Raw genomic sequence first — 54,934 nt, forward strand, 5'->3', positions numbered from 1 at the left:
GACGAGCCTCTCATATTACTGGAAATTCTAAAATTTCATTTTTTATTCGAAAAGCTGATAAGGAATAGTTGTAACATTTATTCCCTATAAAAATGAATGGACTACCTTTAATAAACGCTTGTTGTGTATGGTTTGAGCGGTTTGGGATAAGGGTGGCAGAACAGCATAAAGTAATAAGATCCATGTCACGAATTAACACATGTTGTACTCATTGTTTCATCCCACTTTGTTACATTACGCAACAAATTCTTCCCCATCCAATCTTGGAGCTCCATAATGAAAGTTGCAATGAAACCTTTATCGCTAGCGGTATTGGCTGGACTAGGTCTTACTCTAGCTGGCTGTACAACAACCCCAGACACAGATGAAGTAATCAAGCTGCGCGTCGTAGAAACGACTGACATTCATACTAACTTAATGGATTACGACTACTACAAAGACAAGCCATCGCAAAAGATCGGTTTAGCGCGTACTGCAACTCTTGTAAAAGAAGCTCAAAGCGAAGTAACAAACAGCATTCTTGTTGATAACGGTGACTTGCTGCAAGGTAGCCCTATGGGTGACTACATGGCAGACAAAGGCATCGTTGCAGGTGAAGTTCACCCTGCATACAAAGCAATGAACCAGCTAGATTACGATGCAGCAAACATCGGTAACCACGAATTCAACTACGGCCTTGAGTTCCTAGAAGAGTCAATCAACGACGCGGATTTCCCATACATCAGCGCTAACGTTTACGACGCGGAAACGAAAGAGCACTACTTCACACCATACATTATCAAAACGCACAAATTTGCAGATACTGCAGGCGTAGAACATGAAGTAAAAGTGGGTTACATCGGTTTTGTTCCACCACAAATCATGACTTGGGATAAGAAGAACCTTGAAGGCAAAGTTATCGCTCGCGACATCCTAGAGACGGCGAATGAACTGGTTCCTCAAATGAAGGCTGAAGGCGCAGAAGTTATCGTTGCGATCCCTCACTCTGGCGTTTCTCAAGACCCATACAAAGCAGGCGAAGAGAACTCAACGCTTTACCTATCTGAAGTAGAAGGCATCGATGCGATTGCATTTGGTCACTCTCACGCAGTATTCCCAGGCAAAGGTTTTGACAACATCCAAGGTGTTGATAACCAAGCGGGCACAATGAACGGTGTTGCTGCGGTTATGCCAGGTCGTTGGGGTAGCCACGTAGGTATTATGGACCTAACGTTGGCACAGAAAGACGGCAAATGGGAAGTAGTAAAAGGTCAATCTGAAGCGCGTCCTATCTACGACAAAGTAGAGAAGAAATCACTGGCTGCAGCTGATGAAGGCATCGTAACGGCACTAGAAAAAGATCACGCGGGTACTCGTGACTTTGTAAACCAACCAATTGGCCAAGCTGATGACGTGATGTACAGCTTCCTATCACTGGTACAAGACGATCCTACGGTTCAAATCGTTAACCTTGCACAGAAAGATTACGTTGAGCGCTTTATTCAAGGCGACCCAGATCTAGACGGTACACCGGTACTTTCTGCAGCGGCACCATTTAAAGCGGGCGGTCGTAAGAATGACCCAGCAAACTTCACTGAAGTAGAAGCTGGTCAACTGACTTTCCGTAACGCAGCAGATCTATACCTATACCCTAACACGCTTGTTGCGATGAAGGTAAAAGGTAAAGAAGTGAAAGAGTGGCTAGAGTGTTCTGCAGGTCAGTTCAACCAAATCGACGCTAACTCTACGGCTCCACAATCATTGATCGAGTGGGATAACTTCCGTACTTACAACTTTGATGTTATCGATGGTGTGAACTACCAAATCGATGTGACACAACCTGCGAAATACGACGCGAACTGTAAAGTGGTTAACCCAGAATCTGAGCGTATCGTAGGCCTGACTTACCAAGGTCAGCCAATTGATATGGAACAAGATTTCTTGATTGCAACCAACAACTACCGTGCATACAGCGCGAAGTTCCCGGGCACAGGTGTTGAGTACATCGCTTTTGATGCACCAGACGAAAACCGTACTGTTCTAGCAAACTACATCTCTCGCGTGAGCAAAGAGCAAGGTAAAGTTAGCCCAGCAGCGGACAACAACTGGTCTTTCGCTCCTATCGAAACGAGCAAGAAGCTAGACATCCGTTTTGAAACATCGCCAAGTAAGAAAGCAGCACAGTTCATCAAAGAAAAGGGTCAATACCCAATGAAACGCGTTGCGACTGATGATGTTGGCTTCGGTGTTTACCAAATCGACCTAACTAAATAAGATTTTTCAATAATCTTTAGTTAATGTTTCAAAAGGCTGAATTTAACGATTCAGCCTTTTTTCATATTGGTAAATCGTCCCTGTAAAAGTCTTTATTTTTCTGTACCTTAATCATCAATAGCGTTTAATTTCAAGCAAGTCCCTCACCCCATAAATTCACAATCCCCTACCCCATTTCAACGCTCTAGCGCGCGCAGTAAGCACAAAAATCCCACAACTCACTGCAAGTTTTTATCCACTGCCCGTGTCTATTTCATTTACTACACTCAATGAGTGGTCGATAAGCCATTCATCTATAGGATAGATAGGGACATTTGATGGGCACCGTCGAAAGCATTCAAACATGGTTAAATTCAGGAGAAGAGTCGCTGCTATGGCTAATGCTCGGCATTATTGCGCTCTCTTATCTGCTTGAAGATTTAGCGATTGTGTCTGCGGCAGGGTTAGCGACTCAAGGTCTCATTCCACCACAATATGCTCTACTTGCCATTTTCATCGGTATCGCAACCGGTGACTTAGGGCTTTACTACCTCGGTAAGTCAGGGCGTTACTTTAGAGGTGTTCGTTATAAAGCGCTGACCAATCGATACTTTCGTACACTTAGGACCAAACTACGCCACAACGCATTCAGTAGTCTTTTTATCATCCGCTTTGTTCCAGGGTTGCGCACAGTTGGTTTTACCTTGAGCGGTTTTTTCGTCATCCCTCTTCCTACTTTCTTATTCGCCGTGATTAGTGCGACTGCGCTCTGGACTGGCATTGTCTTCTCGACCATCTACTATTTAGGGACGTCAGCGTGGCTGCAAACCTCTGAATATCAATGGATCGTTATCCCGTGTGCTATCGCATTGTTGTTTATCAGCAATCGGTTAATGAATAAAACCTACTCTAGAGGATTATCATGAGTTCACCGCAAGATATTCACGTCATTCCAGCACATCAAATCAATGCTGGTATGCCTTTACTCGAAAAAGATACCGTGCGTAGCGTGTCTCCCTATGAGTTTCTCCCTGCTTGGTTTTTCTACACGCCAGTGGTAGCACAGAGCTTGATGCAAGGCTTACGGCATTTTGACTGGGCGCTGCCGCTCATTGCTAATCCAAGCATTAAGCTTAGTGGCATGGTGGGAGAGTCAAAACACGATATCTTGAGCCTTGCTGGATCATCCAGTCAGCGCTGGATCTCGCCTTTTATCACACTGACCAAAACCGATCTCAGTACCAAAGTACAAACCGAGGATGCTCGTCGTATTTTGATCCAATCAAGCCTTAATTTCCCCGTCGTTGCTAAACCAGATCTTGGCTGTCGAGGTGCTGGCGTGAAGCTGATCAACACCCAAGATCAACTCGAAGAATACATATCATCCTTTCCTCAAGGTGCTCGTTTTCTACTGCAGGAAAAAGCGCCTTATCAAGCGGAAGCTGGGCTTTTTTACGTCCGTTATCCAAACCGTCGTCAAGGTGAGATCATCTCAATCACTCTCAAGTACGCACCTATGGTGACGGGTGATGGCACCTCTACACTCAAGCAGTTAATTGAAAACGATCCAAGAGCCGGACAGCTTAGTCACCTTTATCTGCCAAGACATCAAGATAAGTTGGAGCATGTGCTTGCAGAGGGTGAAGAGTTTCAACTGGCGTTCGCAGGCAGTCATAGCCGTGGCTCTATTTTTAGAGACGGCAATCAATACATCACCAAAGCGCTAACTGAGCGTCTCGATGAGATATTTAACGACTTCGATGGCTTCCACTACGGACGATTGGACGTCAAGTTCAGAGACATACATAGCCTGATGCAGGGCGAAGATTTTACGATTCTTGAGGTCAATGGCGCGAGCAGTGAAGCGGCACATATCTGGGATCGAAACACCCCACTAAGAGAGATATTTTCTACGCTACTCCAACAATATCGCATTCTTTTTGATATCGGTGCTCAGCAGAAACAGCGAGGCCACAAGCCGCCTTCATTTAAAAGTTTATTTGCGGCGTGGCAAGAAGAGCGACGCTTAGTTCAACAATATCCGACCACCGATTAACTCTATACGAGGATCATGAATGAACCCGATAGCCCAACCTAACGCCTTCACTTCTGTGTCTCCTAGTATTCAAGGAGCCGTTGAAATATTGAATCAAGGTCGAGACTTTTTGTTAGCCATTTCCGATAGTGACTACCTAACGCGTGCCAAGCCGCACGTCTCTAGTTCGATTGGTGAGCACACTCGTCACACACTCGATCTTTTTCATGCTCTGATTTTAAAAGAGAACGCGATCATTGATTACAACACCCGTCGTCGTGGTCATCCAGTCGAGTTCGATCGTTCGATTGCCTTAAAAGAGATCCAATATGTGATCAACTGGCTAGAGCGATTAGACCATGATGATCTCCAAGCACCGATTACGATCCAAACCGAGGTCTCAATGGATGCTCAGGTATTCGCAAATCTGCCATCGACACTCGAGCGAGAGATCACTTTTGCAGCGCTGCACGCCAATCATCACTACGCCATGATCAAGGTGATCACCACTTTTCTCGATGTCGAGACCTGCAACACCTTTGGCTATGCGCCAACCACCAGCAGCTACCTGAGGAAGCAATAATCATGTGTTCAGTATCTTGGCTGCTTGAAGAAAATGGCTATCAGGTCTTTTTTAATCGTGATGAACAGAAAACACGAGCGTTAGCGATGCCGCCTAAACAGTATCAAGTGAATGGTGTCGATATGATCATGCCGCTCGATCCTACTGGTGGAGGAAGCTGGATCAGCATCAACGAGTTCGGTCTTTCACTGTGCCTACTTAATAACTACCAAGGCATTGTGCCAGATGGTCCATTGATTAGCCGTGGCTTACTGCTCAAGAATATGTCGTTAAGCCGAAATATCGCACAGCTCACCGAGGCATTTTATCGTTTAGAGCTAAGCTCTTTTGCACCATTTACTCTACTGGCTTTCGCTCCCAATTTGACGCAACACAACGGCGTGGTCGTCGCTTATAAGTGGGATGGAGTTCAGCAAAATATTGTTGAAACTGATTCACCACTATTCTCATCGGGAGTCGATTTGGCAAGAGTACAAGCCCACCGACAAGCAAAATACGACCAACTTATCTCTACGGGTAAAAACCAGCAAAACTTGCTGATGTTTCACTCTCATCATCACAGTGAACAACCCCATTTAGGTACCTGTATGCATCGCTCAGATGCTCACACAGTCAGCTTCACCCATTTACGTAATCGACATGGCCAAGCTTCAATGTTCTATGCACCGGGCGCTCCCTGTGAGCCGATAAAACCAGAACAGATAAATCAGCAACGCTTTACCTTCGATTTTGCCCCAGCAATCAACTTATAGATGGAGTCTATTATGAGAAAACTACTCACGATGATCATGCTACTTGTTAGCCCTTATGTATTTGCCGCCGATGAAATCTATACCGGCTTTTTCAGTAATAAAGCACTCGATGGCTACGATACGGTCGCTTATTTCACTTCCGGTAAGCCCGTTGAAGGCAGCAAGAAATTCAGCACTGAATACAAAGGCGCGGATTGGTACTTCTCTTCTGAAAAGAATCTGACTTTATTTGTTAATAATCCTGAAAAGTATGCACCTCAGTATGGTGGTTATTGCGCATGGGCCGTCTCTGCCAAAAACGACTTTGCACCTGGCGATCCACAGTATTGGACCATAGTTGATGACAAACTTTACCTTAACTACGACCAAGAGATTCAAGAGACTTGGGAGCAAGACCGTGCACAACACATTCAACAAGCCGATAAAGCTTGGCCGCAGCTGATCAAATAAGGGGATAACCATGACATTCAGCCCTGCTAAACATCTTCCTGCTGCATTTATCGCTTTCGTCTTCGTGCAGTCGTTATTTTTTAAGTTTACCGGCTCTTACGAGACAGACCACATCTTCGGCACGTTAGCGACATGGTCTGGCTTAAGTTGGTTTGGTACCTATGGCGGCTACATCATCGGTATCGCTGAATTGATTGCCGCAATTTTGCTGTTTACACGTTGGCACGGACTTGGCGCGATTATGAGTGTCGGCATCATGAGTGGTGCGATTTTCTTCCACTTGTTTACCCCGTTAGGTATTCCAATGCCTGAATTTAATGCTGCGGGAGAAATTGTCGGAGATGACGGTGGATTGCTGTTTGGTATGGCATGCCTAGTGTGGCTATGCGGTGCGTTTTTGAGTTTGAAAGATTTCAAGAATCAAGATGGTTTCTTATACAACTTTAGTCAATAAGGTAGCTACATTATGATTGATAGTCCTTTTCGTTTACCACGTTACACGCCTTTTGGTCTGGGTGAGTCTGTTGTCGAGTGGGCAACTGGGCTATCTAAGCTCGACCGACTCTATCAAGAAAGACAAAACGAGTTATCTAGCTTTGAGTTCATGAATTACACCCTTTCGGCGCTCAACATCGACTACTCCATTGCATCGGGAAGCACGGAAAACATCCCAAAAGAAGGTCCGGTCGTGATTGTCGCGAACCACCCACTTGGTGCGATTGAAGGGGTGATCCTTGCTGATCTCGTAGGATCGGTAAGGAAGGATGTAAAAGTGCTGGCTAACGAGCTGCTTAAGCGACTGCCTGAATTGGATGATCTTTTCATTGGTGTCGATGTCTTCAATGGTAAAGAGTCAAAGCGTACTAATGCCAAGGCGATTAGAGATGCCAATCGTCACCTATCTGATGGTGGGTTACTGATTGTGTTCCCTGCAGGCGAAGTGTCCAGTTATCGCAAAGGGGCTAAAACACTCACCGATATTGAATGGAGCAAGTCGGTGGCTAAATTTGTTAAGCGCCATCAAGCGACAACCGTGCCTATCTTCATCAATGGTAAAAACAGCGAGCTTTTCTACCAAGCCGGTCGTGTGCATCCACTATTAAGAACCGCTCTACTTGGCCGTGAGCTTCTTAATAAGCAAGCGACAACTATCTCGATCTCAATTGGCGCTTCGATCCCTTATTCAGAGATAAAATCGTTTGAGCAAGAGATGGATATCGTCAACTATCTAAGACTCAACACCTACCTAATGAGTCAACAAGAGAGGGCAGAGAATACAACCCAAGCACCTTCTTTTGACACTCAGGTTATAGCGCCGATGCCACCCGAAGTATTGGCGATAGAGGTGGGCTCACTCCCTGCTGAGATGAAGCTTCTTGAGCAAGGAGAGTTTGAGGTCTACTGTACACCAAGCCAATCTATTCCAAACCTGATGCGTGAAATTGGCCGAGTCAGAGAAGAGAGCTTTCGCGAAGTAGGCGAAGGCAGCGGGCTTGCCTGTGATTTGGATGAGTATGACCTTTATTATCATCAACTGTTTGTATGGAACAAAGCGAAGTCGGAGCTTGTTGGGGCCTATCGCTTGGGCATGGTTGATAAACTGATCGCAGAGCATGGGCTTGATAAGCTCTACTCCCGCAGTTTGTTCAACTACAATCAAGAGTTCATCGATACCCTAGAAAACAGCGTTGAACTTGGGCGTTCAGTAGTGAGTAAGCCATATCAGAAGAGCCTTAACTCACTGTTGCTGCTATGGAAAGGTATCGCAACCTTTGTATCTCGCAATCCACAATATACGCACCTCTTTGGTCCTGTCAGCATCAGTAATGATTACAGTCATAACGCACGACTGCTGATCGCCACGACCTTGTCGATTCACCATTACGATGAAGAGAAGGCTAACCTAGTTTCACCATCATCACCTCTGAACAGCAGCAATCATGTGTTCTGGCAAAACCATCTGCTCTCTTCTCTGGCGAGTGTACCGCTACTGTCTAAAGTACTGGCGCGCATGGAACAAGGAAAAGGCTTGCCTGTATTGCTTCGCCAATACCTAGGAATGAATGGTAAGCTGGTCTGCTTTAACGTTGACCCATCTTTTAACGACGCCTTGGATGGTTTGATTGTCGTTAACCTTAAGAAGGTCCCAGTGAAGACTCTGGGTAAATACATGGGCAGAGAACAGGCTCAAGATTACTTAGATCGTCATAATCACTCACAAACCCATTAACTCGACCTAAGCTAGCGCTATACCTAGGCCATAGAAAGTGCGATTATCTTCGCATCAAAATGGCTTAGGTAGTGACCATGCACCACGCACTAACAGAACAATTAGAAAGCTTTGGCTTTACCCCATCCCAGATAGAATCTCTTCTTGAGATTGCAAAACCGCTCGAGTTACCAACACGGCACATTCTCACGAATCAAGGAGAGATGCCTGATTCGTTTTACTTCATCGTTGAAGGGTTATGCCACGCGTGCTACCTAACTGAAGAAGGTAAGCAGTTCAGCAAAGAGTTCTACTGGGAACATGACTGGGTGATAGGCTTTGAGAGCTTGATAAAACAACAACCTTCCCCATACCTACTGGAAACGCTGACTCCTATCTCACTGTTTGAACTGCCAATGCAAGCCCTAACAGAGTGGCGCGAGACCAATAATCCTCTGTACCTCAAGCTGCTCGAAACTCAACTGATGCACAAAGAGAACAAAGAGCGTTTCATGCTGCTCTACACGCCAGAGCAGCGCTACCAACTGTTCTGTGAACATTACCCTGATTTGCTGCAGCGCTTGAACGATAATCAAATCGCGGCCTACCTTGGTATTACAGCGATCAGCCTAAGCAGAATCAAAAGCAGAATTAACAATGGTTAATGCACAGCATCATTGTCCTTGTTAGATTAGCGCCAAGTACAGTTATAGGAAGTTATTATGATCACTTGGTCGACCCCAACCTTTGCCGAATTAACCACAATTGAGCTTTATGAACTGCTGAAACTGCGAGTCGATGTGTTTGTTGTCGAGCAAACCTGCCCGTATCCAGAGCTTGATGGTAAAGACACCCAACCTGGTGTGCGTCATCTTTTGGGATATGAAGACGGTCAACTGGTCGCTTGTGCTCGTCTACTGCCTGCGGGCACCACTTATGACAACGTCAGTATTGGTAGAATTGCCACCAAAGCCGAAGCTAGAGGTGCCGGTTTAGGTCACAAGCTATTAACTGAAGCTATCAAACACAGTCGTGAGTTGTGGCCAGATAGCACCATTGATATTGGTGCTCAACAACACTTAGAAGCCTTTTATCAAAGTCACGGCTTTGTGACGATCTCAGAGATGTACCTTGAGGACGATATTCCACATATCGACATGAGATTGCAGGGCTGATGTCCAACATCACGCTTGGAATCTTACTGCTTGTTGCGGGCAACTTTTTTGCCTCGCTCTCTGACGTGGCGGTGAAACTGCTCAATGGTGAAGTGCCGCCACTGCAATACATCTTCTTTCGCCAACTATTGTCACTGCTTTTAATTACGCCATTGTGGTTAAAACAAAGCACAGTACAACGCCAACTCAAACAGGCAAAGATCACCTTTGCTCGCGGCCAACTGATACTCATCGGTAGCGGCTGCATGGTGGTAGCGATTACCCACTTACCACTAGCAACGGCTAACGCGGTGTTCTACGTGGCGCCGCTACTGATGCTGCCACTATCGATACTGCTACTAGGCGAACGCCCTGCTCTGGGTAAAGTCATCGCCACCACTATCGGTTTTATCGGTGCACTAATCGTACTCAGACCATCACAATTTCATTGGGCGGCGGTATTTGCGCTTGGTACGGCATGTACCCTAGCGCTATTCAATGTCTTGGTTCGCAAACTCCCAAGTGAGCAATCGGTAGTAACAACACTTTGGTGGACAACCCTGTTCTCACTCCCCGTCTCGCTAGTACTGTGTGTACTCTTCTGGTCACCAGTATCTTGGGTGCACCTTGGTTATATCGCCTTAAGCGCGACCCTAATTTTGGCTTACAATGGATTGGCTGTTTCAGCGTACCAAAAAGCACACTCTAGTCAGATTGCACTGGCTGAGTACTCGGGCCTCGTCTTTGTAGCACTCATCGGGATGACTTGGTTTAACGAAATCCCGGATATCCTGACCTTTATCGGTATCCTGCTGATTGTGTTACCTCTGGCTCCGATTCCACGCATAAAAAAAGGAGCGAGATAATCACTCCTTTGTGTCTCTATCGTTATTTATTTGCTGCGGCCAAAGCCACCGTCAGATAAACGGAAGAACATCACCGAACTCCCGCCTTTCTCAAGCTGAAGAATATCCAACTGACCGTTCTCTGCTAGCTTGAATCGAACTAGCTGCCCCTTTCGTATCTGGCTGAGCGGTTTATCGTCGCCCTCGATGCGTACAAGAGCATTAAGGTCAGACAATGGCAGTTGGTTATTACGAAATACCTGCGCCAAAGTATCGCCTTGCTGTACCAAGTACTCTTTCCAGTGGCTTGATTTAAGAGACTGCTGTTGCTCACTCTGCTGCTCGCTCAAACCAACAGTATTGATCTCAAGCTCAACGCGGCTGGGTGTAGGTGCGCTTTGCGTAGTGCCCGCCTTTGGAAAAGGAATGATGAGTAGCAATAACACGACAGGCGTAAGCACCATCAAGGCGCGTTGATGTAATTTAGGCAAGCGCTGCCATAGGCCACGAATCTTATCTTTGGCGTCACCAAATTCGATAGCACTGAATTTATCTTTGCACAGCTGCAAATAATCTACTTGTTGTTTCTTCTTATGACGACGATTCATACTACTGCGCCCTAACTATTGATTAACTACAGTATAAAAACCAAAACTTGAACAGTATAGATTTTTCCTTCATTACGGGAGCAATGCAATAAAAATAGTGCCATTGTGATTTGAGTGCATGAAAGCTAGAGCGAATCAGGGTGTAGCCGTTTCTTCGAGCTGTTAATACTGGTATTCTTACCTTTTTCGTACTGACACAAAAAGAGTAACTTTCATGTCTGAAGTAAAATTTGAAACTGTAGAGCAAAAAGCTAGCTACGGTATCGGTCTACAAATGGGCCAACAACTAGCTGGTTCTGGTCTTGAAGGCCTAAACGTTGACGCAATCGCTGCGGGTATCGCAACTGCACTAACTGGCGACATGCCAGCTATCGAAGTTGACGAAATCAATAAAGCACTTCAAGAGCTTCACACTCGTGCTGAAGCAATCCGTCAAGAAGCAGCTAAAGCAGCAGCAGCTGACGGCGAAGCGTTCCTAACTGACAACGCTCTACGTCCAGAAGTAACTGTTCTTGAGTCTGGCCTACAGTACGAAGTAATCACTGAAGGTACTGGTGAAATCCCAACTGCTGACAAGCAAGTTCGCGTTCACTACCACGGTGAGCTAACAGACGGTACTGTATTCGACAGCTCTGTATCTCGCGGTCAACCAGCTGAGTTCCCAGTAACTGGTGTTATCCAAGGTTGGGTTCAAGCTCTACAAATGATGCCTGTAGGTTCTAAGTGGAAACTATACATCCCACAAGATCTTGCATACGGTGAGCGTGGCGCAGGTGCTGCTATCCCTCCATTTGCAGCTCTAGTATTCGAAGTAGAACTTCTAGCTATCCTTTAATTTTAAAAGCCTTGGTAAACAATCTACTAAGCGCGAACTAAAGTTAAATTAATCCAACGGCGATGTAACAACATCGCCGTTTTTCGTTTATAGTGAAAGTGACGATTACTTTATTACTTAAGGAAGAATAATGAAGAAAGCACTCATCACTGTATTCAGCGCATTGGCTGTTGCCTCTTGCGCAAGCACCTCCGACCAAGCTTCAACAAGCGCTGCCGCAACTACTGACTACTCTCAACTGACTCAAACAGCTTTAATGGCTGCGGTTAACTTATGGTCGCAACAGAATGAATCGACCCCGCTGGCTGATACAGTCGCTGAGCAAGCATCAGTGACTAGCGACCAGGCATTAGGTGGTATTGGTTCTATGTTAGCGCTGGCACAAAACTCTCTAGGTAGTGCTGATAACAAAGAGCTATCGTCACTGATCCCAGGTATGTCAACTCTCGAATCCACCGGCCTTACTTCTATCCTAAATTCACAGGGTGCTGTGGAAAGTGCATTCTCTGGTCTGGGTATGGATTCTTCAATGATCACGACCTTTGCACCAATCATCTTGCAAGCACTTCAATCTCAAGGTGCAACCTCTGGTTTGCTTGACTCATTGTCAGCGATTTGGGGCTAATCCTCCAAACATACGCAACTTTAGATGGTTTGAATTAGGGGCACTTCGGTGCTCTTTTTTGTGGGTGTTAGAAATTGAGATACGAGATACGAGATACGAGATACGAGATACGAGATACGAGATACGAGATACGAGATACGAGATACGAGATACGAGATATTTTGGGAAAGGAGCGTTATGAAGGCGAGGGAAAATGCCAAGTATCATGATGCAAGATTGAAAAGTAACAGATACAAAAAAGCCGAGCTAGGCTCGGCTTTTTGTATTAACAATCTAGTATAGATTACTCAGCAGCTTCTTCAGCAGCTGGGCGGTCTACAAGCTCAATGTATGCCATTGGAGCTTTATCACCAGTACGGAAACCACATTTAAGAATGCGAGTGTAACCACCTTGGCGAGCCGCGAAACGCGGGCCTAGTTCATTAAATAGTTTTGCAACAACTTCGTTATCACGAGTGCGTGCGAATGCAAGACGACGGTTAGCAACACTGTCTGTCTTAGCTAGGGTAATCAACGGCTCAATTACGCGACGTAGTTCTTTTGCTTTTGGCACGGTAGTTTTGATAACTTCGTGACGAACAAGAGAGCTAGCCATGTTGCTGAACATCGCTTTGCGATGACTGCTGTTGCGGTTGAGTTGACGACCACTCTTACGATGGCGCATGACCTAATCCTTCTAACTTTTTCGATTAATCTTCAGCGATTGACGCTGGTGGCCAGTTTTCTAGACGCATGCCTAGAGATAGACCACGTGAAGCAAGCACATCTTTAATCTCTGTAAGAGATTTCTTACCAAGGTTTGGCGTTTTAAGTAGCTCAACCTCAGTGCGCTGTACAAGATCACCGATGTAGTGAATCGCTTCTGCTTTCAAACAGTTAGCAGAGCGAACTGTTAGTTCAAGATCGTCTACAGGACGTAGTAGGATAGGATCGAATTCTGGCTTCTCTTCCTTCTCCTCAGGTACACGTACATCACGTAGATCTACGAACGCATCCAGTTGTTCAGCTAGGATAGTAGCTGCGCGACGGATTGCTTCCTCAGGTTCTAGAGTACCGTTCGTTTCCATATCGATAACAAGCTTGTCTAAGTCAGTACGTTGCTCTACACGTGCCGCTTCTACAGCGTAAGCGATTTTATCAACCGGGCTGTAAGTAGCGTCAACTAGTAGACGACCAATTGGACGCTCATCTTCTTCAGTATGGATACGAGCTGAAGCTGGAACGTAACCACGACCACGTTCTACTTTGATACGCATAGCGATCTCAGCGTTGTCATCCGTTAGGTGACAAATTACGTGCTCAGGGTTAGCGATCTCTACATCACCATCGTGGGTGATGTCACCTGCAACAACAGGGCCTGAGCCTGATTTGTTCAGTGTAATAAACACTTCATCTTTGCCTTCAGCAACGCGTACAGCCAAACCTTTTAGGTTTAGAAGGATTTCAAGGATATCTTCCTGAACGCCTTCTTTAGTGCTGTATTCGTGTAGCACACCTTCAATTTCAACTTCTGTTACGGCACAACCCGGCATAGAAGATAGAAGAATGCGGCGAAGAGCATTACCTAGAGTGTGGCCGAAACCGCGCTCTAATGGCTCAAGAGTTACTTTTGCGTGTGTCGTATTGATCTGTTCAATGTCAACAAGACGCGGCTTAAGAAATTCTGTTACAGAACCCTGCATTGTGTCCTCTCTTTTTTTAACCTTACTTAGAGTAAAGTTCGACGATCAAGTGTTCGTTGATGTCAGCTGATAGGTCAGAACGCTCAGGCATACGCTTGAATGTACCTTCCATTTTGCCAGCATCTACTTCAATCCAAGTTGGTTTTTCACGTTGTTCAGCAACTTCTAGAGCCGCTTTGATACGAGATTGCTGTTTAGCTTTCTCGCGGATAGAAACAACGTCATTAGCCGCTACTTTGAAAGAAGGAACGTTTACAACTTTACCGTTAACTAGGATAGCTTTGTGGCTAACTAGTTGACGAGATTCAGCGCGAGTTGCACCAAAGCCCATGCGGTAAACTACGTTATCAAGACGACCTTCAAGAAGCTGAAGTAGGTTTTCACCTGTGTTGCCTTTAAGACGTGCAGCTTCTTTGTAGTAGTTACGGAATTGTTTTTCTAGAACGCCGTAGATACGACGAACTTTTTGCTTCTCACGAAGCTGAACGCCATACTCAGATAGACGACCGCGACGAGCGCCGTGTACACCTGGTGCGTTATCAATTTTACACTTGGTATCGATCGCGCGAACACCAGACTTAAGGAATAAGTCAGTGCCTTCACGACGGCTAAGCTTCAGCTTAGGACCCAAATATCTTGCCATGATCTTTCTCCAATTATCCTAGAAACGAATTAAACGCGACGTTTCTTAGGTGGACGACAACCGTTATGAGGGATTGGAGTCGCATCAACAATGTTTGTGATACGGAAACCAGCAGCGTTCAGTGCGCGAACAGTAGATTCACGACCTGGACCTGGACCCTTAACCATAACTTCCAAGTTCTTTAGGCCATATTCTTTAGCCATTTCACCACAACGCTCAGCTGCAACTTGTGCTGCGAACGGAGTAGATTTACGAGAACCACGGAAACCTGAACCACCTGCTGTAGCCCATGCAAGAGCGTTGCCTTGACGGTCAGTGATAGTTACGATTGTGTTGTTGAAAGAAGCATGGATGTGCGCTACGCCATCAGCTACTTGCTTGCGTACGCGCTTACGAGCGCGAGTTGGTTGTTTTGCCATTGTACTCTACCTTATCCGATTATTTCTTGATCGGCTTGCGCGGACCCTTACGGGTGCGAGCGTTGGTTTTAGTACGCTGTCCACGTAGTGGTAGACTGCGACGATGACGAAGACCGCGGTAACAGCCAAGGTCCATAAGACGCTTGATGTTCATCGATACTTCACGACGTAGATCACCTTCTACAGTGTACTTAGCTACACCATCACGCAGTTGATCGATCTGCTCTTCAGTTAGTTCACTGATCTTAGCATCTTCAGCAATACCCACTTCAGCTAGGATAGCTTGAGAACGAGTTTTACCGATACCGTAGATTGCAGTAAGTGCAATCACAGAATGCTTGTGATCAGGAATGTTAATGCCTGCTATACGGGCCATTATTCACTCCAATGTTTCATAAAAGAATTATCCGCAGCAAAGCCCGTTATGGATACGCTGCGGCATACTACTTCTTTTGCACGCAAAAGGTAGGCCGAGAAATATACTCGACTCTACCTTGTATTTCAAGTAAAAATTTCTGCTAATTAGCCTTGGCGTTGCTTATGCTTTGGCTCACTGCAAATCACGCGAACGACACCGTTACGCTTGATAACTTTACAGTTACGGCAGATTTTTTTAACGGAAGCACGAACTTTCATTGCTAAACTCCGTAAATGGAACTGAACGTTACCGCCGAATTAACGGCCGTAACCTTTCAGATTCGCTTTCTTTAACACAGAATCATACTGTTGAGACATCAGATGAGTCTGTACCTGTGCCATGAAATCCATGATAACAACAACTACGATTAGTAGTGATGTACCGCCGAAGTAGAAACGTACGTTCCACGCGACCATCATGAATTCAGGAATCAGACAGATAAAGGTAATGTATAGAGCGCCCGCTAGGGTCAATCTTGTCATCACTTTATCGATATACTTCGCTGTCTGCTCACCTGGGCGGATACCGGGTACGAATGCACCAGACTTCTTCAAGTTATCAGCTGTTTCACGTGGGTTAAACACCAACGCTGTATAGAAGAAACAGAAGAAGATTATAGCTGCAGCATATAGCATTACATACAGAGGTTGACCTGGGCTAAGAGCCAATGACACGTCAGTTAACCAACCGAACGCGCTGCTCTCACCATTCTGACCAAACCACTGAGCCAATGTTCCTGGGAACAAGATAATGCTCGATGCAAAGATTGCTGGAATTACACCTGCCATGTTGATTTTCAACGGTAGGTGCGAGCTTTGTGCTGCAAATACTTTACGACCTTGTTGACGCTTAGCGTAGTTAACGACGATTCGGCGTTGACCACGTTCCATGAAAACAACGAAGTAAATTACAGCAAAAGACAGTACAGCAATTAACAGCAGAAGAAGCACATGCAATTCACCTTGACGCGCTTGCTCGATTGTTTGACCGATTGCAGAAGGCAATCCAGCAACAATACCTGCAAAAATCAGAATGGAAATACCATTACCGATTCCTCGCTCAGTGATTTGTTCACCTAACCACATTAAGAACATGGTACCAGTTACTAAACTCACGGTAGCAATAAGCGTAAACATGGTTTGGTTGATAACAACCAGATTATCGACCATGTTTGGTAAGCCCGTTGCAATACCAATAGCTTGGAATGTTGCAAGTACAAGCGTGCCGTAGCGTGTATATTGGCTGATCTTACGACGGCCTGCTTCACCCTCTTTCTTGAGTTCCGCTAACGCTGGATGAACTACAGTTAACAATTGGACTACGATCGATGCCGAAATATACGGCATGATACCCAATGCTAATATAGATGCACGCTCAAGAGCACCACCGGAGAACATGTTAAACATTTCAACGATGGTACCTTTTTGCTGTTCGAACAAATCGGCAAGTACAGCAGCGTCAATACCAGGGATCGGCACAAAAGAGCCTGCTCGGAATACTAAAAGTGCACCAATTACGAATAATAAGCGCGACTTTAGTTCACTTAAGCCGCTCTGAGCACTACGAAAATCTTGTCCTGGTTTCTTAGCCATCTGTACCTCGTTCCTCGAGATTATTCCTCGATTTTACCGCCTGCAGCTTCGATTGCAGCTTTAGCGCCTTTAGTCACGCGTAGACCTTTAACAGTCACAGCTTTGCTAAGTTCACCAGAAAGAACGATCTTAACGAATTCGATGTTCTTAGTGATAACGTTAGCAGCTTTTAGGCTGTTCAGATCAACTACGTCACCAGTTACTTTCACTAGCTCAGCTAGACGAACTTCAGCAGACACTAGGCTCTTACGAGAAGTGAAACCGAATTTTGGTAGACGCTGTTTCAGAGGCATTTGACCGCCTTCGAAACCTGGACGAACTGAACCGCCAGAGCGTGATTTTTGACCTTTGTGACCACGGCCACCTGTTTTACCAAGGCCAGAACCGATACCACGACCTACACGCTTCTTAGAAGGTTTAGAGCCAGCAGCCGGTGATAGAGTATTCAAACGCATTCTGATTACTCCTCAATCTTAACCATGTAGTAAACCTTGTTGATCATACCGCGTACGCACGGAGTATCTTCAAGTTCTACTGTATGGTTGATGCGACGAAGGCCTAGACCTTTAAGACACGCTTTGTGCTTAGGTAGGCGACCAATTGAGCTTTTAGTTTGAGTTACTTTAATAGTTGCCATCGTGTGCTTACTCCGAAATAGATTCAACAGTTAGACCACGTTTAGCAGCAACCATTTCTGGTGACTTAACGTCTACTAGAGCACCAATCGTTGCACGAACGATGTTGATTGGGTTCGTAGAACCGTATGCTTTAGAAAGTACGTTGTGTACACCTGCAACTTCAAGTACAGCACGCATTGCACCACCGGCAATTACACCTGTACCTTCTGCAGCTGGCTGCATGTAAACTTTAGAGCCCGAATGACGACCTTTCACCGGGTGGTGAAGTGTGCCTTCGTTCAGCGCAACAGTAACCATGTTACGACGCGCTTTTTCCATTGCTTTTTGGATCGCTGCAGGTACTTCACGAGCTTTGCCGTAACCGAAACCTACACGACCGTTACCGTCACCAACTACTGTTAGTGCAGTGAAGCTCATGATTCGACCACCTTTAACCGTCTTAGAAACACGGTTAACTGCGATCAGCTTTTCTTGCAAATCATTAGCTTGTTGTTGTTCTTTAGCCATCTTCCAACCCTACCTTAGAATTTCAGACCAGCTTCGCGAGCAGAATCTGCTAGCGCCGCTACTCGACCGTGGTATTGGAAACCAGAACGATCAAATGCAACAGCAGTTACGCCTTTTTCAAGAGCGCGCTCAGCAACAGCTTTACCTACTGCTTTAGCTGCATCGATGTTACCAGTGTTCTTAACTTGCTCACGGATCGCTTTTTCTACAGTAGAAGCAGCTGCGATAACCTCAGAGCCGTTTGCCGCGATAACTTGTGCGTATACGTGACGAGGAGTACGGTGTACTACTAGACGCTCAACGCGAAGTTCTGCAATCTTACGACGTGCACGTGTAGCACGACGGATGCGAGATGCTTTCTTATCCATAGTGATACCTTACTTCTTCTTAGCTTCTTTAGTACGCACATTTTCATCTGCGTAACGTACACCTTTGCCTTTGTATGGCTCAGGTTCACGGTAAGAACGAATGTCAGCCGCAACTTGACCAACTAGTTGCTTGTCACAACCAGTTACAACGATCTCAGTTTGGCTAGGGCACTCAGCTTTAATACCTTCAGGTAGAGCGTGCTCTACTGGGTGAGAAAAACCAAGAGTTAGAGCTACAGAGTTGCCTTTCATAGCAGCACGGTAACCAACACCCTTTAGAGTTAGCTTCTTAGTGAAGCCCTCAGTAACACCCACAACCATGTTGTTAACTAGAGCGCGAGCTGTACCAGCTTGTGCCCATGCGTTAGCAACACCTTCTTTCGGACCGAAAGTTAGGTTGTTTTCTTCCTGTGCGATAACTACGGCGTCGTTAAGAACGCGAGTAAGCTCACCTTTACCACCTTTTACAGTGATTTCTTGGCCGTTTAGTTTCACCTCTACGCCAGCTGGAATAGCGACAGGTGCTTTAGCAACACGAGACATAATCTACTCCTTATTAAGCTACGTAACAGATGATTTCACCGCCAAGACCTGCTTTGCGAGCAGCACGGTCAGTCATAAGACCCTTGGAAGTAGAAACAACTGCAATACCAAGACCACCCATCACTGTTGGTAGCGAGTCTTTATTTTTATAAACTCGTAGACCAGGGCGTGATACGCGCTTGATTTGCTCGATTACAGGTTTAGCTTGGAAGTACTTAAGAGTAACTTCTAGCTCAGGTTTTGCTTCGCCTTCTACAGCGAAGTCAGTGATGTAACCTTCAGCTTTTAGTAGTGCAGCAATTGCAACTTTAAGCTTTGAAGAAGGCATTTTAACAGCAACTTTGTTTGCTGCCTGACCGTTACGAACGCGGGTCAGCATATCCGAAATCGGATCTTGCATGCTCATAAGATTTACTCCAAATGATTAAGTGGCAATTACCAGCTAGCCTTACGAAGTCCAGGAATCTCGCCTTTCATGCAAGCTTCACGAACTTTGATACGGCTTAGACCGAACTTACGTAGGTAACCGTGTGGACGACCAGTTTGGTTACAACGGTTGCGCTGACGTGATGCACTTGAATCACGTGGAAGAGCTTGCAGTTTAAGTACTGCGTTCCAACGATCTTCTTCAGATGCGTTTACATCGCTGATTAGAGCTTTAAGTGCTGAACGCTTTTCAGCGAATTTAGCAACTAGCTTCGCACGCTTAGCTTCACGTGCTTTCATTGATTGTTTAGCCATAACAGTAACCCTTCACCTTACTTACGGAATGGGAAGTTAAAGGCAGCCAGCAGAGCACGGCCTTCCGAATCAGTGCCAGCAGACGTCGTGATAGTAATATCAAGACCGCGTACACGATCGACTTTATCGTAGTCGATTTCCGGGAAGATGATTTGCTCGCGAACGCCCATGCTGTAGTTACCGCGACCGTCAAAAGACTTAGCGCTAACACCACGGAAATCACGTACACGTGGAAGAGCGATAGAGATAAGACGCTCTAGGAACTCCCACATACGTTCGCCACGTAAGGTTACTTTACAACCAATTGGGTAGCCTTCACGAATTTTGAAACCTGCAACAGATTTACGCGCTTTAGTGATAAGTGGCTTTTGACCAGAGATCGTTGCCATATCAGCTGCTGCGTTTTCTAGCAGTTTCTTATCGTTGATTGCTTCACCAACGCCCATGTTTAGGGTGATTTTCTCAATCCTAGGGACTTGCATGACGCTTGTGTAGCCGAACTCTTTGGTAAGCTCAGCGACTACAGACGACTTGTAGTAATCATGCAGTTTCGCCATAGTAGAACTCCAAATTACTTCTAATTAGTTAGAAACAGTTTCGCCGTTAGACTTAAAGAAACGAACTTTCTTACCATCTTCGATACGGAAACCGATGCGGTCTGCTTTACCAGTAGCCGCGTTAAAGATTGCAACGTTAGAAGCATCGATTGCTGCTTCTTGTTCAACGATGCCACCTTGCTGACCTAGAGCCGGTTGAGGCTTTTGGTGCTTCTTCACAAGGTTGATACCTTCAACGATAACTTTACCAGTTGTCAGAACCTTAGTTACTTTACCTTTCTTGCCTTTATCTTTACCAGCAAGAATGATTACTTCGTCATTACGACGGATTTTAGCTGCCATGTTGCCGCTCCTTACAGAACTTCAGGTGCTAGTGACACAATTTTCATGAATTTCGCGTTACGAAGTTCACGAGTCACAGGACCAAAGATACGTGTGCCGACTGGTTGCTCAGTAGTGTCGTTTAACAATACACAAGCATTACTGTCGAAGCGAATGACAGAACCGTCTGGGCGACGAACGCCTTTACGGGTGCGCACTACAACCGCCTTCAGAACATCACCTTTTTTTACTTTACCGCGAGGAATTGCTTCCTTAACTGTAACTTTGATGATGTCACCGATATGTGCATAACGACGGTGAGAGCCACCCAGAACCTTAATACACATTACCTTGCGCGCGCCAGAGTTATCTGCTGCGTCAAGTGTACTTTGCATCTGGATCATTGTTAGTGCTCCGCTAAATATTAAAACTAGACCCTCTCGGGTCGGGCTGCCTCTTTAAAAGGGACGCGAATTGTACCACCCTTTTTTGGAATTGGGTAGACAAAAAACAAGCGGCCCCAAAAAATATTTTGGAGCCGCTTATAAGTTATAGAATTACAAAGATTAAATCTTCGCTTTTTCTAGAACTTTAACCAATGTCCAAGACTTAGTCTTAGACAGAGGACGACACTCAGCGATTTCAACTTTGTCGCCTAGGCCACAAGTGTTGTCTTCGTCGTGTGCGTGTACTTTAGTCGTGCGCTTAACGTATTTACCGTAAATTGGGTGTTTTACAGTACGTTCGATAGCAACAACGATAGACTTGTCCATCTTGTCACTAATTACACGACCTTGCTGGATGCGGTTAGTTTCGCTCATTATGCGCCTGCCTTTTCAGTCAAAACAGTTTTCACACGTGCGATATCACGGCGTACAGCTTTTAGAGTATGAGTTTGCTGAAGCTGACCAGTAGCAGCCTGCATGCGCAGGTTGAACTGTTCGCGTAGCAAATTCAATAGCTCAGCGTTAAGCTCTTCAACGTTCTTTTCGCGTAGATCTTGTGCTTTCATTACATCACCTGCTTAGTTACAAAAGTAGTTTTAACAGGCAGTTTACGTGCCGCTAGGCGGAACGCTTCACGTGCCAACTCTTCTGGTACGCCATTCATTTCGTACATAACCTTACCAGGTTGGATTTGTGCTACCCAGTACTCAACGTTACCTTTACCTTTACCTTGACGAACTTCAAGAGGTTTTTCAGTAATCGGTTTGTCTGGGAAGATACGAATCCAGATTTGACCTTGACGCTTAATGTGACGTGTCATAGCACGACGAGCCGCTTCGATTTGACGAGCAGTAATACGTCCGCGACCAACAGCTTTAAGACCGAATTCGCCGAAGCTTACTTCAGTGCCTTTAGCTAGACCACGGTTACGACCAGTCTGAACCTTGCGGAACTTAGTACGTTTTGGTTGTAGCATCGTTCGACTCCTTACTTACGGCCTTTACGCTGCTTCTTAGGCTTATCGCCTTTAGGCTCTACTGCGTTAGCAGCTGGCATACCGCCTAGAATCTCACCTTTGAAGATCCAAACTTTAATGCCGATCACACCGTATTGAGTGTGAGCCGAAGAAGTTGCGTAATCAATGTCTGCACGTAGAGTGTGTAGAGGCACACGGCCTTCACGGTACCACTCAGAACGTGCGATTTCAGCGCCGCCTAGACGACCGCTTACTTCCACTTTGATACCTTTAGCGCCTAGACGCATTGCGTTTTGTACTGCGCGCTTCATAGCACGACGGAACATAACACGACGCTCTAGTTGAGACGCGATGCTATCAGCTACTAGCTGACCATCTAGCTCAGGCTTACGTACTTCAGCGATGTTAATCTGCGCTGGTACACCTGCGATTTTAGCTACAGCTGCGCGTAGCTTCTCAACGTCTTCACCTTTCTTACCGATAACAACGCCAGGACGAGCAGTGTGAATTGTCACACGGATGCTCTTAGCTGGACGCTCGATAACGATACGAGATAGTGATGCTTTTTGTAGTTCCTTAGTAAGGAACTGACGTACCTTGAAGTCGCCGTCTAGGTTGTCAGCGAAATCTTTGGTGTTAGCAAACCATGTAGCATTCCAAGGCTTAACGATGCCAAGACGAATACCATTAGGATGTACTTTCTGACCCATTGCTTACTCTCCTAGTCTCTAGCGATCTGCTACAACAACAGTGATGTGGCTTGAACGCTTCAAGATACGATCCGCACGGCCTTTAGCACGAGGCATAATACGCTTCATGATAGGGCCCTCATCTACGAAGATTTTAGCGACATTTAGATCGTCGATATCTGCACCTTCGTTATGCTCCGCGTTTGCGATAGCTGACTCTAGAACTTTCTTAACTAGAACAGCAGCTTTTTTGTTGCTGAAAGTTAGAATTTCTAGAGCTTGGTCTACCGACTTACCGCGAATTTGGTCTGCAACTAAGCGAGCTTTCTGTGGAGAAATACGAGCAAAGTTATGTTTAGCTAAAGCTTCCATCATCTACTCCTTACTTCTTCTTAGCTTTCTTATCTGCAGCGTGACCGCGATAAGTACGAGTTGGTGCAAATTCACCCAGTTTGTGACCGATCATTTCTTCGGTAACGAAAACTGGAACGTGCTGACGACCATTATGGACAGCGATGGTCAAACCAATCATTGTTGGGATGATCATTGAGCGACGGGACCAAGTCTTAATAGGCTTTTTGTCTCCGCTTTCCACCGCTTTCTCTACCTTCTTCAGCAAGTGTAGGTCAATAAAAGGACCTTTCTTGAGAGAACGTGGCATGGCGATTCCTCTTTATATAGATTACTTGTTACGACGACGTACGATGTACTTGTCAGTGCGCTTGTTCTTACGAGTCTTGAAGCCCTTAGTAGGAACGCCCCAAGGAGAAACTGGGTGACGACCACCAGATGTGCGGCCTTCACCACCACCGTGTGGGTGATCAACCGGGTTCATTACTACACCACGTACGGTTGGACGTACGCCGCGCCAGCGTGAAGCACCAGCTTTACCAAGTTCACGTAGCATATGCTCAGAGTTACCAACTTCACCGATCGTTGCACGACCTTCAGAAAGTACTTTGCGCATTTCACCAGAACGTAGACGGATAGTTACGTATGCACCGTCGCGAGCAACGATTTGAGCATAAGCACCAGCCGAACGAGCTAGTTGAGCACCTTTACCAGGCTTAAGTTCAACACAGTGTACAGTAGAACCTACTGGGATGTTGCGCATCGGCAGAGTGTTACCTGCTTTGATTGGCGCATCTACACCAGATTGGATCTGGTCACCTGCGTTAACACCTTTTGGTGCAATGATGTAACGACGCTCACCGTCTGCGTACAGAACTAGAGCGATGTTAGCGCTACGGTTTGGATCGTATTCTAGACGCTCAACTTTCGCTGGGATACCGTCTTTAGTACGTTTGAAGTCAATTACACGGTAGTGGTGCTTGTGACCACCGCCGATGTGACGTACTGTGATACGACCGTTGTTGTTACGACCACCGTTCTTAGAGTTTTTCTCTAGAAGTGGTGCGTATGGCTTACCCTTGTGTAGGTCAGCGTTAACAACTTTAACGACGTGACGACGACCAGGGGAAGTCGGCTTACATTTAACAATAGCCATTTTTAACTACTCCTGTTATTCCGCGCCGCCAACGAAGTCAAGATCTTGACCTTCTTTCAAAGTAACGTAGGCTTTCTTAACGTCTGAACGACGGCCTTCACGCATACCTTGACGTTTGGTCTTACCCTTAAGAACAAGAGTATTTACAGACTTAACTTCAACTTCAAATAGCTTTTCTACAGCTGCTTTGATCTCTTTTTTAGTCGCATCTTTAGCTACTTTGAAAACGATAGTGTTCGCTTTCTCAGCTGCCATAGTTGCTTTTTCAGAGATGTGCGGAGCACGTAGAACTTTTAAGATACGCTCTTCAGTGATCATGCTAGCGACTCCTCAACTTGCTTAACTGCGTCAGCAGTCATTAGAACCTTGTCAAACGCAATTAGAGATACTGGGTCAATACCAGCAACGTCACGCGCGTCAACTTTGTAAAGGTTACGAGCAGCTAAGAATAGATTTTCATCTACTTCGCCAGTAACAATCAGAACGTCGCTTAGCTCAAGCTCTTTAAGCTTAGCTACAAGTTCTTTTGTTTTTGGTGCTTCTACTGAGAAGTTATCAACAACGATTAGACGCTCTTGACGAACAAGCTCAGAAAGAATGCTCTTCATAGCACCACGGTACATTTTCTTGTTTACTTTTTGGCTGTGATCTTGAGGTTTCGCAGCAAAAGTAACACCACCTGTACGCCAGATTGGGCTACGAATTGTACCAGCACGTGCGCGGCCAGTACCTTTTTGACGCCATGGCTTAGCGCCACCGCCAGATACTTCAGAACGAGTCTTTTGAGCACGAGTACCTTGACGAGCACCTGCTGCGTATGCAACAACTACTTGGTGTACAAGAGCTTCGTTGAAGTCACGTCCGAAAGTAGTCTCGGAAACAGTTAGTGCATCAGCACCTTTAACCATCAATTCCATTACTTACTCCTAGACGTTATGCTTTAACAGCAGGTTTTACGATCACGTTGCCGCCTGTTGAGCCTGGTACTGCACCTTTAATAAGAAGCAGATTGCGCTCAGCGTCAACACGTACGATCTCTAGGTTTTGAGTCGTTACACGCTCAGCACCCATGTGACCTGCCATTTTCTTGCCTTTAAACACGCGACCTGGAGTTTGACATTGGCCAATTGAACCCGGTGCACGGTGAGACAAAGAGTTACCGTGAGTCATATCTTGAGTAGAGAAGTTCCAACGCTTAACTGCGCCTTGGAAGCCTTTACCTTTAGATGTACCAGTAACGTCTACTTTTTTAATTTCGTTGAAAAGTTCTACGTTTAGCTCAGCGCCAACTTCAAACTCTTCGCCGTTTTCTAAACGGAATTCCCAAAGACCGCGGCCTGCTTCAACACCCGCTTTCGCGAAGTGACCAGCTTCAGGCTTAGTTACACGGTTAGCTTTCTTAGCACCAGTAGTTACTTGGATTGCTGCGTAGCCGTCGTTCTCTAGAGTTTTAACTTGAGAAATACGGTTCGCTTCAACCTCAACAACAGTTACTGGGATAGAAACGCCTTCTTCAGTAAATACGCGGGTCATACCCACTTTACGTCCGACTAGACCAATCATTATTCTTATCTCCCTTAACCTAGGCTGATTTGAACATCAACGCCAGCAGCAAGATCAAGACGCATTAGAGCATCAACAGTTTTATCTGTTGGCTCAACGATGTCGATCAAACGCTTGTGAGTACGGATTTCGTACTGGTCACGTGCATCTTTGTTGACGTGTGGAGAAATAAGAACAGTGAAACGCTCTTTACGAGTAGGTAGTGGGATAGGACCACGAACCTGTGCGCCAGTACGTTTTGCTGTTTCAACGATTTCCGCAGTAGAAGCGTCGATTAGCTTGTAATCGAAAGCTTTTAGGCGGATACGAATACGTTGGTTCTGCATGAGACAGAGCTCCAATTATTAAAAATTACACAAACAATATCGCCACTCAAACTCGAAAAGACGAGAGAATGCCGATTGATTTATGTGAAACCGTAGTATCCAAAATTAGGACACATTGTCAGTTAACTTTTGAAGTAAGATAAACTTACTATTTTTATTAACCGCGAACATAAGCTGAGTATACATTACTAGGCAAAGCCTACTCCTCAGTGCTCATTGGTTCACAACCAGCTTAAGCCAGTGCGGTGCATTATACAGATCACACTTTGGTATGCAAGTGGTGTTTGAAAATTAATCGCGAAAACTTCAGCTGTACTCCTGATTCGCCATGAAACGCAAAAAGCAGAGGCCGAGGCTCTCTGCTTTTAGTCACTACCTTTTCGACTTTGACCACTTGCTTTTAACCATCGTCGTCTTCATCAACATACTGCGCTTGTAGGTAATTTTGAATCCCCGTCATCTTCACAAGACCAAGTTGAGTTTCTAGCCAGTCAACGTGTTCTTCTTCATCTTCCAAGATTTCGAGAAACAGATCGCGTGATACATAATCATGAATATCTTCAGCATACGCGATAGCATTTTTCAGGTCAGGAATGGCTTCCATCTCCAACGCGAGATCGCACTCTAGCATCTCTTGCGTATCTTCACCTATTTTGAGTTTGCCAAGATCTTGCAGATTAGGTAGCCCTTCGAGAAACAAGATTCGTTCTATCAGGTGGTCGGCATGTTTCATCTCATCAATAGATTCATGATATTCCTTATCAGCCAAATGCTTCAGACCCCAGTCTTTGTACATTCGCGCATGAAGAAAATATTGGTTAATGGCAACGAGCTCGTTACCAAGAATTTTATTGAGATGTTGAATTATGATTGGATCGCCTTTCATGAGCACACTCTCCTCTTCGGTTCTTCTAACTGTAGAACCAAATCGAGAAGTGTCAAAAAGCTTGGTTGAGTTTTAAGTAACTAACCAGCTTGCTTAAACAGTGTGGCGGCGCTTTCGTTGATGATTTCTTTTGCTGAACGTACACATTTTCCGCATTGACTGCCGAGTGCCGTACATTTCTTAATTCCTTTTATATCGGTAATGCCTTCTTCGACAACGAGTTTTCGGATTTTCTTATCCGATACTCCATGGCATAAACAGACGTACATATTCAAACCTAAACTTATAACTTGAGATTAAATATAAAGAGGAATCATTCTTATTACCAGTCTTATCTTTTACTACTGTTAGACCGTTTTGTTATAGAAAAATCGTGCTTTTCATAGGTGGGAACACTTAGCGAAACAGCGTTGAGACTACACTGTGCTAAGTAATTGTATTACTGGATATTATAGAGGTATACGTTAAGTGCGTATTTCAAAGTTTTCTTATAACCACTCGTATTTTACTGAAAATAAAAAAGGGAAGCCGAAGCCTCCCTTTTTATGATGCGCCTCTTCTAATGAAGAGAGAGCAAAATCATTCGTTATTAAGCGAAGATTTTAGCTACAACACCAGCACCTACAGTACGGCCACCTTCACGGATAGCGAAACGTAGGCCTTCGTCCATTGCGATTGGAGCGATTAGCTCAACAGTCATTTGAACGTTGTCACCTGGCATTACCATTTCTACGCCTTCTGGTAGAGTGATGTCGCCTGTTACGTCAGTTGTACGGAAGTAGAACTGTGGACGGTAACCTTTGAAGAAAGGAGTGTGACGGCCGCCTTCGTCTTTAGAAAGTACGTATACTTCAGACTCAAACTTAGTGTGTGGGTTGATTGACTTAGGAGCAGCTAGTACTTGACCACGCTCAACTTCGTCACGCTTAGTACCACGTAGAAGTGCACCAACGTTCTCACCAGCACGACCTTCGTCTAGAAGCTTACGGAACATTTCAACACCAGTACATGTAGTTACTGTTGTTTCTTTGATACCAACGATTTCTACTTCGTCACCTACAGTTAGGATACCGCGCTCGATACGACCAGTTACAACTGTACCACGACCTTGGATCGAGAATACGTCTTCGATTGGTAGTAGGAACGGTTGGTCTACTGCACGCTCTGGCTCTGGGATGTAAGTATCTAGAGCTTCAGCTAGCTCAACGATCTTGTCTTCCCATTCCTTCTCGCCGTTTAGTGCGCCAAGAGCAGAACCTTGGATTACTGGTAGGTCATCACCTGGGAATTCGTACTCAGAAAGAAGTTCACGAACTTCCATTTCTACTAGCTCAAGTAGCTCTTCGTCATCAACCATGTCACATTTGTTCATGAATACGATGATGTAAGGGATACCAACTTGACGACCAAGTAGGATGTGCTCACGAGTTTGAGGCATTGGGCCATCAGTCGCAGCAACAACTAGGATACCACCGTCCATTTGTGCAGCACCAGTGATCATGTTTTTAACATAATCCGCGTGTCCTGGACAGTCTACGTGTGCGTAGTGACGAGTTGGAGTGTCGTACTCAACGTGAGAAGTTGCGATTGTGATACCGCGCTCACGCTCTTCTGGAGCGTTATCGATAGATGCGAAGTCTTTCGCTTCACCACCGTACACTTTAGAAAGTGTAGTACAGATAGCAGCAGTTAGAGTTGTTTTACCGTGGTCAACGTGGCCGATAGTACCAACGTTTACGTGCGGTTTCGTACGTTCAAATTTTTCTTTAGACACGATCGTGTTCCTTCCTAGTTATGATTCGCCACGACCATTATTGGTCGAGACGCGCCAGAAATTGCTATTTTATGCGCCAACTCTCGTTAGCGCAATATTTGGACGCATTAGATCTTTCAAAAAAATGAAAAAAATGCAGCCCTATTGTTTAACCACGCTCTGCAATGATTGCTTTTGCAACATTGTTAGGCACTTCAGCGTACTCACTAAACTCCATAGAGTAAGAAGCACGACCTTGTGTCGCAGAACGTAAATCAGTTGAGTAACCGAACATGACAGACAACGGAACTTGTGCACGAATTATCTTCAGGCCAGCAGTACCCTCGTCCATACCTTCGATGATGCCGCGACGACGGTTAATATCGCCAACAACGTCACCCATCCAGTCTTCTGGAGTAGTTACTTCAACTTTCATCATAGGCTCAAGCAGAACTGGTTGCGCTTCAAGTGCACCTGTTCTGAAAGCCATAGAGGCAGCGATTGTAAACGCCATCTCACTTGAATCTGTTTCATGGTAAGAACCATCATATAGTGTAGCTTTGATATCCAGAACTGGATAGCCAGCAAGCACACCATTGTTCATCTGCTCTTCAACGCCTTTAGCTACTGAAGCGATAAACTCTTTAGGTACCGTACCATCGGCAATTTCATCCACGAAGACAAAGCCTTCGCCAACTTCTGATGGTTCAAGTTTCAGCCAAACATGACCGTATTGACCTTTACCACCGTGTTCACGGATAAATTTACCTTCCGCTTTCGCTGTACCACGAATTGTTTCACGGTAAGCCACTTGCGGGTTACCAACGTTGCAGTTCACGCTAAATTCACGCTTCATACGGTCAACGATGATATCTAAGTGTAGTTCACCCATACCAGAAATCAGTGTCTGGCCAGTTTCGTCGTCCATATCGACGCGGAACGATGGGTCTTCTGCTGCTAGCTTAGCTAGAGCAATTGTCATTTTATCTTGATCAGCTTGTGAACTTGGCTCTACAACGATCTGGATAACTGGGTCTGGGAACTCCATACGCTCAAGAACAATCTTATGGTTCTGGTCACATAGGGTTTCACCAGTGGTCACATCTTTTAGACCGATAATAGCGGCGATGTCACCTGCTCGTACTTCTTTTACTTCTTCACGCTTGTTTGAGTGCATCTGAACGATACGCCCCAAACGCTCACGCTGCTGCTTCACTGAGTTATAAGCCGTTTTACCGCTTTCAACTACACCAGAGTAAACACGGATGAAAGTTAGAGTACCAACGAATGGGTCGGTTGCGATCTTAAATGCAAGTGCAGAGAACGGTTCGTTGTCATCTGCGTGACGTTCTGCTTCATTCTCGTCTTCATCGATACCTTTGATTGCAGGTACATCAACTGGAGAAGGAAGGAAGTCAACCACTGCATCAAGAACAGCTTGTACACCTTTGTTTTTGAATGCACTACCACAAGTTGCTAGTACGATTTCATTGTTAAGGGTACGAGTACGAAGACCTTGTTTAATCTCTTCTTCTGATAGCTCACCTTCTTCAAGGTATTTGTCCATCAATTCTTCAGAGGCTTCAGCTGCAGCTTCAACAAGTTCTGTACGGTATTCTTCAGCCATTTCTTGCATGTCTGCAGGAATGTCTTCGTATGTGAACGTCATGCCTTGGTCAGCTTCGTTCCAGTTGATTGCCTTCATCTTGATAAGATCGACAACACCTTGGAAGTTTTCTTCAGCACCAATGTTCAATTGAATTGGAACAGGTGTCGCGCCTAGGCGATCCTTGATCTGATCAATTACACGCAGGAAGTCTGCGCCTGTACGGTCCATTTTGTTAACGAAAACCATACGTGGAACTTGGTACTTGTCAGCTTGACGCCATACTGTCTCTGATTGAGGTTCAACACCAGATGAACCACAGAACACAACAACTGCACCATCAAGTACACGTAGAGAACGTTCTACTTCAATCGTGAAGTCAACGTGTCCAGGGGTGTCGATGATGTTGATACGGTGATCTGGGAATTGCGCTTCCATACCACGCCAAAACGTAGTGGTTGCTGCTGAAGTGATTGTGATACCACGTTCTTGCTCTTGCTCCATCCAGTCCATGGTTGCTGCACCATCGTGAACTTCGCCGATTTTGTGAGAAAGACCGGTATAGAACAGAATACGTTCACTTGTGGTTGTTTTACCTGCATCTACGTGAGCAACAATACCGATATTACGGTAGCGCTCAATAGGAGTTTTACGAGCCACGGTTGAATCCTCTTTACTTAGAGACTTAGGGACTATTGCTATATCCAGATTAGTTGCTAAAAAAGCATCCCTCTAGAAATAGCAATAGTTCCTAGCATACGCATAGGAACTAAAGAAGTGCTGCAAGGAACCTTGCAGCACTGAAAAGGTATTACCAACGGTAATGAGCGAACGCTTTGTTTGCGTCAGCCATGCGGTGAACGTCTTCACGTTTCTTAACCGCAGTACCTTTGTTCTCAGACGCGTCTAGCATTTCAGCTGCTAGGCGTTGAGCCATAGATTTTTCACCACGCTTACGCGCAGCTTCAACTACCCAACGCATAGCAAGTGCGTTACGGCGAACCGGACGTACTTCTACAGGTACTTGGTAAGTTGAACCACCTACACGGCGAGATTTAACCTCTACCGCTGGGCGAACATTTTCAAGAGCTTCTTCAAATACAGCTAAGTGATCTTTACCAGATTTCTCAGCCATTGCATCTAGTGCAGTGTAAACGATTTTTTCTGCAGTAGATTTCTTACCGTCAACCATTAGGATGTTAACGAATTTTGCCAGCAGTTCAGATTTGAACTTTGGATCTGGAAGGATCTTACGCTGACCGATGACGCGACGACGTGGCATGGATTTTCTCCGTTGTCTTCTTCAGGTTATCCAAAACTTTTCAGTTTCTTCAAAAATTAAAATTAATTTAGTGTTTGGCCTTACTTAACGGATACCATTAAGATTTTGGACGCTTAACACCGTACTTAGAACGACCTTGCTTACGGTCGTTAACGCCAGCACAGTCTAGTGCGCCGCGAACTGTGTGGTAACGTACACCCGGAAGGTCTTTTACACGACCGCCACGGATTAGAACAACACTGTGCTCTTGAAGGTTGTGACCTTCACCACCGATGTACGAAGTTACTTCGAAACCGTTAGTTAGACGTACACGACATACTTTACGTAGTGCCGAGTTAGGTTTTTTAGGTGTAGTAGTGTAAACACGAGTACATACACCACGTTTTTGTGGACACGCTTCTAGTGCAGGCACGTTGCTTTTAACAACTTGCTTTGCACGAGGCTTACGTACCAACTGGTTAATAGTTGCCATTAACTAGCTCCTGAAATTTACTTGAAAGTAAGCTTTGTGAAAAATCTATCCCTAACTACACGTGGCAATTAGGGACGCAAAATTCTATTCAGCAGTGGGATGTGTGTCAAGAAATATACAGATCTTTTTTAGCCATCTAGAGCTAAGGATGCTCTATTTGGTCGATAATAGTGGTAAAGGGTTACCAAGTGATAGATTGTTGGTGCTGCTCAGTGAGTGCAACGAAGCCCAAATAATCCACTTTTGTTAATGATTTCGACACGAGGTTTTGCAAACCACGGCTGTTGAGATCTGGCTCTAGCACAGACACTTCTTCGATATCCATTAGCTGCTGCGCAAGCTCATGGCTTGACAATGCTGCGTAAACCGCATCTTCCGTTAACAGTAGGTGTTCACTCGGCTGGCGATAGGCAAGCGCGAGATTAAGCTTTTCGATCGTCTTAATGATGTGCAGCATGTTAAACCTTTAAAATGTGAGTATCTGGTCGCATTGAGTAAATTGCTGCGCCATAGCACTTGGTGCCAGTACTTGAGTATCAATAACCAGTTGTTCACTCGATAGTCCAAAGCGCTGTAAGCTCTGTTCACACACGTAAACCTGTTCGATATCGTAAAGCTCCATCAACTTAAATGCCGCAATGTAATCGCGAGACAAAGACTCGCCTGGCTGCTGTTGCTCTAGCAGTTGTGTTACGCCATTGCCGACGAAGAACACCGAAATCTCCTCGGTGTAAGCGGAAGCCGCTAGAAGTGCATCTAAGCCTTCTCTGCCCGATGCTGTACTATGAGGAAAGCTGTTAAATATGTACCCTAACTTTTTCAAAACTGCACTACCCTATCTTGAGTCAACATCGCCTCAGCAAGACTGCCTAGCCCTGCTTGCTCAAAACCATCCGCCAAGTTGTGATTTTCAAGCTGATGTTGATTCGCTTCATCCTCACTGACAACGCCTCGACGCAGCGCCGCTGCAACGCAGGTTTCCAAGCGAACTTCATGTTGTGATGCAAGCTTTTGCCAAGCCCCACCAAGATCAAATTCATCGTTAGCTGGAACGGTCAGCGCGGAACCATTACTCACCCCATCTTGATAAAAGAAGACACTCTTCAGTTGGTGTCCTCTCTCTATCAAAGCAAGCGCAAACTGGTAGGCATTTTTCGCAGATTGGGAGCCATAGATTGGCCCATTAACTAACAGGGTATACGTTAGGTTTGAACTCAACTCTCATCATCCTCTGTTTTACGCTGACGGATATACAGGTAAACCGTATGTTTTGAGATATTTAGGCGCTCTGCAACGCGGTTAATCGCATCTTTAATATCAAAGATACCTTTGTCGTAAAGCTCCATCACGATCTGACGGTTCTTAGTGTTGTTCGATACCGACTTATCAGCATTGATCTCTTCGATGGTGCGCTCTACGGTTTGGTCTACCAGCTCTTCAACGTCACTTGCAAAGTTCACTGAAGACGCCGCTTCATCTGCATCTTGCGTTGGCATGAAAGATTGCAGTACTTGTGAGAACGGAGCATCAAGGTTTACGTTGATACAAAGCAGGCCAATAACTCGGTCGTCACCATTACGGATAGCCACCGTAATCGACTTCATCAATACACCGCCTTTTGCGCGTGTAAAGTACGAACGAGAGAAGTTACGCTTAGAGCCTTCAATATCTTTCAGCATCTTCAGCGCTAAATCGGTGATTGGAGAACCAACCTGACGCCCAGTATTCTCGCCGTTGGCAATCTTGATCGCAGAGGTATTAAGATCCTCTAGCGAGTGCAAAACGATTTCACAAAACGGACCAATAAGACTTGCGATGCCATCAACAACGGCTTCATAAGATCTCAGAATGATTTTATCGTGTTCACTGAATGGCATGACATTGACTGATTCCATTTCAAGTAACACATCCGCATTGACTGTTTCTGTAGTAGTCACTTAATTCCTTACCTTCGTGTGAAAAATCAACAAATTTATGTAAGTTTATCAGAAATTTTTAATTGCACACCTAGCTAACATTGCAACTAGTGATTTAGAACAAGTTAAAAAACCAATTACTCAAAATGACAGCATAAAAAAAGGCCTAACTGAGTTAGGCCTTAGAACACTTCGTGAAACGATTATTGTGCAGCTGTTTCTTCTGCATTATCAATCTTCAGTAGCTCAACTTCAAATACAAGCGTTGAGTTTGCTGGAATTGTTGGTGTGTCTTGCTCACCGTAAGCTAGCTCTGGCGGGATAACGAACTTGTACTTAGAGCCCACTTGCATTAGCTGTACGCCTTCCGTCCAACCCGGGATTACGCGGTTTAGTGGGAATGTTGCTGGTTCGCCACGATCGTAAGAGCTATCAAACTGAGTACCGTCAGTTAGTGTGCCTTTGTAATGTACTTGTACAGTGTCAGTGTCTTTTGGAGACTCACCTTCCGCTGCTGTCATTACTTGGTATAGTAGGCCAGAGTCAGTTTTTTGAACGCCTTCTGTTTTCTCAAACTCAGCACGGTAGTCTTCACCCGCTTTCTTAGTTGCTGCTGATTTCTCTGCAGCTTGAGCTTGCATTGTTTCTGCTACACGCTGATCAAGAGCTTCTAGTGCCGCGCGCGTCTCGTCTTCGTTTAGTGCAGTGTTACCTGCGAATACATCTTCGATACCTTTCAGTACCATCTCTTTGTCTAGGTTGATGCCCAGTTCGCTTGGCTTATCAATGCTTGTGCTTAGGTAGTTTGCAAATGAAACACCGATTGCGTAAGCCGCTTTGTCGTCTTCTGTTTTAAAGTTTACTGCTTCAACTTTCACTTCTTCGACTTGAGGAGCTTCTGCCTTTGGTTCTTCTTTCTGACAACCAACTGCTAGCATAACCGTCGCGGCAAGCAGTGATACTTTTAAAACTGATTTCATTGAATACTCCAATTAATGGCCAAGCCATTGGTTATTGTGCACAAATCTAATGATTAGATTGGTGTGAATACGTTAGTTATAACAATATACTAGTTCTATGTCTTCTGACACAAACCGGATTGTTAGACGTGATGCGAATATTTTTTCACTCATTACTATATGCAATTGTCATCACTCTGTTAAATGGATGTTTTTTCTTCCAAGAGGATGATCAACGTTGGGATATCGAACCCAGCGGTGCCACCAGCTTTGCGTTAAGCAGAGACGGTCGTTTTGCCCTGCTCTACTCCCAGCAGAAACACTTGCTGCTGTGGGATCTTGCAGAGAATCAAGAACTCGCCCAACTTGGAGAACAAGACCAAGAAAGCTCTCCTGTTACACGAATCAAAATCTCTGACAATGGTCGCTATGCGGTAACAGCCAGTCAGATGAACTTTGCCGTTTGGGACCTAACTTGGACGCAAGCCGAAGGGCTTTGGTCGATCTCTGACGGATTGATCCGCGATGTCGACATCTCCAGTAACGGCGAGAAAGTCCTACTCGGGTTATCAAACGGTAAAGCCATCTACGTGGACTTAGTCACTGGTCGCCGCTTAGAGTTCCTTGCTCACCGAGAAAAAGTCAATTCAGTGTCGCTCTCGTCCAATGGCCGCTATGCGCTTTCAGGTGGCAACGACTACAAAGCCTACCTTTGGGATACAGAAACAGGGCTGGTTTTACGTACCTTCGAGCACGAACAACGCGTTGTGCGAGTCGTACTCCAGCGGGATGGTGAACTGGCTTTTACCTCCGATGGTGGAAACCAAGCCATAGTTTGGGATCTTGAAACGGGTGAGCCACAAGCGGAGCTACAAAGCTGGTCGCGCCAACTGATCTTCTCAACCGCTCGCTTCTCTGATGATGGTCAGCAACTCGTCACAGGTACACCATCAAGCCAGGTTAGTATTTGGGATACGCAGACCGGCAAGCGCATCGCTCGCTACGAAGCGGAGCCGTTAAAAGATGCTCGCCCTCCTCGTGCGGTAGTGTATGATGCAGCCTTTGATAATCAGAGCCGTGTAATATCGGGAACATCAGCGGGCATTGCCCAAGCTTGGAACGTGGATTAAGAACGATGACAGAGAAGCTAGTTGAACAACTAGAGAGCCGAGTGAATGACCTTGAGTGTCAGCTGGCTTTCCAAGAGCAGACCATTGAAGAACTCAATGAGGCACTGAGCCAACAACAATTGCTGATCACTAAGATGCAAGACCAAATGAAATATGTTGTCGGTAAAGTTAAGAATATCGACGGCTCAAATCTGGCTGACGCATCAGAAGAGACGCCACCGCCACACTACTGATATTCAGATGTCGGCAGTGAGAGTTTCTGTGAATGCAAAAAGGGTGACCATAAGTCACCCTTTTTGTTTTATACAAATCAGTTAATACTCAACCCTGCCGATAAGTCAGTTTAATCATCGGCGTAGATTTTCACTTCTACGGCACCATCGACATCAACACTCGCACGATACATACCTGAGCTGTTCATGCCGAAGTGAATCTCACCTTGGCTATCAATGGCGATTAAGCCACCTTCTCCGCCCATCTCTTTCAATTCACCCTGAATGATATGTTCACAAGCTGTATGCACGTCTTCTTTCAAGTAACGCATACGCGCCGCCACATCACTGGCAACCATCTTACGCAAAAAGAACTCCCCCATTCCTGTGGTAGAAACAGCAACATTGCCATTCTCAGCAATGGTACCAGCACCTATGATGGGTGAATCGCCAACACGACCGTACTTCTTGTTCGTTACGCCACCGGTACTGGTCGCTGCAGCGAGATTACCCGCTTGATCTAATGCGACAGCACCTACCGTGCCGTACTTTTTATCATCTGGGTATTTGTTGGCTTGCTGTTCATCATATTTGGCCTCAGACAGTGCGAAGATACCTTTCTCTTTCATCGACTGCAGCTGATCGTAACGACGCTCGGTGAAGAAGTAATCTTGCTCAGTAAAGGTATAGTCATGTTCAAAGGCAAACTTCTCTGCCCCTTCACCAATCAGCAATACGTGATCGCTTTTCAACATCACATCACGAGCTAATTCGATCGGGTTTTTAATATGGCGAACACCAGCAATGGCACCCGCATCCATCTCTTTACCATGCATCACTGATGCATCCATCTCGACGAATTCATCATGAGTCAAAACCGAGCCTTTACCCGCATTGAAGTGTGGGCTGTCCTCCATCACTTTAACAGCGGCCACAACCGCATCTAGCGCATCACCACCCGATTTTAGAATTTGATGCCCTGCCAATACGGACTTTTCTAAGGCTTCAACGATGCCAGCTTTGAGCTCATCACTCATCTGCTCTCGTAAAATCGTCCCAGCGCCACCATGTATCGCGATAGAAAAAGGGTGTGACATAGATGCTCTCCATTTGCCTGTCTTGGTCTTTTGCTTACCAATACCATATTCATCAAGCTGTGTCTGGTAAAGGCGAATAATTTAGGTCAGCCAGATCGAAGAGTCTGTCTCAAAAGTAACGACGTAAACCCGCATCGACAACGCCCATACAGTAGATACAAAAAAGCCTCCACGAGGGAGGCTTTCTATATTCAGCTTGGGTTCACTAATTAGTGAGAACCACAGCCACCGCCACCGCAGCAGCCTTCTTTTTTCTCTTCACCGTGGTCGTGACCTTCGCCACCACAGCAGCCGCCTTCATGGTCGTGACCTGCTTGGTGAATGTGACCGTGTTGAATCTCTTCTTCAGTCGCTTCACGAACCGCTACAACTTCAACGTCGAACGTTAGAGTTTGGCCAGCTAGCATGTGGTTGCCGTCTACAACAACTTCGTCGCCGTCAACTTCAGTCACTTCTACTGGGATTGGGCCTTGGTCTGTGTCAGCTAGGAAACGCATACCAACTTCGATCTGCTCAACACCTTGGAATACGTCTGCTGGTACACGTTGAACAAGTGCATCGTTGTGCTCGCCGTATGCTTCTTCAGGTGCAACTGTTGCAGAGAATTTGTCGCCTGCAACTTTACCTTCAAGCTCTTTTTCAAGACCTGTGATTAGGTTGTTATGACCGTGAAGGTAATCTAGTGGAGCTTCTGCAGTTGATTGGTCAACTACTACGCCATCTTCAAGTTTCACTTGATATGCAACACTAACTACTACGTTCTTTTCAATTTTCATGAGAGCTCCAAGGAGGTTTGGACTAAGCTCCAACAATTGAGCTTAGGAAAAATTCTGTACCGGGATATTATGGGGATCAATTAACGAAACTCAATCATTCCGGCTTAAAAATACCGATCATTTCTTGATTAGCGTGTTCAGATTTCTCTACAGTTTTCGGTTTACGTTGCTCTGTAAAGTCACAATCAACACACTCAACCAGCTCAATATTGTTCTCTACCCACCAGCGCAGAGTATCTTGAGAGTTGCAGCTTGGGCAGCTAGCGCCAGCAATAAAGCGTTTTTTCTGTTTCACGTTATCTATCCTTTACAACTTGGATGCGTGCCATTTAACCATGGCTGTTATCTTATAATTTTATCGGCAGTAGCTTACTGCCAGTAGTTTCGAGATTGATGATCATTTTCCATCTCATGCCCGAAAATCTCTTCCAACTCTTTGCGAGCCTCTTTGGCCCTTTGTGCTAATTCAGCGTCTTCACTGTGCTGAGGAAGCAGGTCTTTTAGCATCGCATTATCAAGTTTGCGGAAATGCGCCTCAGCACGTTTCGCTTTGTATGGGTGCATGCCGAGTTCGGTCAGGGCTTGTCTACCCAAGTCTAACGCCCCTAAGAAGGTTTCACGAGAGTAGTTGGTCACACCATGGTTCAATAGTTGGTAAGCTTCAACACGGCTTCGAGCACGCGCCAAGATTTTTAGGCGTGGGAAGTGCTGACGACACAGATCGACCGTTTTCATGATCTCATCTGGTGAGTCAGTACAAAGAATAATAGCTTCGGCTTTGTCGGCGCCCGCGGCACGCAAGAGTTCTAGATGCGTCGAGTCGCCGTAAAACACTTTATAACCAAACTTACGCAAAATATGGATTTGGCTCGCGTCGCTCTCAAGAATAGTGATACGAATCTTATTGGCATACATCAAGCGCCCAATGATCTGACCGAAGCGACCAAAGCCAGCAATGATCACGCGTGGGCTACGATCCACTACGTCAGAAGACATCGCATTCTCACTGATTTGATTCAACTGACGTGCAAAGAACTTATCTTGCAATTTAAGCATCAGTGGCGTGGTGACCATCGATAGGCTCACAACAACTAATAGGAAAGAGACTTGCTCCATACTCAAGATGCCTTGAGCGCTCGCTGCCGTGAAGATAACGAAAGCAAACTCACCACCTTGGCTTAAGATCATCGCCATACGGCTACGCGCCTTCGCTTGGGTGCCAAAAATACGAGCCAGTGCATAAAGCACAAGACCTTTCATCACAACCAGTGCAGACACCGCCATCAAGATTGCAAACGGACTTTCAGCAAGCAGACCTAGGTTTACCGCCATGCCCACAGAGATAAAGAACAGACCTAAGAGCAGCCCTTTAAACGGTTCAATCGCAATCTCTAGCTCGTGGCGGTATTCACTCTCAGCCAGTAGAACGCCCGCTAAGAAAGTACCAAGTGCCATCGACAATCCAATCTGCTGCATGATCACCGCAATACCAATTACCAGCAGTAGCGCTGCAACGGTAAACAGTTCACGAACACCGCTCAATACTACGTAGCGAAACAACGGACGAAGTAGGAAGTGACCACCGACCAACAAACCGACGACACCAGCCAGCATCCACAACATGTCTGCCCAACTACCACCGGTATTACCCGCGAGCAATGGTAGCAGCGCCAGCATTGGGATCACCGCAATATCTTGGAACAGCAATACTGCAAAGCCTGACTGCCCGGCCTCCTTGCCGCTCAGCTCACGCTCTTCAATAACGCGCAGCGCAATCGCGGTTGATGAGAGTGCCAGCCCCATACCGATAACCAAACTGGTCTGCCAACTCAAACCAAAGAGACACGCTACCCCTGTGATCAGTAGCGTTGTAATAACCACCTGAGCGCCACCGAGGCCTAATATGGGCCCCCGCATGGTCCAGAGTTTTTTGGGATTAAGTTCGAGACCAATGAGAAAGAGCAGCAGCACCACCCCGAATTCGGAGAAATGGAGAATCGCTTCAACGTCGCTGATTAACCCTAGTCCCCAAGGGCCAATCGCCACGCCCGCCAAGAGGTAACCAAGTACAGAGCCTAGTCCAGCACGCTGAGCAATCGGCACCGCGACGACGGCAGCCGATAGGAAAATCACACTGCTTTGGAGGAATTCATTGGTTAATGCCATTACTGCGCCTCCCTGTGCTGCTGTTCAAGAAGTTGCAATGGTTCTCTCAACCAATTTCGGTACGACTCGGCGTGTTGATAACGGGTCATGTCTGATACATTTCGAGCCCAGTGCAGAACCAGAGGCTCTAGCCAGTGCATTTGACACAGGGCTGCCGTCAGCTCAAAGGGTTGCAAGATCTCTTGTAGTGGATATTTATTATAGCCCGAAGCACCAAATGCCTCCTCTTTACCACCTGTCGTGATCACACTGCGCCAGTACTTACCTTTCAATGCACTTTGATCACCAAACGCAAAACCTTTACCTAGTACGCGATCAAACCACTCTTTGAGTAACGCAGGGCAAGAGTACATAAACAGAGGGTGTTGGAAGACGATGATGTCATGTTCAAGAAGCAGTTCATGCTCAAACGGAACATCAATAAAGAAGTCCGGATAAGCCGCATAGAGATCATGAATTTTAACATGACCGAGCGACTCTATTTTTTTCAGCATCACTTGATTAGCAATTGAGGTTTGAGGCTCTGGGTGAGCAAAAATCACCAAGACCTTGGGTACTGTGTTATTTGTAGATAACAAATCACTCATTCCTTTGAAACATTCCTTACAGGGCAAACGGTGGCAATGCCAAGAAAATTCTAACAAAAGTTATTAATATGTTATTGGCATCATAACCCAATTTGCATTGTGATCGACTTTTATCTGGTTTCCGCCTACTATGCAGGCGTCTGTTCACCTCTTAATTCTTTGCGATTTCTATGATTACTTTCTCGGATATTCAACTACTGCGCGGCGGTAAACCTCTGCTTGACCAAGCATCTGCGACTCTACACCCTGGCGACAAGGTGGGTTTAGTTGGTAAAAACGGTTGTGGTAAGTCCACACTGTTCGCTCTTATCAAAGACGAACTATCGATTGATGCAGGGTCATTCAGTAAGCCAGCACACTGGGAGCTGGCATGGGTAGCTCAAGAAACGCCAGCGCTCGAGAGAACCGCAATTGAATATGTGATTGACGGTGATCGTGAATATCGTGGTTTAGAAGAGCAGCTGCTGAAAGCAGAACAAGCGGATAACGGTACACTGGTAGCAGAGATTCACGGCAAGATAGAAACCATTGGTGGCTACAGTATCAAAGCAAGAGCTGCAGAACTACTGGACGGCTTAGGCTTTAGCCAAGACCAGATGAGTTGGAACCTGACTCAGTTTTCTGGTGGTTGGCGTATGCGTCTGAACTTAGCGCAGGCTCTATTGTGTCGCAGTGACCTACTGCTACTCGATGAACCGACCAACCACTTGGACTTAGATGCCGTAATGTGGCTAGAACGTTGGCTACAAACCTACCCTGGCACACTTATCCTAATTTCGCACGATAGGGACTTCCTAGACCCTATCGTCAATCGCATCGTTCACGTTGAGAACCAAAAGCTTAATGAGTACACGGGTAACTACTCATCGTTCGAGAATCAGCGCGCTCAGAAGTTAGTGCTGCAACAAGCAATGTACCAGAAGCAACAAAAGCAGATGGCGCACATGCAGAGCTACATCGACCGCTTCCGCTACAAAGCTTCAAAAGCACGCCAAGCACAAAGCCGTATCAAGGCGCTCGAAAAGATGGAGCAAGTATTACCGGCTCAGTTCGATAACCCATTCAGTTTCGAATTTAGAGAGCCTGACGCACTGCCAAACCCTATTTTGATGATGGATGAAGTATCAGCAGGCTACGGCGATAATCTGATCCTCGAGAAGATCCGCTTGAACCTTGTTCCAGGGAGCCGCATTGGTCTACTCGGTCGCAACGGTGCGGGTAAATCGACGTTGATCAAGCTGCTTTCTGGTGAGCTGAAGCAACAAGCCGGTGAGCTGAGCTACTCGCAAGGTGTCAAGATTGGTTACTTCGCACAGCATCAATTAGAAACCTTGCACCCGGAAGAGACGCCACTGCAACATATGATGCAGATTGCGCCAAAGCATACAGAGCAACAACTGCGTGATTACCTAGGTAGCTTTGGTTTCCAAGGAGATAAAGCGCTAGATAAGGTCGCCCCTTTCTCTGGTGGCGAAAAAGCACGTCTCGTACTGGCTCTGCTGGTTTGGCAGAAACCGAACCTATTGCTACTCGATGAACCAACCAACCACCTAGACTTAGACATGCGCCAAGCATTAACAATGGCGTTGCAAACGTTCGAGGGGGCAATGGTGATTGTATCGCACGATAGATACCTGCTGCGTGCAACAACCGATGATTTATACCTAGTGCATGACCGTCAGGTCGCGCCTTTCGACGGTGATCTAAACGACTATTACAAATGGCTCACTGACCAGCAAAAAATCGAGCGTAAAGAGGCACAGGCGCAGGCACCAGCTAAAGATGGCACCAACAGTGCTGCAGCCAAAAAAGAGCAGAAACGCCGTGAGGCAGAATTCAGAAAACTAACGGCTCCGCTGCGCAAAAAACTGACCCAGTTCGAGAAACAAATGGATAAGTTCACAGCGGATCTAGAGGAAGCTGAACAGCAATTGTCTGACACTTCGCTGTATGAAGCCGAAAATAAAGCTAAACTTAACCAAGTACTCGCACTACAAGCCACCAGCAAGTCTCAACTTGAAGAGGTTGAAATGGAGTGGATGTCTGTTCAAGAAGAGCTTGAGCAGATGGAACAGGATATGGAAAATTTATGAGTTCAGAGCATGCACCGACAACGCTGACGCTAGAGAGACTTTGGCAATTTAGCCTTAGTTATTACAGTGCTCGCGGCGTTAAAGATGCATGCCTGACTCTGCAGAACCAATATCATGGTAACGTAAACCTACTGCTGCTCCTCAAATGGTTAGACGAGCAGCAACTTGCTTTCGAAGAGACCGAATGGCACCACATACAGCAATGTTTAAGTCGCTCGGAATCACTACTACTCAGCTACCGTGAATTGCGTAAACATCTCAAGCCTCACGTGGTCGACTCATTGTATCGTGAAGCGCTGCAGTTCGAACTTCAACTCGAAAAACAGCAACAGTCAGATCTGGTTGACTGTATCAATCGCCTTCCCCTGACAACAAGCACAGATACACCGCTGGTGTTGCAGTACTGCCGCTTACTCTCTGCCGAATCGCTGTATGAGTTCTTTTCAGAACCATTATCCCCTCAAGAACAAACAGCAACCAACTGAACATCTCTATAGTCACTTACGTTTCAATGCATTAGCTACGTCAATTCTTGGTCAACACTCATCACTCACCACTTGCACACAGCGTCAAGATCGACCAAGCTCAAAGAGAAACGCGAGTGATATCTCAGCCCCAGAGAATGATGGAACCTCTACTATGACAATTTTTACCGCTGCGACTGGCCTATCTAACCCCCACCTTCAGACTTTGGTCCCTAGGTTTATTCGTAAGCAGGCGCTGTTCCACCCTCACTGGCAAACACTTGAAACGCCTGATCATGATTTTCTCGATTTAGCGTGGAGCGAAGACCCAAACAACGAAGGTCTCGATCGTAAACCAATCTTCGTGCTTTTTCATGGCCTTGAGGGCAGCTTTGAAAGCCCCTATGCCAACGGTCTTATGAACGCTTTTGCCGAAGATGGATGGTTATCAGTAATGATGCATTTTCGTGGCTGCAGCGGTAAACCCAATCGCCTAGCTCGCGCGTATCACTCCGGTGAAGTAGAAGATGCACGCTTTTTCTTAAGAAACCTGCATGCTCAGTTCCCTAATAACCCTAAGGTAGCCGTCGGTATCTCTTTAGGCGGTAACATGTTGGCTAACTATCTGGCTGAATACGCTGATGACCCTTTGTTGTCTGCGGCAACTATTGTTTCAGCACCATTTGATCTTGCCAGTTGCTCGAGTCGAATCGAAAAAGGGTTCTCTAAGGTCTACAAGAAGTACTTGTTGAACTCACTTAAATCCAACGCGCTTAAGAAAGAGAAGTTGCTTTCAGAAAAATTAGGCATCACTGCAGACACGATCAAGAAGATCGAGAAGCTGTATGAGTTCGATGATTTGATCACGGCGCCTCTGCATGGCTTTAAGAATGCGCAAGATTACTACGCGCAATGCTCCGCATTACCAAAGCTTAATCGCATTAAGCTTCCTACGCAGATCATTCATGCCAAAGACGATCCTTTCATGACCGATGATGTGATTCCGAAATTCATTCTGCCGGATAACATAGATTACCGACTGTTCCAGAAGGGTGGACACGTTGGCTTCATTACTGGTAGCACCTTCAACCCTAAGTTTTGGTTGGAAGAGGCACTGCCTGCCTACTATGAAAGTATTCAGGATTCGGCATAATAGCGCCACATTGAACTCGGTATTCAAACACTGAGCCAAACGTTAGTAACCTTTAAACATACTCATGAACATAAAAGAGAGATGTATTTATGATCATTCCATGGCAAGACATCGCCCCTGAAACTCTAGAAAACCTCATCAAGGAGTTCGTGCTCAGAGAAGGTACCGATTACGGCGATGTTGAGATCTCACTGCAATCAAAAATCGACCAAGTAAAGCAGCAGCTGCAATCTGGGGAAGCGAGCATCGTTTTTTCTGAACTGCACGAAACTGTCGATATCCAACTCACTAAACGCTTCTAGGCTGCCATAAAAAAATAGCCGTGTTATAGTGGAAAACGATTGCTAACAAGTAAGTTATTCTAACGACAAGGGTTGTCATGTCCGCTAAACATCCAATTATTGCGGTTACGGGTTCTTCAGGAGCCGGTACCACCACTACCTCAGAAGCCTTCCGAAAAATGTTCAACATGATGGATGTGAAGGCGGCTTGGGTTGAAGGCGATAGTTTCCACCGCTTTACTCGTCCAGAAATGGATGTCGAGATCCGAAAGGCTCGAGAGCAAGGCAAGCACATCAGTTACTTTGGCCCGCAAGCCAACGACTTTGGTGCGCTTGAAGAGTTCTTCCGTCAGTATGGTAACGAGGGGACTGGGCAAGTCAGACGCTACCTGCACACCTTTGATGAGGCGGTGCCTTACAATCAAATGCCGGGCACTTTTACCCCATGGCAAGAGATTCCAGAAAACTCTGATGTGATGTTTTACGAAGGTTTACATGGTGGGGTTGTTGATGGTGATGTGAACGTATCGCAACACGTTGACCTGCTGATTGGCATGGTACCCATCGTTAACCTAGAGTGGATTCAAAAATTCGTCCGAGATACACGTGATCGCGGGCATTCACGTGAAGCGGTAATGGACTCTATTGTTCGTTCAATGGACGACTATCTCAACTACATTACCCCACAGTTTTCACGTACCCATATCAATTTTCAGCGAGTACCGACCGTTGATACCTCTAACCCACTTAATGCAAAGGGCATCCCTAGCCTTGACGAAAGTTTCGTAGTTATTCGTTTGCGTGGTATCAAAAACGTCGATTTCCCGTACTTACTCGCTATGATTGATGGCTCATTTATGTCTCGTCACAATACACTTGTTGTGCCAGGCGGGAAAATGAGCTTTGCTATGGAGCTCATCGTAAGACCAATCTTACAGCAGCTCATTGAAACGGGAAAAATTGGCTAACGGAACAGCATTCCGGTTGATTACTTTTCATACCGTGATCATGTGCACAATTTTGCGTAAAAAATCGTAGCTTGGTCACGATTAAAATCAAGAAATAGTGACTGAAAAAGGATACTATTCTTAACCGAAACACAAGATAGCTTGCAGCACAGAACAAGTGCTCTTATCCTAAGAAGTCAAATTCAGGCTTAGCTAAAATATGGAAAGCGGCAAGCATACCCTGCAGAGGAAGTGAGATATTATGGTTCTAGGTAAACCTCAAACCGATCCAACATTAGAGTGGTTCCTTTCACACTGTCATATTCATAAGTACCCTTCAAAGAGTACTCTGATTCACGCTGGTGAAAAGGCAGAGACCCTGTACTACATCGTTAAGGGTTCTGTGGCAGTTCTTATCAAAGACGAAGAAGGTAAGGAAATGATTCTTTCTTACCTAAACCAAGGCGACTTTATCGGCGAACTTGGTCTATTCGAAGAAGACCAAGAGCGTACTGCATGGGTTCGTGCAAAATCTCCTTGTGAAGTTGCAGAGATTTCTTTCAAGAAATTCCGTCAACTTATCCAAGTGAACCCAGACATCCTGATGCGTCTTTCTGCGCAAATGGCTAGCCGTCTGCAAGTAACCAGCCAAAAAGTTGGTGACTTAGCGTTCCTTGACGTTACTGGTCGTATCGCACAAACGCTACTAAACCTAGCGAAACAACCTGATGCGATGACTCACCCAGACGGCATGCAAATCAAGATCACTCGTCAAGAGATCGGTCAGATTGTTGGCTGTTCACGTGAGACTGTTGGTCGTATCTTGAAGATGCTAGAAGAGCAAAACCTAATTTCTGCTCACGGTAAAACTATCGTTGTTTACGGTACTCGTTAATCTCGATTAACTGAGCAAAAATTCAAAAGCCACCAAATGCGAATTTGGTGGCTTTTTCTTTATCGATAGAAGATACGAGATGCGAGATGCGAGATGCGAGATGCGAGATGCGAGATGCGAAAAGAACTCACAGAGTCCTATTTGTAAACTGTCTCGAAGAGAAATGTATCGCACCTCTAGGGCAACCCAGTGCTCGTATCTTTCTTTAACCGTTGGTGCTCTCGAAGATCTTGTCGGCCGATGCTGCAACAAAACCTGTGTAAAGCTCGCCATTAGCCATTGGGTAGCGCTTAGCAAACTCATAGAAGCCGCCAGGAACTAACTCCGCGCCCTCAGAGAATTCAACCTTCACTTTATCCGCCATTGTTGATGATTGCTCTAGCAGAACCTCTGGAGAACCTTTCACTTGACCGCCAACACTATTGATCGTAAAGCCAGACTCACTCAGGTGATCATTCACGGCTTGGACTTCAGTGAACTCATTTAGCTGGTTCACGCTCACGGTAAAGTGGTTAGCACCGTAACCATGCGCGGCCAACCAAGACGCGTATTCGCTCTCTGTCGCCAATTGTTTGTAATCTTGGAAATCCAAGTCCCAAAGACGACCGCCATATAGGAAGTCTTGCCCTTCTAACTTGCTTGCATCCACTTGCGCAACCAACTTAGCAACGATCGCTTGTAGCTCTGCAGAACACTCTTCCACTTTCAGTTCACTAATGAACACTTTTGGTTGCGTTGGATCTGGGTGTTCAAAGTGCTTAGCCACGAGTTTCTTACTTTCAAACAGGTAGTCACCACACGCTTTGTAACCAAGTGCTAAGAAAGGTTTAGCAAGCGTATCAATCCCCAAAGGCGCAACATTAAACGTACGCAGCGCGATGTGATCATTGATAAGGTCTTCCTCTTCTTTCAACAGCTGATGTACCTTCTCAGCAGATGGGCAGAGGCGTTCGATGTAGTCATCCCATAGGGATTTGAACAGTAGATCGGGTGTCATGGTGACTCCTTGTCGGGTTCTAGCAAGCTAGAGAGTTGGATTAGAAAGAGTGTGGCTGCGACGAGGCGTCAGCAGCCATCAGCTTGTGACATACTTATTTTATAGTTATATCTCGCAAGGTCAGACGCCTTGCGAGTAATCCAAAGGAGGCCAAACTTCCCTGCCTCCAATTGATGATTTACGTTGTTAGTGGCGATTGATTGCTTTCTACAATTCGATACCCGGGCTAAAGGTCGCTGGAAGTTGCGTTTCACCGCCTTCCATCGATGCCATTGGGTATGCACAGTAGTCCGCTGCGTAGTAAGCACTCGGGCGTAGGTTGCCCGAAGCACCTGGGCCACCAAATGGTGCGTCACCACTTGCGCCTGTTAGCTGACGATTGCGGTTAACAATACCTGCACGGATATGATCAACGAAGTATTCCCACTCAGAGTCGTCTGTTGATACAAGACCTGCAGACAAACCAAAACGTGTATCGTTCGCCAATTCAACCGCTTGCTCTAGTGACTCATAACGAACAACCTGCAGCAGTGGGCCGAAGTACTCTTCGTCTGGCAACTCTGCAATGTTAGTTGCATCGATGATGCCCGGAGTGACGAATGCAGCTTCACCAGCTTTCGCTTCAACTAGGCTTACACCGCCTAAAGATTGCAGGTTTGCTTGCGCATCTAGAATGAACTTAGCCGCTGCTTCTGAAATTTGTGGCCCCATGAAAGGAGCAGGCTCAGCGAAAGGTTGGTCTACACGAATCTTCTTGGTTGCTGCTACTAGGCTATCGAGCAGCTGATCACCCTTCTCGCCCACTGGAACATACAGACGACGCGCACAAGTACAACGTTGACCCGCACTGATAAAGGCTGATTGGATAATGGTGTATACCGTAGCATCGACATCACCATAGTGCTCACTGATCACCATAGGGTTGTTACCACCCATTTCTAGTGCCAGCATCTTGCCTGGTTGACCGGCAAACTGACGGTGTAGTATATGTCCCGTGTTAGCACTACCCGTAAATAGCACACCATCTAGGCCTTTAGCATCCGCTAGAGCAATGCCTGTCTCTTTAGCGCCTTGAACAAGGTTAATGACACCAGCAGGTAGGCCAGCTTCTTGCCAAAGCTTCATCGCGAACTCACCTGTCCACGGTGTCTGCTCCGATGGTTTGAATACAATCGTATTGCCCGATAGCAATGCAGGAACGATATGACCATTAGGCAGGTGACCCGGAAAGTTGTAAGGTCCAAATACTGCCATTACACCTAGAGGGCGATGACGCAGAACGATCTGGTTACCTGCAGCTTCACGTGATGATTCACCAGTACGGTCGTGATATGCACGAATTGAGATAGCAATCTTACCCGCCATCGCACCCGCTTCAGTGCGAGTCTCCCAGATTGGTTTACCCGTTTCTTTAGCGATGATTTGTGCGATTTCTTCGCTGTTCTCTTTCACTTTTTCCGCAAACTTAAGCACAATCGCTTCACGCTCAGCAAAGCTAAGTTTCTTCCAAGTTAGGAACGCTTCGCGCGCCGCAGCTACCGCTGATTCAACTTGATCAGGTGTCGCACTGTCGCCTTTCCACACTACTTGGTTGTCGTATGGGCTAACTGATGTCATCGCTTCGCCTTGACCGGCTACCCATTGCCCTGCAATCCACTGAGTCATACTTCTATCCTTCTTTGACTAACCATCGAGCTCTATTGAGCCAACATACGAACAAAATCGCCTTCTTGAACTTCCAACGCCTCGGCCACGTTCGGCGCAAGGATTACTTTACCGCTAGCTTGGTCATAAGCACCTTTGGCTGCGACCGCGCGGAAGTTTTCAAATGAGGTGTTACCAATCAGGTAATCTTGGGAGCTTGCATGCTCACTGATTTCAACCTGAGCACGAATTGAATGGCGCACCGATTCGATATTACGCAAATCACACTCAACCGTAGGGCCTGCATCGAAGATGTCGACATAACCACGGTTAGTAAAGCCTTCACGCTCAAGCAGTTTCAATGCTGGGCGTGTTTTCTCGTGTACTTGACCAATCACATCTTGTGCTTCTTGACTCAACAGGTTGATGTAAATTGGTAGCTTAGGCATCAGATCAGCAATAAAGCCTTTCTTACCAATACCCGTTAGATAATCCGCCAATGTAAAGTCGATTGAGAAAAAGTGCTCTTGAAGCCACTGCCAGAATGGTGAATTACCATCATCATCAGATACACCGCGCATTTCCGCAAAAATAGTCTCAGAGAAGCGCTCTGGGTGTTCAGCCATAAGTAGGAAACGACACTTAGACATTAAGCGGCCGTTTAATCCTTTACGGAAGTCAGGGCGTAAGAACAGCGTACAAATTTCGCTGCAACCTGTGTAGTTATTACCGAAAGTCAGTAGCTTAACAACGTTATTTACTTTAAGTCGTTGTGAAGAGTGCACCACTTTGCTGATGTGGTAAGAGTAAAAAGGCACATCCCAGCCAATCGAGGCTTCAATGCCCGTCGTACCAGCAACTTCGCCCGTTTCAACGTCAAAACCGACCATTAGGTAACCTTCGTCACCCGGCTCAGTTACGTTTTCTTTAGCAAAGCTGTATTCAGAGTGTGTAATTCGATTGGTTAACAGTTCTTCGTTAACCGGAAGAGATGTAAATCCATGTCCTGACTCGACCGCACAGGTGTGTAGCGCATCGTAATCAGATAATTTAATTGGGCGTACAACAAGCATCATTATTCCCTCCAGATGCAAAACAGGCCCAAAACATTAAGCTTGGGCCTTGAGCTGTGCGTCATGAGATCGCTCTTGTGGCGATCATTTCTATGACGCCGCTTGAGGCTTATACTAGCGAAGCAATTGCTTTATCTAGTTTTGCTAAGCCCTCTTCAATTTCTTCTTTAGTGATCACAAGTGATGGTGTGAAACGAACAACGTTTGCACCCGCAACCAACACCATCAGACCTTCTTTACCCGCAGCAACTAATACGTCGCGCGCACGGCCTTGCCATTCGTCATTCAGGGCAGCACCTAATAGCAGACCTTTACCACGAACTTCACTAAAGATTTGATATTTTTCATTAATCTTCTCTAGACCATCACGGAATAGCGCTTCACGCACCTTCACGCCCTCTAGAGTTTCCGGTTGGCTAACAACATCAACAACCGCTTCTGCAACCGCACATGCCAGTGGGTTACCACCGTAAGTTGAGCCATGAGTACCCACTTTCAGGTGTGGTGCTAGCTCGTTAGTTGTTAGCATTGCACCGATTGGGAAACCACCACCAAGTGATTTTGCAGTGCTCAAGATATCCGGAGTCACACCTAAGCCTTGGTAAGCGTAGAAGTTACCCGTACGGCCGTTACCAGTTTGTACTTCATCGAAAATCAGCAGTGCATTGTGCTTATCACACAGTTCACGCACCGTGTTCACAAACTCTGATGTTGGAGAAATGATGCCGCCTTCACCTTGCAGAGGCTCCATCATGATGGCACAAGTGCGATCAGAGATATGTGCTTCTAGTGCTTCGATATCGTTGTATGGAAGGTGAGTTACATCACCAGGTTTAGGACCAAAGCCATCTGAGTATGCAGCTTGACCACCAACAGTAACCGTAAAGAATGTACGACCGTGGAAACCTTGTTTAAATGCAATGATCTCAGATTTTTCTGGACCATGAACGTCTGCAGCCCAACGACGAGCTAGCTTCAGTGCCGCTTCGTTCGCTTCTGCACCTGAGTTTGCGAAGAATACTTTCTCTGCAAAACATACGTCTGTTAGCTTTTTAGCTAGGCGCAGTGCTGGCTCATTAGTCATTACGTTACTTAGGTGCCACAGCTTATTCGCTTGTTCAGTCACAGCGTCAACCATCGCTGGGTGACAGTGACCCAAACAGCTCACCGCAATACCACCAGCGAAGTCGATATACTCACGACCCTGCTGATCCCAAACGCGTGCCCCTTCCCCTTTTACTGGGATCATTTCCATAGGGTTGTAACAAGGCACCATGACCTCATCAAATAGACTACGTTCCACTTTATTTTCCACTGTCATCACACATTCCTTCTCGATACTGCAAGCTTCGCAAAATAAGCGTAATGGTTCATATCCGAGACAAAGGTATTTTGTCTCGCCATCATCCTGCTGCAGCATTATATTTACATTTAATTAACCTTTTCAATAGTAGATTATTCTTTCGCCATGCTAAACAGCCAGGCGAACGTTACTACCTATGACTATTTATGCATCAAGGTATCTATTTTATGAAGCTTTTTTTGCTTATACGTGCTTTAGGAAAGGAGAAATGCAGGTAAAACAGGCCCTGAGAGGGGTTCGAGAGGAAATAACGCGAATAACTTTGCATAGGTAGAAAAAGCATTATTCACATCTATAAATGTTATAAAAAGTGATCGGTGTCAGAAGGATTCAAACACTCAGCGTGCTAGAAAATTAGCAAGCAGTTGGTGCCCTTGCTCTGTTTTAATCGATTCAGGGTGAAATTGTACTGCGTCGATCGGCAAAGTCTTATGTTGATAGCCCATGATTTCGTCCATACGGCCATCTTCAAACTCAGTCCAAGACGTCAGTTCAAAACAGTCCGGCAGAGTACCGTTCTTCACGACCAAGGAGTGGTAGCGTGTGACTGTTAGCGGATTGTTCAGCCCTTGAAAAACGCTCTTGCCAGTATGACGAATTGGCGAGGTTTTTCCATGCATTACCTGCCTGGCTCTCACCACCTCACCACCGAATACTTGAGCGATAGCTTGGTGACCGAGACACACACCTAAGATAGGCAGCTTACCCGCGAAGTATTCGATCGCAGCAAGCGAAATACCCGCATCATCAGGTGTACATGGCCCTGGAGAAATAACTAGGTGACTGGGTTGGAGCGCTTCAATACCGGCGACATCAATCTCATCATTACGCACAACCTTGACCTCTGCACCCAACTCACAAAAGTATTGGTACAGGTTGTAGGTAAAAGAGTCGTAGTTGTCGATGATAAGTAACATACGTAAATCGTAACCGTATTGAAGAGAACAATAGGATGTGTATTGTGCAGTAAGAGATTAGAAAGGCAAGTCTTTCTACTTATTTACTATTTAAACGAGCCCCATAAAGAAGAGGCGCACTAGGCGCCTCATATCGTTTTTCTTAGATTACTTACAATCTTTCTCGAAGATAGTATCAACCCAATGAGGGTTATCTACGAATGGGTTACGGTTACCCTGAATCTTTTGAATTTTGCTGTTGCGGTTGAATTCAAAGTGATCAACTGGGTCTTGCTCATTCCATTCCAGAAGTACACAAACATTACCTAAAGCAGTGCCGTTATTGATTACGCTTGGCACAAGCTCAAGGTCTGGGTTAGAGACATCGCTGGTATCTTTGCCTTCATAGCGCGTTGCCATGTAGAACATCATACGAGCAACATCACCCTTCACCTCATCACGAGGCTCAAATGAATCGCCGTCTTTTAAGTTACCCGCTTCAGGAGATTCTGAAGTTGGCGAACCACCATTGTCAAATTCTAGGTTGCCGCGCTCAGAGTTAATAGACGCATCTGTTGGGCGAAGGTGGTGAATGTCGGTGTATGCCGCAGCACGGCTATCATTGAACTCACCATTCGATTTAGGGTAACTGTGCTCACGGTTCCAAGCATCACCATCGTTGTTACCGCTGCTGGTAAATGTTTTCAACTGTGAGCGACCGGTATACATCAGAATAACGTTACTGCTGTTGTCTGGGTCTTCATCAGTCGTAGCAAGAGCATCCCATACATCACCATAAGAGAGCTGTGTAATACCCGTCGAGATAATGTTGTTCAGAGCTTCTTTCAGCTCATCACCTGTTTTGTTCAATGCGCTGTCGTAGTAGCCATCAGGGTTGTGCACTTCACCCGGTGGAACTGGTGGTTCAACAATCGTTGTTTGACAAGTTACCTTAGGTAGCATGCCGACAACATGTGGATCATGTGCTTGTTCATATGCCGCATTAACACTGAATGCACATGGGATAAGTAAAGTCAGTAGTGTCTTTTTCATACTTTTAATCAGGGGCGACGAAGCCCCTACTCCTTAATGCAATGAGGTTATTTGTTAAAACGACGACGTAGGAAGCCAAGTCCCAATAAGCTCAATAGACCGCCTAGGCCAAATGAACCACCATCGCTGCCAGAGTCACTCATTTGAGTAATAGACACTTGCTGCGTTTCAATCACTTTACCTTCAACAGCTGTTGTTACTGTGTAGTCACCAACCTCTAAACCTGAGATAGGCACTTCCGTCCAACCCAGCGCAATTTCGAACTGATCAAGAACGTCTTTCTGAACATTTGAAGAAGTTGCCACAAACGCTTGAGTTGCGTTGTTGAAGCTTACGGATACTTCATCACCCACTTTCAAGTAAGCAGAGTCTGAGTACTTAGTCAGATCAACAAAGTGTTTAAAGGTACCGCCACCAATCGGAGACTCAGGGCGAGGCTCATTGATTGGCTCATCGGGAAGCTCTACTGGCGTACCCGGTTGTACTGGCTGATCAGGATCCGGGAACACTGGATCAACTGGGTCAATTGGTTTACCCGCAAAGGCAATCGATAGTACTACTGGATCATGCCCTGCAGCGCGGAAAGAGTCAGAGTAGGCTTGACCCAATTCGTGCTTAGCATCCAGTGTTTGAGATTCACCGGCGTTAATATTCCAATGGGTTGCACCAACAACTTTCGACTTAAGACCTGCAGAAGTCAGAATATAGTCGAGGCTACCATTCTCATCTCCTTGAACGACGTTGTAGCTATTTGGATCTACAATTTCCATTACGTTCTCAAAACCGTAGCTATCAGCAACAACCACACCTTCTTCGTGTAGAGATTCATCACCGATGAAGGTTTTTTCAGCCGTCTTGATCTCGTAGTTTTCAGGTGCGCCTGAACGATCAGTCAGTACGGTGATTGCATCTTCGTTATTGAAGGCATTTAGGCTACCAAGGATGACTTTTTCGCCTTCCATTTCAGCC

Annotated in this window: 73 protein-coding genes (1 of these 73 running past the window's edge); 21 read left to right on the forward strand and 52 right to left on the reverse strand. The window is 45.9% G+C overall.

What is annotated here, in order from left to right:
- The first annotated feature begins 276 nt into the window (after positions 1-276).
- The 11 genes from FIV04_RS13240 (at position 277) to FIV04_RS13290 (ending at position 10,281) form a co-directional block, all read left to right on the forward strand.
- The gene (locus FIV04_RS13240) at positions 277-2,253 is read left to right on the forward strand and encodes a bifunctional 2',3'-cyclic-nucleotide 2'-phosphodiesterase/3'-nucleotidase (RefSeq protein WP_152469356.1); all 1,977 of its coding nucleotides are present in this window, start codon (positions 277-279) and stop codon (positions 2,251-2,253) included.
- 317 nt (positions 2,254-2,570) lie between these two features.
- A complete protein-coding gene (locus FIV04_RS13245) occupies positions 2,571-3,158 on the forward strand; it encodes a DedA family protein (RefSeq protein WP_152469357.1) in 588 nt (195 codons plus the stop codon).
- Positions 3,155-4,288, forward strand: coding sequence for an ATP-grasp domain-containing protein (locus FIV04_RS13250; RefSeq protein ID WP_152469358.1), 1,134 nt, complete (start codon positions 3,155-3,157; stop codon positions 4,286-4,288). The genes FIV04_RS13245 and FIV04_RS13250 overlap by 4 nt, the downstream gene beginning before the upstream one ends.
- Before the next feature lie 19 nt (positions 4,289-4,307).
- A complete protein-coding gene (locus FIV04_RS13255) occupies positions 4,308-4,850 on the forward strand; it encodes a DinB family protein (protein ID WP_152469359.1) in 543 nt (180 codons plus the stop codon).
- A gap of 2 nt (positions 4,851-4,852) precedes the next feature.
- A complete protein-coding gene (locus tag FIV04_RS13260) occupies positions 4,853-5,602 on the forward strand; it encodes an NRDE family protein (protein WP_152469360.1) in 750 nt (249 codons plus the stop codon).
- Positions 5,603-5,614: 12 nt separating this feature from the next.
- On the forward strand, positions 5,615-6,052 hold the full coding sequence (locus FIV04_RS13265) for a YHS domain-containing (seleno)protein (RefSeq protein WP_152469361.1): 438 nt from the start codon (positions 5,615-5,617) through the stop codon (positions 6,050-6,052).
- 10 nt (positions 6,053-6,062) lie between these two features.
- Positions 6,063-6,506, forward strand: a complete 444-nt coding sequence (locus FIV04_RS13270; RefSeq protein ID WP_152469362.1) for a hypothetical protein — start codon at positions 6,063-6,065, stop codon at positions 6,504-6,506.
- Positions 6,507-6,518: 12 nt separating this feature from the next.
- The gene (locus tag FIV04_RS13275; RefSeq protein WP_152469363.1) at positions 6,519-8,282 is read left to right on the forward strand and encodes a lysophospholipid acyltransferase family protein; all 1,764 of its coding nucleotides are present in this window, start codon (positions 6,519-6,521) and stop codon (positions 8,280-8,282) included.
- Between the two features lie 77 nt (positions 8,283-8,359).
- On the forward strand, positions 8,360-8,926 hold the full coding sequence (locus FIV04_RS13280) for a Crp/Fnr family transcriptional regulator (RefSeq protein WP_150869359.1): 567 nt from the start codon (positions 8,360-8,362) through the stop codon (positions 8,924-8,926).
- Between the two features lie 57 nt (positions 8,927-8,983).
- Positions 8,984-9,436 (forward strand): GNAT family N-acetyltransferase, encoded by a 453-nt coding sequence (locus FIV04_RS13285; protein WP_032553315.1) that lies wholly within the window; start codon positions 8,984-8,986, stop codon positions 9,434-9,436.
- Positions 9,436-10,281 (forward strand): DMT family transporter, encoded by an 846-nt coding sequence (locus FIV04_RS13290; RefSeq protein ID WP_152469364.1) that lies wholly within the window; start codon positions 9,436-9,438, stop codon positions 10,279-10,281. The genes FIV04_RS13285 and FIV04_RS13290 overlap by 1 nt, the downstream gene beginning before the upstream one ends.
- Before the next feature lie 26 nt (positions 10,282-10,307).
- On the opposite strand, the gene FIV04_RS13295 is transcribed toward FIV04_RS13290, so the two are convergent.
- On the reverse strand, positions 10,308-10,868 hold the full coding sequence (locus tag FIV04_RS13295) for a LysM-like peptidoglycan-binding domain-containing protein (RefSeq protein ID WP_152469365.1): 561 nt from the start codon (positions 10,866-10,868) through the stop codon (positions 10,308-10,310).
- Between the two features lie 214 nt (positions 10,869-11,082).
- Between FIV04_RS13295 and FIV04_RS13300 the strand changes: the two genes are divergently transcribed.
- Both FIV04_RS13300 and FIV04_RS13305 read left to right on the forward strand, forming a co-directional pair.
- Positions 11,083-11,703: an FKBP-type peptidyl-prolyl cis-trans isomerase gene (locus tag FIV04_RS13300; protein WP_032553319.1), complete on the forward strand. Its 621-nt coding sequence runs from the start codon at positions 11,083-11,085 to the stop codon at positions 11,701-11,703.
- A gap of 130 nt (positions 11,704-11,833) precedes the next feature.
- A complete protein-coding gene (locus FIV04_RS13305) occupies positions 11,834-12,328 on the forward strand; it encodes a DUF2780 domain-containing protein (RefSeq protein WP_032553320.1) in 495 nt (164 codons plus the stop codon).
- Positions 12,329-12,611: 283 nt separating this feature from the next.
- On the opposite strand, the gene rplQ is transcribed toward FIV04_RS13305, so the two are convergent.
- From rplQ to fkpA, 39 genes are all read right to left on the reverse strand, one after another.
- Entirely contained in the window at positions 12,612-12,992 is a 381-nt protein-coding gene (gene rplQ / locus FIV04_RS13310) for a 50S ribosomal protein L17 (RefSeq protein ID WP_004729812.1), read from the reverse strand.
- 25 nt (positions 12,993-13,017) lie between these two features.
- Entirely contained in the window at positions 13,018-14,010 is a 993-nt protein-coding gene (gene rpoA, locus FIV04_RS13315) for a DNA-directed RNA polymerase subunit alpha (RefSeq protein WP_004729813.1), read from the reverse strand.
- Positions 14,011-14,032: 22 nt separating this feature from the next.
- Positions 14,033-14,653, reverse strand: a complete 621-nt coding sequence (rpsD, locus tag FIV04_RS13320) for a 30S ribosomal protein S4 (RefSeq protein WP_032553321.1) — start codon at positions 14,651-14,653, stop codon at positions 14,033-14,035.
- Positions 14,654-14,682: 29 nt separating this feature from the next.
- Positions 14,683-15,072: a 30S ribosomal protein S11 gene (rpsK, locus tag FIV04_RS13325; protein ID WP_004738778.1), complete on the reverse strand. Its 390-nt coding sequence runs from the start codon at positions 15,070-15,072 to the stop codon at positions 14,683-14,685.
- Between the two features lie 19 nt (positions 15,073-15,091).
- Positions 15,092-15,448: a 30S ribosomal protein S13 gene (gene rpsM / locus FIV04_RS13330; RefSeq protein WP_004738779.1), complete on the reverse strand. Its 357-nt coding sequence runs from the start codon at positions 15,446-15,448 to the stop codon at positions 15,092-15,094.
- 146 nt (positions 15,449-15,594) lie between these two features.
- Complete coding sequence (rpmJ, locus tag FIV04_RS13335) at positions 15,595-15,708, reverse strand: 50S ribosomal protein L36 (protein ID WP_000868186.1); 114 nt, start codon at positions 15,706-15,708, stop codon at positions 15,595-15,597.
- A gap of 39 nt (positions 15,709-15,747) precedes the next feature.
- Entirely contained in the window at positions 15,748-17,082 is a 1,335-nt protein-coding gene (secY, locus tag FIV04_RS13340) for a preprotein translocase subunit SecY (protein WP_032553323.1), read from the reverse strand.
- Positions 17,083-17,102: 20 nt separating this feature from the next.
- Positions 17,103-17,537, reverse strand: coding sequence for a 50S ribosomal protein L15 (gene rplO / locus FIV04_RS13345; RefSeq protein ID WP_152469366.1), 435 nt, complete (start codon positions 17,535-17,537; stop codon positions 17,103-17,105).
- 5 nt (positions 17,538-17,542) lie between these two features.
- Entirely contained in the window at positions 17,543-17,719 is a 177-nt protein-coding gene (gene rpmD / locus FIV04_RS13350) for a 50S ribosomal protein L30 (RefSeq protein WP_004736756.1), read from the reverse strand.
- A gap of 7 nt (positions 17,720-17,726) precedes the next feature.
- On the reverse strand, positions 17,727-18,227 hold the full coding sequence (gene rpsE, locus FIV04_RS13355; protein ID WP_004738783.1) for a 30S ribosomal protein S5: 501 nt from the start codon (positions 18,225-18,227) through the stop codon (positions 17,727-17,729).
- A 14-nt stretch (positions 18,228-18,241) separates the two neighbouring features.
- Complete coding sequence (rplR, locus tag FIV04_RS13360) at positions 18,242-18,595, reverse strand: 50S ribosomal protein L18 (RefSeq protein WP_032553325.1); 354 nt, start codon at positions 18,593-18,595, stop codon at positions 18,242-18,244.
- 9 nt (positions 18,596-18,604) lie between these two features.
- Positions 18,605-19,138, reverse strand: coding sequence for a 50S ribosomal protein L6 (gene rplF, locus FIV04_RS13365; protein ID WP_032553326.1), 534 nt, complete (start codon positions 19,136-19,138; stop codon positions 18,605-18,607).
- Positions 19,139-19,151: 13 nt separating this feature from the next.
- Positions 19,152-19,544 (reverse strand): 30S ribosomal protein S8, encoded by a 393-nt coding sequence (rpsH, locus tag FIV04_RS13370; RefSeq protein WP_032553327.1) that lies wholly within the window; start codon positions 19,542-19,544, stop codon positions 19,152-19,154.
- Positions 19,545-19,573: 29 nt separating this feature from the next.
- On the reverse strand, positions 19,574-19,879 hold the full coding sequence (gene rpsN / locus FIV04_RS13375; RefSeq protein ID WP_032553328.1) for a 30S ribosomal protein S14: 306 nt from the start codon (positions 19,877-19,879) through the stop codon (positions 19,574-19,576).
- 17 nt (positions 19,880-19,896) lie between these two features.
- Positions 19,897-20,436 (reverse strand): 50S ribosomal protein L5, encoded by a 540-nt coding sequence (rplE, locus tag FIV04_RS13380; RefSeq protein WP_032553329.1) that lies wholly within the window; start codon positions 20,434-20,436, stop codon positions 19,897-19,899.
- A gap of 24 nt (positions 20,437-20,460) precedes the next feature.
- Complete coding sequence (gene rplX, locus FIV04_RS13385; protein ID WP_032553330.1) at positions 20,461-20,778, reverse strand: 50S ribosomal protein L24; 318 nt, start codon at positions 20,776-20,778, stop codon at positions 20,461-20,463.
- 11 nt (positions 20,779-20,789) lie between these two features.
- Positions 20,790-21,161: a 50S ribosomal protein L14 gene (gene rplN / locus FIV04_RS13390; RefSeq protein ID WP_004738793.1), complete on the reverse strand. Its 372-nt coding sequence runs from the start codon at positions 21,159-21,161 to the stop codon at positions 20,790-20,792.
- Between the two features lie 162 nt (positions 21,162-21,323).
- Positions 21,324-21,578 carry a 30S ribosomal protein S17 gene (rpsQ, locus tag FIV04_RS13395; RefSeq protein WP_032553331.1) on the reverse strand — a complete coding sequence of 85 codons (255 nt, stop codon included), beginning with the start codon at positions 21,576-21,578 and terminating at the stop codon, positions 21,324-21,326.
- Entirely contained in the window at positions 21,578-21,769 is a 192-nt protein-coding gene (gene rpmC, locus FIV04_RS13400; protein ID WP_004736737.1) for a 50S ribosomal protein L29, read from the reverse strand. Before rpmC ends, rpsQ begins: the two co-directional genes overlap by 1 nt.
- On the reverse strand, positions 21,769-22,179 hold the full coding sequence (rplP, locus tag FIV04_RS13405) for a 50S ribosomal protein L16 (RefSeq protein WP_004398466.1): 411 nt from the start codon (positions 22,177-22,179) through the stop codon (positions 21,769-21,771). Before rplP ends, rpmC begins: the two co-directional genes overlap by 1 nt.
- An 11-nt stretch (positions 22,180-22,190) precedes the next feature.
- Complete coding sequence (rpsC, locus tag FIV04_RS13410) at positions 22,191-22,889, reverse strand: 30S ribosomal protein S3 (RefSeq protein ID WP_004738797.1); 699 nt, start codon at positions 22,887-22,889, stop codon at positions 22,191-22,193.
- 18 nt (positions 22,890-22,907) lie between these two features.
- Positions 22,908-23,240 carry a 50S ribosomal protein L22 gene (gene rplV / locus FIV04_RS13415; protein WP_032553332.1) on the reverse strand — a complete coding sequence of 111 codons (333 nt, stop codon included), beginning with the start codon at positions 23,238-23,240 and terminating at the stop codon, positions 22,908-22,910.
- Positions 23,241-23,250: 10 nt separating this feature from the next.
- Positions 23,251-23,529 carry a 30S ribosomal protein S19 gene (gene rpsS / locus FIV04_RS13420; protein ID WP_004736729.1) on the reverse strand — a complete coding sequence of 93 codons (279 nt, stop codon included), beginning with the start codon at positions 23,527-23,529 and terminating at the stop codon, positions 23,251-23,253.
- Positions 23,530-23,550: 21 nt separating this feature from the next.
- Positions 23,551-24,375, reverse strand: a complete 825-nt coding sequence (gene rplB / locus FIV04_RS13425) for a 50S ribosomal protein L2 (RefSeq protein ID WP_032553333.1) — start codon at positions 24,373-24,375, stop codon at positions 23,551-23,553.
- Between the two features lie 15 nt (positions 24,376-24,390).
- Positions 24,391-24,693 (reverse strand): 50S ribosomal protein L23, encoded by a 303-nt coding sequence (gene rplW / locus FIV04_RS13430; protein ID WP_004736765.1) that lies wholly within the window; start codon positions 24,691-24,693, stop codon positions 24,391-24,393.
- The gene (gene rplD / locus FIV04_RS13435; protein WP_032553334.1) at positions 24,690-25,292 is read right to left on the reverse strand and encodes a 50S ribosomal protein L4; all 603 of its coding nucleotides are present in this window, start codon (positions 25,290-25,292) and stop codon (positions 24,690-24,692) included. The genes rplW and rplD overlap by 4 nt, the downstream gene beginning before the upstream one ends.
- A 16-nt stretch (positions 25,293-25,308) precedes the next feature.
- Complete coding sequence (gene rplC / locus FIV04_RS13440) at positions 25,309-25,938, reverse strand: 50S ribosomal protein L3 (protein ID WP_004738804.1); 630 nt, start codon at positions 25,936-25,938, stop codon at positions 25,309-25,311.
- Between the two features lie 14 nt (positions 25,939-25,952).
- Complete coding sequence (gene rpsJ / locus FIV04_RS13445) at positions 25,953-26,264, reverse strand: 30S ribosomal protein S10 (RefSeq protein WP_001181007.1); 312 nt, start codon at positions 26,262-26,264, stop codon at positions 25,953-25,955.
- Positions 26,265-26,664: 400 nt separating this feature from the next.
- Positions 26,665-27,150: a bacterioferritin gene (bfr, locus tag FIV04_RS13450; RefSeq protein WP_032553335.1), complete on the reverse strand. Its 486-nt coding sequence runs from the start codon at positions 27,148-27,150 to the stop codon at positions 26,665-26,667.
- A gap of 80 nt (positions 27,151-27,230) precedes the next feature.
- A complete protein-coding gene (locus tag FIV04_RS13455) occupies positions 27,231-27,419 on the reverse strand; it encodes a (2Fe-2S)-binding protein (RefSeq protein WP_032553336.1) in 189 nt (62 codons plus the stop codon).
- A 320-nt stretch (positions 27,420-27,739) separates the two neighbouring features.
- Positions 27,740-28,924: an elongation factor Tu gene (gene tuf / locus FIV04_RS13460; RefSeq protein ID WP_150869364.1), complete on the reverse strand. Its 1,185-nt coding sequence runs from the start codon at positions 28,922-28,924 to the stop codon at positions 27,740-27,742.
- A gap of 148 nt (positions 28,925-29,072) precedes the next feature.
- Positions 29,073-31,169, reverse strand: a complete 2,097-nt coding sequence (gene fusA, locus FIV04_RS13465; RefSeq protein ID WP_032550048.1) for an elongation factor G — start codon at positions 31,167-31,169, stop codon at positions 29,073-29,075.
- A 151-nt stretch (positions 31,170-31,320) separates the two neighbouring features.
- On the reverse strand, positions 31,321-31,791 hold the full coding sequence (rpsG, locus tag FIV04_RS13470; protein ID WP_004737195.1) for a 30S ribosomal protein S7: 471 nt from the start codon (positions 31,789-31,791) through the stop codon (positions 31,321-31,323).
- 97 nt (positions 31,792-31,888) lie between these two features.
- On the reverse strand, positions 31,889-32,263 hold the full coding sequence (gene rpsL, locus FIV04_RS13475; RefSeq protein WP_004399892.1) for a 30S ribosomal protein S12: 375 nt from the start codon (positions 32,261-32,263) through the stop codon (positions 31,889-31,891).
- A gap of 181 nt (positions 32,264-32,444) precedes the next feature.
- The gene (gene tusB / locus FIV04_RS13480) at positions 32,445-32,720 is read right to left on the reverse strand and encodes a sulfurtransferase complex subunit TusB (RefSeq protein ID WP_152469367.1); all 276 of its coding nucleotides are present in this window, start codon (positions 32,718-32,720) and stop codon (positions 32,445-32,447) included.
- A 9-nt stretch (positions 32,721-32,729) separates the two neighbouring features.
- Positions 32,730-33,086, reverse strand: coding sequence for a sulfurtransferase complex subunit TusC (tusC, locus tag FIV04_RS13485; RefSeq protein ID WP_152469368.1), 357 nt, complete (start codon positions 33,084-33,086; stop codon positions 32,730-32,732).
- Entirely contained in the window at positions 33,083-33,481 is a 399-nt protein-coding gene (gene tusD / locus FIV04_RS13490) for a sulfurtransferase complex subunit TusD (RefSeq protein WP_152469369.1), read from the reverse strand. The genes tusC and tusD overlap by 4 nt, the downstream gene beginning before the upstream one ends.
- Positions 33,478-34,200: a transcriptional regulator gene (locus tag FIV04_RS13495; protein WP_032550043.1), complete on the reverse strand. Its 723-nt coding sequence runs from the start codon at positions 34,198-34,200 to the stop codon at positions 33,478-33,480. Before FIV04_RS13495 ends, tusD begins: the two co-directional genes overlap by 4 nt.
- A 182-nt stretch (positions 34,201-34,382) precedes the next feature.
- Positions 34,383-35,159, reverse strand: a complete 777-nt coding sequence (fkpA, locus tag FIV04_RS13500) for an FKBP-type peptidyl-prolyl cis-trans isomerase (RefSeq protein ID WP_150869368.1) — start codon at positions 35,157-35,159, stop codon at positions 34,383-34,385.
- A 131-nt stretch (positions 35,160-35,290) separates the two neighbouring features.
- Between fkpA and FIV04_RS13505 the strand changes: the two genes are divergently transcribed.
- Together FIV04_RS13505 and FIV04_RS13510 are read left to right on the forward strand one after the other, a co-directional pair.
- A complete protein-coding gene (locus tag FIV04_RS13505; protein ID WP_152469370.1) occupies positions 35,291-36,268 on the forward strand; it encodes a WD40 repeat domain-containing protein in 978 nt (325 codons plus the stop codon).
- Between the two features lie 5 nt (positions 36,269-36,273).
- Entirely contained in the window at positions 36,274-36,501 is a 228-nt protein-coding gene (locus tag FIV04_RS13510; RefSeq protein ID WP_032550040.1) for a SlyX family protein, read from the forward strand.
- Positions 36,502-36,611: 110 nt separating this feature from the next.
- Here the strand turns inward: FIV04_RS13510 and FIV04_RS13515 are convergent, their stop codons facing one another.
- The 5 genes from FIV04_RS13515 to kefG all read right to left on the reverse strand — a co-directional run bounded on the left by FIV04_RS13515 (position 36,612) and on the right by kefG (position 41,106).
- Positions 36,612-37,577 carry an isoaspartyl peptidase/L-asparaginase family protein gene (locus FIV04_RS13515; protein ID WP_152469371.1) on the reverse strand — a complete coding sequence of 322 codons (966 nt, stop codon included), beginning with the start codon at positions 37,575-37,577 and terminating at the stop codon, positions 36,612-36,614.
- Positions 37,578-37,786: 209 nt separating this feature from the next.
- Positions 37,787-38,353, reverse strand: coding sequence for a peptidylprolyl isomerase (slyD, locus tag FIV04_RS13520; protein ID WP_032550038.1), 567 nt, complete (start codon positions 38,351-38,353; stop codon positions 37,787-37,789).
- A 94-nt stretch (positions 38,354-38,447) separates the two neighbouring features.
- Complete coding sequence (locus tag FIV04_RS13525; RefSeq protein ID WP_032550037.1) at positions 38,448-38,648, reverse strand: YheV family putative zinc ribbon protein; 201 nt, start codon at positions 38,646-38,648, stop codon at positions 38,448-38,450.
- Positions 38,649-38,722: 74 nt separating this feature from the next.
- Positions 38,723-40,519 carry a glutathione-regulated potassium-efflux system protein KefB gene (kefB, locus tag FIV04_RS13530; protein WP_150869370.1) on the reverse strand — a complete coding sequence of 599 codons (1,797 nt, stop codon included), beginning with the start codon at positions 40,517-40,519 and terminating at the stop codon, positions 38,723-38,725.
- Entirely contained in the window at positions 40,519-41,106 is a 588-nt protein-coding gene (kefG, locus tag FIV04_RS13535) for a glutathione-regulated potassium-efflux system ancillary protein KefG (RefSeq protein ID WP_150869371.1), read from the reverse strand. Before kefG ends, kefB begins: the two co-directional genes overlap by 1 nt.
- 170 nt (positions 41,107-41,276) lie before the next feature.
- Between kefG and FIV04_RS13540 the strand changes: the two genes are divergently transcribed.
- The 6 genes from FIV04_RS13540 (at position 41,277) to crp (ending at position 46,939) form a co-directional block, all read left to right on the forward strand.
- A complete protein-coding gene (locus FIV04_RS13540; protein ID WP_032550032.1) occupies positions 41,277-43,199 on the forward strand; it encodes an ABC transporter ATP-binding protein in 1,923 nt (640 codons plus the stop codon).
- Positions 43,196-43,684 (forward strand): TIGR02444 family protein, encoded by a 489-nt coding sequence (locus FIV04_RS13545; protein WP_152469372.1) that lies wholly within the window; start codon positions 43,196-43,198, stop codon positions 43,682-43,684. The genes FIV04_RS13540 and FIV04_RS13545 overlap by 4 nt, the downstream gene beginning before the upstream one ends.
- A 154-nt stretch (positions 43,685-43,838) precedes the next feature.
- Positions 43,839-44,816: a hydrolase gene (locus FIV04_RS13550; protein ID WP_152469373.1), complete on the forward strand. Its 978-nt coding sequence runs from the start codon at positions 43,839-43,841 to the stop codon at positions 44,814-44,816.
- 89 nt (positions 44,817-44,905) lie between these two features.
- On the forward strand, positions 44,906-45,118 hold the full coding sequence (locus FIV04_RS13555) for a YheU family protein (RefSeq protein ID WP_032550029.1): 213 nt from the start codon (positions 44,906-44,908) through the stop codon (positions 45,116-45,118).
- Between the two features lie 77 nt (positions 45,119-45,195).
- Positions 45,196-46,065 (forward strand): phosphoribulokinase, encoded by an 870-nt coding sequence (locus FIV04_RS13560; RefSeq protein WP_032550028.1) that lies wholly within the window; start codon positions 45,196-45,198, stop codon positions 46,063-46,065.
- Between the two features lie 241 nt (positions 46,066-46,306).
- Positions 46,307-46,939 carry a cAMP-activated global transcriptional regulator CRP gene (gene crp / locus FIV04_RS13565; RefSeq protein ID WP_004410522.1) on the forward strand — a complete coding sequence of 211 codons (633 nt, stop codon included), beginning with the start codon at positions 46,307-46,309 and terminating at the stop codon, positions 46,937-46,939.
- Between the two features lie 205 nt (positions 46,940-47,144).
- On the opposite strand, the gene FIV04_RS13570 is transcribed toward crp, so the two are convergent.
- From FIV04_RS13570 to FIV04_RS13600, 7 genes are all read right to left on the reverse strand, one after another.
- Positions 47,145-47,936: a DUF1338 domain-containing protein gene (locus FIV04_RS13570; protein WP_150869374.1), complete on the reverse strand. Its 792-nt coding sequence runs from the start codon at positions 47,934-47,936 to the stop codon at positions 47,145-47,147.
- A 207-nt stretch (positions 47,937-48,143) separates the two neighbouring features.
- Complete coding sequence (gene astD, locus FIV04_RS13575) at positions 48,144-49,601, reverse strand: succinylglutamate-semialdehyde dehydrogenase (protein ID WP_152469374.1); 1,458 nt, start codon at positions 49,599-49,601, stop codon at positions 48,144-48,146.
- Between the two features lie 32 nt (positions 49,602-49,633).
- A complete protein-coding gene (astA, locus tag FIV04_RS13580; protein WP_152469571.1) occupies positions 49,634-50,653 on the reverse strand; it encodes an arginine N-succinyltransferase in 1,020 nt (339 codons plus the stop codon).
- 109 nt (positions 50,654-50,762) lie between these two features.
- Positions 50,763-51,974: an aspartate aminotransferase family protein gene (locus FIV04_RS13585; RefSeq protein ID WP_032550023.1), complete on the reverse strand. Its 1,212-nt coding sequence runs from the start codon at positions 51,972-51,974 to the stop codon at positions 50,763-50,765.
- Positions 51,975-52,354: 380 nt separating this feature from the next.
- Entirely contained in the window at positions 52,355-52,933 is a 579-nt protein-coding gene (locus FIV04_RS13590) for an aminodeoxychorismate/anthranilate synthase component II (protein WP_152469375.1), read from the reverse strand.
- Positions 52,934-53,080: 147 nt separating this feature from the next.
- Entirely contained in the window at positions 53,081-53,965 is an 885-nt protein-coding gene (locus FIV04_RS13595) for an endonuclease I family protein (protein WP_152469376.1), read from the reverse strand.
- Between the two features lie 47 nt (positions 53,966-54,012).
- Positions 54,013-54,934, reverse strand: the end of a protein-coding gene (locus tag FIV04_RS13600) for an ExeM/NucH family extracellular endonuclease (protein WP_152469377.1). Its footprint extends 2,465 nt past the window's final position; the window shows 922 of its 3,387 coding nt (coding positions 2,466-3,387); its start codon lies off the right edge, out of view — the gene reads right to left on this strand; it ends in the stop codon at positions 54,013-54,015.

The sequence above is a fragment of the Vibrio sp. THAF190c genome (assembly GCF_009363355.1).
GTDB lineage: Bacteria > Pseudomonadota > Gammaproteobacteria > Enterobacterales > Vibrionaceae > Vibrio > Vibrio fortis_A.

Coding starts and splice junctions, on each gene's coding strand:
- FIV04_RS13240 (WP_152469356.1), top strand. CDS start 277: ATGAAAGTTGCAATGAAACCTTTATCGCTAGCGGTATTGGCTGGACTA.
- FIV04_RS13245 (WP_152469357.1), top strand. CDS start 2,571: ATGGGCACCGTCGAAAGCATTCAAACATGGTTAAATTCAGGAGAAGAG.
- FIV04_RS13250 (WP_152469358.1), top strand. CDS start 3,155: ATGAGTTCACCGCAAGATATTCACGTCATTCCAGCACATCAAATCAAT.
- FIV04_RS13255 (WP_152469359.1), top strand. CDS start 4,308: ATGAACCCGATAGCCCAACCTAACGCCTTCACTTCTGTGTCTCCTAGT.
- FIV04_RS13260 (WP_152469360.1), top strand. CDS start 4,853: ATGTGTTCAGTATCTTGGCTGCTTGAAGAAAATGGCTATCAGGTCTTT.
- FIV04_RS13265 (WP_152469361.1), top strand. CDS start 5,615: ATGAGAAAACTACTCACGATGATCATGCTACTTGTTAGCCCTTATGTA.
- FIV04_RS13270 (WP_152469362.1), top strand. CDS start 6,063: ATGACATTCAGCCCTGCTAAACATCTTCCTGCTGCATTTATCGCTTTC.
- FIV04_RS13275 (WP_152469363.1), top strand. CDS start 6,519: ATGATTGATAGTCCTTTTCGTTTACCACGTTACACGCCTTTTGGTCTG.
- FIV04_RS13280 (WP_150869359.1), top strand. CDS start 8,360: ATGCACCACGCACTAACAGAACAATTAGAAAGCTTTGGCTTTACCCCA.
- FIV04_RS13285 (WP_032553315.1), top strand. CDS start 8,984: ATGATCACTTGGTCGACCCCAACCTTTGCCGAATTAACCACAATTGAG.
- FIV04_RS13290 (WP_152469364.1), top strand. CDS start 9,436: ATGTCCAACATCACGCTTGGAATCTTACTGCTTGTTGCGGGCAACTTT.
- FIV04_RS13295 (WP_152469365.1), bottom strand. CDS start 10,868: ATGAATCGTCGTCATAAGAAGAAACAACAAGTAGATTATTTGCAGCTG.
- FIV04_RS13300 (WP_032553319.1), top strand. CDS start 11,083: ATGTCTGAAGTAAAATTTGAAACTGTAGAGCAAAAAGCTAGCTACGGT.
- FIV04_RS13305 (WP_032553320.1), top strand. CDS start 11,834: ATGAAGAAAGCACTCATCACTGTATTCAGCGCATTGGCTGTTGCCTCT.
- rplQ (WP_004729812.1), bottom strand. CDS start 12,992: ATGCGCCATCGTAAGAGTGGTCGTCAACTCAACCGCAACAGCAGTCAT.
- rpoA (WP_004729813.1), bottom strand. CDS start 14,010: ATGCAGGGTTCTGTAACAGAATTTCTTAAGCCGCGTCTTGTTGACATT.
- rpsD (WP_032553321.1), bottom strand. CDS start 14,653: ATGGCAAGATATTTGGGTCCTAAGCTGAAGCTTAGCCGTCGTGAAGGC.
- rpsK (WP_004738778.1), bottom strand. CDS start 15,072: ATGGCAAAACAACCAACTCGCGCTCGTAAGCGCGTACGCAAGCAAGTA.
- rpsM (WP_004738779.1), bottom strand. CDS start 15,448: ATGGCCCGTATAGCAGGCATTAACATTCCTGATCACAAGCATTCTGTG.
- rpmJ (WP_000868186.1), bottom strand. CDS start 15,708: ATGAAAGTTCGTGCTTCCGTTAAAAAAATCTGCCGTAACTGTAAAGTT.
- secY (WP_032553323.1), bottom strand. CDS start 17,082: ATGGCTAAGAAACCAGGACAAGATTTTCGTAGTGCTCAGAGCGGCTTA.
- rplO (WP_152469366.1), bottom strand. CDS start 17,537: ATGCGTTTGAATACTCTATCACCGGCTGCTGGCTCTAAACCTTCTAAG.
- rpmD (WP_004736756.1), bottom strand. CDS start 17,719: ATGGCAACTATTAAAGTAACTCAAACTAAAAGCTCAATTGGTCGCCTA.
- rpsE (WP_004738783.1), bottom strand. CDS start 18,227: ATGGCTAAAGAACAACAACAAGCTAATGATTTGCAAGAAAAGCTGATC.
- rplR (WP_032553325.1), bottom strand. CDS start 18,595: ATGGATAAGAAAGCATCTCGCATCCGTCGTGCTACACGTGCACGTCGT.
- rplF (WP_032553326.1), bottom strand. CDS start 19,138: ATGTCTCGTGTTGCTAAAGCACCTGTCGCTATTCCAGCTGGCGTAGAG.
- rpsH (WP_032553327.1), bottom strand. CDS start 19,544: ATGAGCATGCAAGATCCGATTTCGGATATGCTGACCCGCGTTCGTAAC.
- rpsN (WP_032553328.1), bottom strand. CDS start 19,879: ATGGCTAAACAATCAATGAAAGCACGTGAAGCTAAGCGTGCGAAGCTA.
- rplE (WP_032553329.1), bottom strand. CDS start 20,436: ATGGCGAAACTGCATGATTACTACAAGTCGTCTGTAGTCGCTGAGCTT.
- rplX (WP_032553330.1), bottom strand. CDS start 20,778: ATGGCAGCTAAAATCCGTCGTAATGACGAAGTAATCATTCTTGCTGGT.
- rplN (WP_004738793.1), bottom strand. CDS start 21,161: ATGATCCAGATGCAAAGTACACTTGACGCAGCAGATAACTCTGGCGCG.
- rpsQ (WP_032553331.1), bottom strand. CDS start 21,578: ATGAGCGAAACTAACCGCATCCAGCAAGGTCGTGTAATTAGTGACAAG.
- rpmC (WP_004736737.1), bottom strand. CDS start 21,769: ATGAAAGCACAAGATCTACGCGAAAAGAACGTTGAAGAGCTTAACGCT.
- rplP (WP_004398466.1), bottom strand. CDS start 22,179: ATGCTACAACCAAAACGTACTAAGTTCCGCAAGGTTCAGACTGGTCGT.
- rpsC (WP_004738797.1), bottom strand. CDS start 22,889: ATGGGTCAGAAAGTACATCCTAATGGTATTCGTCTTGGCATCGTTAAG.
- rplV (WP_032553332.1), bottom strand. CDS start 23,240: ATGGAAGCTTTAGCTAAACATAACTTTGCTCGTATTTCTCCACAGAAA.
- rpsS (WP_004736729.1), bottom strand. CDS start 23,529: ATGCCACGTTCTCTCAAGAAAGGTCCTTTTATTGACCTACACTTGCTG.
- rplB (WP_032553333.1), bottom strand. CDS start 24,375: ATGGCTATTGTTAAATGTAAGCCGACTTCCCCTGGTCGTCGTCACGTC.
- rplW (WP_004736765.1), bottom strand. CDS start 24,693: ATGATCACTGAAGAGCGTATCTTAAAAGTTCTACGTGCTCCGCACATC.
- rplD (WP_032553334.1), bottom strand. CDS start 25,292: ATGGAATTGATGGTTAAAGGTGCTGATGCACTAACTGTTTCCGAGACT.
- rplC (WP_004738804.1), bottom strand. CDS start 25,938: ATGATTGGTCTAGTCGGACGTAAAGTGGGTATGACCCGCGTATTTACT.
- rpsJ (WP_001181007.1), bottom strand. CDS start 26,264: ATGCAGAACCAACGTATTCGTATCCGCCTAAAAGCTTTCGATTACAAG.
- bfr (WP_032553335.1), bottom strand. CDS start 27,150: ATGAAAGGCGATCCAATCATAATTCAACATCTCAATAAAATTCTTGGT.
- FIV04_RS13455 (WP_032553336.1), bottom strand. CDS start 27,419: ATGTACGTCTGTTTATGCCATGGAGTATCGGATAAGAAAATCCGAAAA.
- rpsG (WP_004737195.1), bottom strand. CDS start 31,791: ATGCCACGTCGTCGCGTCATCGGTCAGCGTAAGATCCTTCCAGATCCA.
- rpsL (WP_004399892.1), bottom strand. CDS start 32,263: ATGGCAACTATTAACCAGTTGGTACGTAAGCCTCGTGCAAAGCAAGTT.
- tusB (WP_152469367.1), bottom strand. CDS start 32,720: ATGCTGCACATCATTAAGACGATCGAAAAGCTTAATCTCGCGCTTGCC.
- fkpA (WP_150869368.1), bottom strand. CDS start 35,159: ATGAAATCAGTTTTAAAAGTATCACTGCTTGCCGCGACGGTTATGCTA.
- FIV04_RS13505 (WP_152469370.1), top strand. CDS start 35,291: ATGCGAATATTTTTTCACTCATTACTATATGCAATTGTCATCACTCTG.
- FIV04_RS13510 (WP_032550040.1), top strand. CDS start 36,274: ATGACAGAGAAGCTAGTTGAACAACTAGAGAGCCGAGTGAATGACCTT.
- FIV04_RS13515 (WP_152469371.1), bottom strand. CDS start 37,577: ATGTCACACCCTTTTTCTATCGCGATACATGGTGGCGCTGGGACGATT.
- slyD (WP_032550038.1), bottom strand. CDS start 38,353: ATGAAAATTGAAAAGAACGTAGTAGTTAGTGTTGCATATCAAGTGAAA.
- kefB (WP_150869370.1), bottom strand. CDS start 40,519: ATGGCATTAACCAATGAATTCCTCCAAAGCAGTGTGATTTTCCTATCG.
- kefG (WP_150869371.1), bottom strand. CDS start 41,106: ATGAGTGATTTGTTATCTACAAATAACACAGTACCCAAGGTCTTGGTG.
- FIV04_RS13540 (WP_032550032.1), top strand. CDS start 41,277: ATGATTACTTTCTCGGATATTCAACTACTGCGCGGCGGTAAACCTCTG.
- FIV04_RS13545 (WP_152469372.1), top strand. CDS start 43,196: ATGAGTTCAGAGCATGCACCGACAACGCTGACGCTAGAGAGACTTTGG.
- FIV04_RS13550 (WP_152469373.1), top strand. CDS start 43,839: ATGACAATTTTTACCGCTGCGACTGGCCTATCTAACCCCCACCTTCAG.
- FIV04_RS13555 (WP_032550029.1), top strand. CDS start 44,906: ATGATCATTCCATGGCAAGACATCGCCCCTGAAACTCTAGAAAACCTC.
- FIV04_RS13560 (WP_032550028.1), top strand. CDS start 45,196: ATGTCCGCTAAACATCCAATTATTGCGGTTACGGGTTCTTCAGGAGCC.
- crp (WP_004410522.1), top strand. CDS start 46,307: ATGGTTCTAGGTAAACCTCAAACCGATCCAACATTAGAGTGGTTCCTT.
- FIV04_RS13570 (WP_150869374.1), bottom strand. CDS start 47,936: ATGACACCCGATCTACTGTTCAAATCCCTATGGGATGACTACATCGAA.
- astD (WP_152469374.1), bottom strand. CDS start 49,601: ATGACTCAGTGGATTGCAGGGCAATGGGTAGCCGGTCAAGGCGAAGCG.
- astA (WP_152469571.1), bottom strand. CDS start 50,653: ATGCTTGTTGTACGCCCAATTAAATTATCTGATTACGATGCGCTACAC.
- FIV04_RS13585 (WP_032550023.1), bottom strand. CDS start 51,974: ATGACAGTGGAAAATAAAGTGGAACGTAGTCTATTTGATGAGGTCATG.
- FIV04_RS13590 (WP_152469375.1), bottom strand. CDS start 52,933: ATGTTACTTATCATCGACAACTACGACTCTTTTACCTACAACCTGTAC.
- FIV04_RS13595 (WP_152469376.1), bottom strand. CDS start 53,965: ATGAAAAAGACACTACTGACTTTACTTATCCCATGTGCATTCAGTGTT.